The following is a 57,514-nucleotide window of genomic DNA, read 5'->3' on the forward strand; positions in this document are numbered from 1 at the left end:
ATACAGGGGCCAGCAGACGTTGAATATCTCCACCATACGGTCCACATGTTCCAGCACATGGATCTGGTCGGGAAACGCAAACGGGTTGATACGCAGCAACTCAGCCTGCATGGGATTGGTCCCCAGCACCCGCACGCCCGGCCAGTGCCCCAGTACATGCTTGTACTCGCCCTTGGCAGGCTCGATGACCAGGAAGGGCACACCGGCGGCATGGGTCTGCTTGAGCAGGCTGTAAATCGCGTTGCTCTTGCCAGAGCCGGTGGAGCCGCAAATGAACATGTGGCGGCACAGCTGGTCCATATCCAGTGCCACTGGCTGCGCCAGGTTCTCCCACAGGTGACGCATCTTTCCCAGAGCAACGGTGCGTGCCTGCGGCGGACGGTTTGCGGTGCCGTCCACATGCTGGATACGGCGGCCAAAGGCCTGGGTTTCCACCACGCTGACCGTGGATGTGGAACGGCGCGGCAGACTCAATTGCAACGCGACCTCACGCCCGGACAGCAGAGTGGCCGGCGTGGTCAGGTGCGCGGCGCCACTGCCCAAAAGCTGCCGCCGCAGCTTGGGGTGCGTGAGCTGGCCAAGCCACGCCAGTACCCGGGTGCGCGCGTCATCGCACCACGTGGTTACAGCGAAGTCTTCCTGGCTGCTGTTCTTGCCGCGCACCAAGCCAAGGAAGATGCTGGACAGCGCTTCCGTGCCGGCCTTACTGTCCGCCACGAAGTAGGCCGAAGCGCTCCAGCCACCGTAGGTGCGCGCTTCCTCTACCCGGGCTAGGTGCTGGTCAACGCGGAGCAGCAACTGCTCAATGCCCTTGTCGTTGAACTCCACCGTCAACTGTCGGGAAGACCCCTCAGTAGTGGTGTCCGAGCGCCCATCGGTAACGGTATCGCTGGCCGTGCGCGAGGTGGTTCTGGACTTTGACTTTCCGCTGGACGTGCTAACAGTGTTGCTGGTGCCGGTGGAATCAGAGGTGCTGGTTCCCTGCGACTCGCTGCCGGCGAATGTCTCCCGCACCACCGATCCCAGCATCATGGCGGCGGGCATGACGACCGGTGCTGCGGCCCCGCCCGTGGCAACCGACACGGCCATGCCCGCAGCGTTGATGCCCGTGGCCACCACACCGGCCACCTTCCCGCCCGTCGTTGGCGACTGCGTGCCACTGCTGGTGCCAGTGGTGTGCGTGGTGCTGCTGCCAACGGTATCGCTTCGCCCGGTCGTTTCCGTCAGGCCCATGCTGTGGCCCAGCGTTTCGCCCACGCTTCGGCTCAGCGTGGTGCCAACGCTGTAGCTGTCCTGGTCACCAAAGCTCCAGCTCATCTTTTGCAGCGGCGCCAACTGAGTGGCCACCTGCTCGTAACCGGTGCGGATGCTTTCCAGCTGATGGCTTTCCAGCGGCTCGGCCAGAATCAGCGCGCGGTAAGGGCGCCGCTCGGCCGCATCCAGAAAGCGCTCCAGCCCCTGCGCGAAACGATGCACGTCTTCGGTCGCCAGCGAAGGCACGCCGGTCACCGCAGAGACATAACCGCTGCGGCTTGTGCGCGACGACACCAAATCCTGCAGCGTTTGACCCACTTCTCCGGCGCTTAGCGATTCCATGGCGCTGCCAGCAAAATGGCCCCGGAATGCCTCCTGCAACAGCGTACCAGCACTTTCACCTTGGAAACGGGCGGGCGCCCCACGTGTGCCGATGAACACATCGGTCTTTTCACCATCCGAATCCAGATACAGCAGCACCGCGTAGCCCGAAGCCCCCAGCGCGGTGTAGGCCGCCGTGAGGCTCTCAAGCACCGATTGCCGGTTCTCATGCACCAGCCGGCAAAGCCGGTACAGGCGCACATCGGTGGCGGCGCTGAGTTGTGCTTGGTCCTGCGGCAGCGGCAGCACCACGTACTGGTCAAGCTCGGAAAGGTAGGTGCGGTTGATCTGCATGCGGGCGCTTTCGAGTGCTGCCGCCGCGCGCTCGCGCAGTGCCACGCCGGCGTTCTCAACGGTTTCGGTAACAGGCAGGTTCATCGGCGCTCCCCACGGAAATACGCCGCAAGTGCGGCAATCCCGGCGGCCAGCAGCATGGCAATGCGTCCCGCCCAGCCAGGCCTGTTGCCTTTAGAAGTGTCTCCCTCGGGAGCAACGCCATGCCGGGGTGCCGACGCATCGCCCGTACTACCCGCTTTAGCTGACTGGGTGGCCGCCACAGGAGCCGGCGGCAGGGGCGCAAAGCCTGCCGCGCCCTTCAAGCGCAGGTGCTCGCGAACATCCACCACGTGCAGGAAGCGTTCGATGCTGAAGTTGGCGTCCAGGTACACCATTTGGTCATCGTGGTACTGCGAAGACCAAGCGGCCCGATCGCCGTTCAATGGCGCCATGAAGCGCCCTTCCTCGAACGGGACAAACACCGTTTCCTTCTGGTCTGCTGCCAGTGCCATCGCCGCCTGCAGGTAAGCCCCACTGAGCCGGGCATCGGCCAGCTCCAGCACAAGCGCCGAGCGGATGATGCCTGCATCGCCCGTACCAAGCGCACGCGCTAGGCTGGAGGTAGGTGAAAAGGCCGCGGCTACTGCGGTCGCGTCCACTTCATCCTTCGCCAGCGGCGTGCTATCCGTCAACTTCACAAAGCCAGCGGCGCCAAGCTGCTCCAAGTAGGCACGAACCCGCAACAAGTGCTCGGCGCGTTCAGCGGAAAAATTGTGTTTGGCATGGGTGACTTGGCGGAAGAAGTACTGCGCCGTCCAATGGGCTCTGTCCGGCTTGGTCGCCGGGACCATTTCAGTCACCGCGTAAGGCATCAAGACCGTTCCTTTCGCCTGCCATGCATGAAGTGCCACTTCCAGTGATTCCACGGGCATGGTCACATCAGGCACTGCCCTCAACCAGTCCTCGCCCGTGCGTAGTTCCGTGGTATTCATCCGTGTACCTCCTGTACGGCCAAGGTTGTGCCCAGCCGCTGGCGAATCGTCTCGCTCCAGCGGCGCAGTTCGGTTGCCTCCGCGAGTGCAGCTACGCGCAGGTCACGGTCTTCGATGCGGGCCTGGGCTTGGTCAAACAACTCGGCCACGCGTGGCTGGAACACGGTACGCACGTGTTCAACGAACACCTCGCGCAGCTTCTGCCCCTCACGCACCATGGCAGCGCGCGCCGTCTTTTCAAGCGCCTTGAAATGCGCCGTAGGCCCGTGATGTTCAGTTTTGTAGAACTCGACCAAGTCCACGTACTTCTCTTCGCCGTACACGATCTCAACCTTTGGCTTGAACCAGGAGATCGGGTTGAACAGCTTGCGGTCCATCACTTCGCGCGTGCCCTTTCGGATGGATCGTGTTTCTATATGCTCGCTTGTCACCGCCGGAGCAAACGATAGGTTGCCCGCACTGCGCATAAGGCGCGCGAGTGCCGGGAACTGAACCGCGTCAATCTGGCCCACGCTGCTCGAAACCAGCGCGTGGTAGCGGCTCTGCAGATCTTTCTTAAGCGTTTCCTGCTCGGCTTCGAACGCAAGTTGGTATGCGCCAAGGACTTCCTTGTGACGGGAGTTCATGTGCTCGCCCCATTCCTTGACCAACTGCCTCGCCTGCGCGGGGGTTACGTCGCCTTGGAACTTTGCCATGTCCTCACGCGCATAGGCGTGGAGCCTCCCTGCAACAGTCACCAACGCCGCTTCAGCATCCTTGGTCAGCTCGTGGTGGTCACGGCTCAGCTGTTCTGCCAGCGCCTGACCATCCACGCCCCGCTCATAGCGCGCCCGTAGCTTTTCAACCTCGGCGGCCAGGGCCTGCACATTGCCGGCCTCCAGGTCTTCAATGGCCTTGTGCCGGTTGATAGCCTCGTCCACCAGGCGAGCAACGGCATCATGGCTTCGCTTGAACCGGTCCGGAAGATGGTATTTCTCGATGTACGCGCCTACCGTTGACTCCAACGCCGGCAGCCCACTGCGGCGTTCCAACGCCGCGGCATCGCCTGCTCCAGCCAGGGTGCGCTCACGCACGCGCAGCGGGGCGTATTGGGCCAGGTCCATGCTGGGCTCACCCTGGAACCACTCTAGAAACGACGCTTTGCCGCAGCGTTCCTTGCTGGACAACACCGCCTCCGGGAAGCGGATCAACCGCGATGCATAGGCAGACACCGGGAAGATCTGGGGGTTATGGATGCCATGCTCCTGCAGGTATTGGCGCGTGCGCGCCAGCATCCCAGCCACATCATCACCGGCCTCGTCATCCAGCGTGTCCATCTTGTTGAGCACGAAGATGAAACGGTCACTGGCTTGGCGTCCGCCTTGCGCAATGGTCTGCGCCACCAGCTTCAACAGACGGGAGTCATCGGTGATGCCACGTTGGGTTGCGTTCAACACATACAGAATCAAGGGGTTGCGGGTTGTGTCCTGGATGTAGCGCATGGTGGTGACGCCATGCGCCTGGTCGCTTCCATTGTTCGGACCCGGGGTATCGGTAAGCACCAGGCGTGCATGGCCGCCACCACGGGCAGCCTGAATTGGCCCGTGCACTTCCACCAGGCTGGTTTCCGGGTCCTTGTTCCAGGCCCGCATGGTCGCCAGATCCAGATTTTCGGACTCGTCAAGCAACTCATTGGAGGCATCAAAGCGCCTTCCCCTGAACTGTCCGGGCGCCACGCTCTCGTCGTGGTAGATGCGGGTAATGGTGGCGGTGGTGGCTTCATTGCCCGCCGGCAACAGGTCACGCCCAAGCATGGCGTTGATCAATGTGGATTTGCCAGAGGACATGGTGGCCACGATGTACACATCGAAATCGTTGTTGCCCAGATCGTGCAACGCCGCGCGCGACACGGCATCATCTTTCAGCACCGACGCATAACCAGGGTGCTCGAGCACCTGCGCGCGCAAGCTTTCAACTTCGGCCTGCCTTGCCTCTGCGGACTCTGCCGGCACCCACTGCAGGTTGACTTTCATGTTTGCGTCGCGCGCGGCCTGCGCCGCTACTTCCAAGTCGCGGAAGTCCGGCTCCACCCCGGTGAAGATCACATTGAATGTATCGTGCCCATTGAACATGGTCTTGAGGTCGTGGAACAGCTGGTCCACCCAAAGCTGCATGCGCAGCTTAGTGCAGCGGTGCAGGCGAGCACCGTCGGTCAGCTCTACTCCATCAATCAGGAAAGTGGTTTCAACAGTGAATGGGTTGTGGATGATGCTTACTTGGGTCATGGCACTCACGAGAAGGCAAGGCAGTGGTGAATGATGTCTTCCACGCCACTGATGCCGCTGGCAACGACCGAAGCGGCAAGCAGGGAACGGGGAAGTTGCCGAAGCGGCGGGTTATCAAGAAATGCGCTCCAGTGCGGGGCATGTACCTGCTGGAGCAGGCGCCCGCGCACCCGCGCCGGCACGTTGGCAGTTGCAACCAGTGCCTGTGCACTGGCGGGAAGGAGCGGCACCATCGCCTGGTAGTGCATGGCCTGGCGTGCCGATATGGCACCGCCGGCCATCTGCATCCGGGCCACCAGCGCAACCTGCGCCATGGTGGGCACCACCCACGGCTCATGAAACCCCAGCCGTGACAGCCGCTCCACGGCGTGGCGCACCATGGTTTCCAGCGGCTCTTCCCTGTCGGGGTCTACTTCATCAACTTTGTTGAGGACGAACAACAGCCTGCTCTGTGGACGCGCAGCGGCAATCGCGCGCACCCGCTGTAGAAGTGCATGTTCGTCGGTAGTGCCTGGCGCAGTGGCATCCAGCACGAAGCACAGCAGATGCCACGGCACGCTGGACAGCCTGCTAGTGGCAAGGTGCCAGTGCTCGCTGTCCAAGCTGTTGTTTGCGCCGGGGAGATCGTGAAGGTCCAACTTCCCACGCGCACCGCCCACATACCCCAGGTCGCCGGAAACATGGATGCGCGCCACCTGGGCGCGTGCATTCCATTGACGGTAAGTCGCGGCATTCATGCCACGGCGGAAGTCCACCAGTGCGCCATTGCGGCTGTAACCACCGCAGACCACGCGCGATGCGTGGGGCCGGTGACGAAGAACGGTGTGAGTGGCCGTTGCCGGCTCGTTGCTTGAGTACAGCAGTTGGCGGCCCAGCAGTGCGTTGAGCACCGTTGTCTTGCCTGCACTGACCGTACCGGCTACCGCCAGCGTGAATACGTCCTTCGCCGTTGCCCCGGCGTTTGCACCGATTCTGTTACGCATGCGCAAACCACATCCTTGTTGATTGTCCAACCCTGCGTCAAAACACGGGCCTAATCCTGTTCCCGCTGGTCGTATTATCGGCCAACAAGTGGAAACCTTTAGAAGGCAACCCGGGCACTTGCTACATCCTTACAGCACCCCGTCTCACCCGAAGAGATGGCGAAGCGGCTCCGACTTTGAAGCCAGTTCCGGTAAAACGGCCCGGGCCACTTCCCTTCGGCCCGGCACTTCAACTTCATGAGCTGCTTGCACTCCCGCGCGGGATGCAGCCCCACGACAAGCTGCATGACTTCCGGGCATCCTGGCCCACTACCGCCGGCCTCTCAGAACGAACTTGGTGGAAGGCATCAACAACAAATTCAAGGTCACCAAGCGCGTTGCTTACGGATACCGAGACGATGCGCATTTTCTCCTGAGATCCGGGCAGCCTTCCCCCGCGCCGGGTGAAAAGTCACAAAAAAAGCGGGCCGAAGCCCGCTTTTTTCTGTCTGCGAACGCGTGAGGACCAACGGTCCTCACCACCGCGAGATCGGCGTGGGCCGATTACTCGGCGGCGGGGGCGCCCTCGCCTTCTTCGACGGCCTTCATCGACAGGCGGATACGGCCCTGCTTGTCGACTTCCAGGACCTTGACCTTGACCACATCGCCTTCCTTCAGCACATCGCCGACCTTCTCGACGCGGTCGCTGGAGATCTGCGACACGTGGACCAGACCGTCCTTGCCCGGCAGGATCGTGACGAACGCACCGAAGTCCATGATCTTGGCGACCTTGCCTTCGTAGATGCGGCCCGGCTCGACGTCCGAGGTGATCTGCTCGATGCGGGCCTTGGCAGCCTGCGCAGCGATGGCGTTGACCGACGCGATGACGATGGTGCCGTCATCCTGGATGTCGATCTGGGTGCCGGTTTCCTTGGTGATGGCCTGGATGGTGGAACCACCCTTGCCGATCACTTCGCGGATCTTGTCCGGGTGGATCTTGATGGTCAGCAGGCGCGGCGCGTAGTCCGACAGCTCTTCACGCGGGGCGGTCAGGCCGTGGGCCATTTCACCCAGGATGTGCAGACGGCCAGCCTTGGCCTGCTGCAGTGCCTGCTTCATGATCTCTTCGGTGATGCCTTCGATCTTGATGTCCATCTGCAGGGCGGAAATGCCCTCAGCGGTACCGGCCACCTTGAAGTCCATGTCGCCCAGGTGATCTTCGTCACCCAGGATGTCGGACAGGACGACGAAGCGATCGCCTTCCTTGACCAGACCCATGGCGATACCGGCGACCGGCGACTTCACCGGCACGCCGGCGTCCATCAGGGCCAGCGAGGAACCGCAGACCGAGGCCATCGACGAGGAGCCGTTGGATTCGGTGATTTCCGACACCACGCGGATGGTGTACGGGAAGGTTTCCAGCGACGGCATCACTGCCAGCACGCCGCGCTTGGCGAGGCGGCCGTGGCCGATTTCGCGACGCTTCGGGCCCATCATGCGGCCGGTCTCACCCACCGAGTAGGGGGGGAAGTTGTAATGGAACAGGAAGTTTTCCTTGTACTCACCAGCGACGGCATCGATGACCTGGCCATCACGGGCGGTGCCCAGGGTGATGGTCACGATGGCCTGCGTTTCACCGCGGGTGAACAGCGAGGAGCCGTGGGTACGCGGCAGGATACCGGTCTTCACGGCGATCGGGCGGACGGTGTCCAGCGCACGGCCGTCGATGCGGACCTTGGTGTCCAGCACCGAGTTGCGCATGGTGCTGTATTCCAGCTCGCCGAATTCCTTCGACAGCTCGGCCGGGTTCCAGCCGTCAGCGGCCACACGGCCAGCGAGCGACTCGGTCACGTCCTTCTTGATCGCCGAGATGGCGTCACGGCGCTGCAGCTTGTCGCGCACCTGGAAGGCTTCGCCCAGGCGCGGGCCGATGGCTTCCTGCAGGGCGCTGATCAGGGCGGTGTTCTTGGCCGGGGCTTCCCAGGTCGACGGCTTGGTGCCGGCTTCCACGGTCAGCTCGTTGATCGCGTTGATGACCTTCTGCATTTCGCGGTGACCGAAGGTCACAGCGCCCAGCATCACGTCTTCGGACAGCAGCGCGGCTTCGGATTCCACCATCAGCACGGCGTTGGCGGTACCGGCGACAACCAGTTCCAGCTCCGAATCCTTCAGTTCGGTCACGGTCGGGTTGAGGATGTACTCACCGTTCTTGTAACCCACCTTGGCGGCGGCGATCGGACCCTTGAACGGGGTGCCGGCCAGCGACAGCGCGGCCGAGGCGCCGATCAGGGCAGCGATGTCGCCATCGATGTCCGGGTTCAGCGACATCACCGTGGCGATGATCTGAACTTCGTTCTTGTAGTCTTCCGGGAACAGCGGACGGATCGGGCGATCGATCAGGCGCGAAATCAGCGTCTCTTTTTCGGTCGCGCGGCCTTCGCGCTTGAAGAAACCGCCCGGGATACGGCCACCTGCGTAGAACTTCTCCTGATAGTCGCAGGTCAGGGGGAAGAAGTCCTGGCCCTCACGCGCGCTCTTGGCGGCAACGGCGGAGACCAGCAGCACGGTGTCGTCGAACTTGACGATGACGGCACCGCCGGCCTGACGGGCGATTTCGCCGGTTTCAAGCGTGACGGTGTGCTTGCCGTACTGGAAGGTTTTGGTGATTTTTGCCACGGGGGTTTCCTTGGATGATGCTTTCTTCAATGGACCGCAGGCGACCCTTGCCGCCGACGGGTGACCGGTTGTCCGGCCCAGGCGTTTATTGCGGTACTACCAAAACAAAACCGCGGCGCATTCCTGCGCCGCGGTGGGGGTTCGTGCTTAGCGACGCAGGCCGAGCTTTTCGATCAGGGCCTTGTAACGCGGAGCGTCTTTCTTCTTCAGGTAGTCGAGGAGGCTGCGGCGACGGTTGACCATCTGCAGCAGGCCACGACGGCTGTGGTGATCCTTCTTGTGGGTCTTGAAGTGGCCGGTCAGCAGTTCGATGCGGGCGGTCAGCAGAGCGACCTGGACTTCCGGGGAGCCGGTGTCAGCCGCGCTGCGCTTGTTTTCTTCAATGACCTTCTGGGTGTCGATCGACATATCGGTTTTCTCTTGGATGCGTGGCCCGCAGAAACGTCCCATTGACGTACCGCGCGACTCGCCGTGAACGAAAGGATGAACCCGCAGAACGCGGGAAGCCTGAAAAGGCCGCGGAATTGTAACGTCAGCGGCCCTGCGGAACAAGGACCGGGGTGGGCTCCGGCCTGGGACGGTCAGAGGTTGAACAGGCGCTGCGGGGCCAGCAGACCGGTCTCGTCGACCTGGCCCAGGCCCTGGATCGCCTCGTCCGGGCCGAACACGACCACCCCACCCTGCGGCCAGCTGGCGTCGCGGATGCGCTGGCCCACGCGGAAGCGCCGGGTCTGCTCGTCGTCCAGGCTGACCCGGGGGTAATGGGCCAGACCCGCGTCCAGCGGCAGCAGCAGGGCCTCCATGCCCGCCTCGTCCCCCTGCTCGGCCAGGGCGCGCAGGGTCTCCAGGGTGACCATTGGCGCCTCGCGGAAGGGATCCACCCACAGCCGGCGCAGGCCGGTGATATGGGCGCCGCAGCCCAGCGTTTCGCCCAGATCGCGGGCCAGGCTGCGGATGTAGGTGCCTGAACCACAGGTCACCCGGAGCGACAGCCGGGTGGGCTGCTGCTCAAGCACTTCCAGCGCGTGCACCTCCACATCGCGCTCCGGGGCTTCGATCGCCTCGCCGCGGCGCGCCTTCAGGTACAGCGGCTCGCCGCCCTGCTTGAGCGCGGAGTAGATCGGGGCGCGCTGACGGATGCGCCCGCGCAGCGGTGCCAGCGCCGCCTCCAGCTCGGCCGCGCTGATGGACGGTACCGGCCGCTCGCGCAGCACGGTGCCATCGGAATCATCGGTATCGGTGGTCTGGCCCAGCACGACCTCGGCGTCATAGGCCTTGGCCGAGCCCAGCAGTAGGCCGGCGATCTTGGTGGCCTCACCAAAGCACAACGGCAGCAGACCGGTGGCCAGCGGATCCAGGCTGCCGGTGTGGCCGCCCTTCTCGGCGCGGTACAGACGGCGTGCCACCTGCAGGGCTGCGTTGGAGCTCATGCCGGTCGGCTTGTCGAGCAGCAGGATGCCATCCAGGCGGCGGAACGAAATTCGAGGTGCCATGCATTCAATTCAAAACGGCGCCGTGTGGCGCTGCCGGTCAATCCGGCCTCCGGCGGAGCGGTCGCGCTGCGACAGGCCCCGCCCCATAAGACAACAGCCCTTTCGGGCTGTTGGTCCATCAGGCATTCTTTTCGCCTTCGTCGGCAGCATCGTCGCCACCGTCGTCATCGCCCTGCCGGCTCTTCTCTGCCGCCAGCGTATCGGGCAGATCGCGCAGGAGGTTGTCGATGCGCTCGCCGCGATCCACCGAATCATCGTAGTGGAAGTGCAGCTCGGGCACGTGGCGCAGCTTCATCGCACGCGCCAGCTCCATGCGAAGCCCCCAGGCCAATTCCTTCAGGCCCTTCATCGCTTCCACCGAACGCTCGGGCATCAGCGCCGTGACGAAAATCTTGGCATGCGCCATGTCACGGGTGATTTCCACGTCGGAGACGCTCACCGAAGGCAGGCCGTGTTCACGCACTGCGTTGTGCACGAGTGTTCCCAGTTCACGGCGGATCTGGGCGGAAACACGGTCGGTTCGATGGAAGGTCTTTGGCACGGTAGGCGGACTCGTCTTGAAGGGTGATGCGAAAGCGAAAAAGCCGGACCGCGTGATGCGGCCCGGCCTGGAACATTACAGGGTGCGCGGCACTTCGATACGCTCGAAGCACTCGATCTGGTCACCCGGCTTGACGTCGTTGTAAGCCTTCACGCCGATACCGCATTCGGTACCGTTGCGGACTTCCTCGACGTTCTCCTTGAAGCGGCGCAGCGATTCCAGCTCGCCTTCGAAGACCACGACGCTGTCGCGCAGGACGCGGATCGGCTTGCTGCGCTTCACCGTACCTTCGATGATCATGCAGCCTGCGACCGCACCGAACTTCGAGCTGCGGAACACATCGCGGACCTGGGCGATACCGATGATCTCTTCGCGGATTTCCACACCGAGCAGACCGGAGGCCACCTGCTTCACCTGATCGATCACGTCATAGATGATCGAGAAGTAACGCAGGTCCACACCGTTGGACTCGATGATGCGACGCGCGGAAGCGTCGGCACGCACGTTGAAGCCGATCACGGTGGCCTTGGAGGCAACCGCCGAGTTGGCGTCCGATTCGGTGATGCCGCCCACGCCGGAGTGGATCACGTTGATGCGGATGTCGTCGTTGGACAGCGCGACCAGTGCCTGGCTCAGCGCCTGCACCGAACCCTGCACGTCGGCCTTGATCACCAGGTTCAGCACCTGCTGGCCATCGCCCTTGCCCAGGGTCGCCATGATGTCTTCCATGCGGCTGCCAGCGGACTGCACCAGGCGCGATTCACGGCGCTTGGTTTCGCGCTGCTGTGCGACATCCTTGGCCAGACGCTCGTCTTCAACCACCACGAAGTCATCGCCGGCATCCGGCACGCCGGACAGACCCAGCACCTGCACCGGAATCGACGGGCCAGCCTGGTCGGGCTGTGCGCCGGTTTCGTCGAACAGAGCGCGCACGCGGCCGTACTGGATACCGCAGACCAGGTAATCGCCCTTCTTCAGCGAACCCTGCTGCACCAGCACGGTGGCGATCGGGCCACGGCCCTTGTCCAGCGAGGACTCGATGACCACGCCGCTGGCGCGGCCGTCGGCCACGGCCTTCAGCTCCAGCAGTTCGGCCTGGATCGAGATCGCGTCCAGCAGGTCGTCGATGCCCAGGCCAGCCTTGGCCGAGATCTCGACCATCTGGGTATCGCCACCGAAGTCTTCGGACACGACCTGCTCGGTGAGCAGCTCGTTCTTGACGCGCATCGGATCGGCGCCGGACTTGTCGATCTTGTTGATCGCCACGATCAGCGGCACACCTGCCGAACGGGCGTGCTGGATGGCTTCCTTGGTCTGCGGCATGACGCCGTCGTCGGCGGCCACCACCAGCACCACGATGTCGGTCAGCTTGGCACCGCGGGCACGCATGGACGTAAACGCCGCGTGGCCCGGGGTATCCAGGAAGCTGATCACGCCCTTCGGCGTTTCAACGTGGTACGCACCGATGTGCTGGGTGATGCCACCGGCTTCGCCCGTGGCGACCTTGGTGCGGCGAATGTAATCCAGCAACGAGGTCTTGCCGTGATCGACGTGGCCCATGATGGTGACCACCGGCGGACGTGCCACCGGCTCGCCCTGGTTGCCACCGGCCAGCGCCAGCAGCGCGTCTTCGGCGTCGTTGGTGTTGGCACGGATCACGTTGTGGCCGAGTTCTTCGGTCACCAGCGCGGCGGTGTCGTGGTCGATGGTCTGGGTGATGGTCGCCATGACGCCCATCTTGAACAGCGCCTTGACCACATCGCCGCCCTTGACGGCCAGCTTCTGGGCCAGATCGGCGACGGTGATGGTGTCGCCGATGGTGACGTCACGCACGATCGGAGCGACCGGACGTTCGAAACCATGGGCACCACCGCCGCTGCGCGACTGGTTGCTGTCACGGCGGCTGCCGTGCTGCACGCGCCCGGTCGGACGACCGCGCGAGTTGCTGTTGTTGCCGCGACGGGCACGATCGGCGGCCGACAGATGCAGCTGACCGGCAAAGCGGTTGCCACCATCGTCGTCGCGCTTGGCGCCCGGACGGTTGTTGTTGTTGTTCGAGTTGCGATCGTCCGAACGCGGCGCCGGACGGGCAGCCGACGGCGCCGCCGGGCGCGCATTGCGCGCCGGTGCGTCGGCAGCAGCCGGCTTGGCAGCAACCGGGGCCGGGGCCGGCGGTGCGTTCTTGGCCGCTTCAGCAGCGGCTTCGGCCGCCTTGCGCTCTGCTTCGGCACGTTCCTTGGCGTCGATTTCTTCCTGACGCTTGCGGGCGATTTCTTCATCGCGCGCACGGTCCTTCTCGGCCAGTGCGCGCTGCTCGTCCAGATTGCGCTGGCGGGATTCCTCCAGCTTGCGCAGGATGTCGGCGCGCTCCTCATCCGCGGTCATCGGCTTGCCGCTGGCGTCCTTCATGTAGGTACGCTTCTGGCGCACTTCCACGTTGACGGTGGTCTTGCTGCGGCCGGCGCTGACGGTCACTTCCTGCAACTTGCGACGGTTCAGGGTGATCTTCTTGGCGGCTTCGTCGGTGCTCTCGACGGGCTGCTCGGTCTTGCCGTGCGAGCGACGAAGGAAGCCCAGGAGCTTCACCTTCTCGGTACTGGTCACGACCTGGTCGGGACCGCTGAACTTCATGCCGGCTTCGGCAAGTTGTACGAGCAGTTTATCGACCGGGGTATTGACCAGTTCGGCAAGCTTGCGGATGGTGGTTTGCTGCGACATTCGGATCCTATGATCTGGTTGGCGCTCCCTCGAAACGTGCGAAGGCAGCGCGGAGTCTAAGCCCTGAGCGGGTCAGGGCACTGTTCATCGCTGGCTCATTCGCCGCGCTCCAGGCGGGCGATCTCCTCGGCTCGGGCGGCAAGGATCAGGGCGGCGGCGCGCTCCTGGTCCATGTCCTCGATGCCGAACTCGAGGATCTCGTCGGCGGCCAGGTCCGACAGGTCCTCACTGGTACGCACGCCGTGACCGGCCAGGGCGTAGGCAGTTGCCTCGTCCATGCCTTCCAGGGCGAGCAGGTCTTCCGACGGCGAGCCGTCTTCCAGACCTTCTTCCACCGCCAGCGCTTCGTTGAGCAGCGCATCGCGGGCACGGGCACGCAGCTCTTCGACGATGTCTTCGTCGAAGCCTTCCACGGCCAGCAGTTCGCCGACCGGGACGTAGGCGATTTCTTCCACGGTGTTGAAGCCTTCGGTCACCAGGATGGCGGCGATTTCTTCATCCACTTCCAGCTTGTCCATGAACAGCTGGCGGGCAACGCCCTGCTCTGCCTCGGACTTGGCGGTCACCTGGTCCTGGGTCATCACATTGAGCTGCCAACCGGTCAGGCGGCTGGCAAGACGGACGTTCTGGCCGCCCTTGCCGATCGCCTGGGCCAGGCGCTCTTCCGCCACGGCCAGGTCCATCGAGTGCTTTTCTTCATCGACGATGATCGACTGCACTTCCGCCGGCGCCATCGCGTTGATGACGAAGTTGGCGGGATTCTCGTTCCACAGCACGATGTCCACGCGCTCGCCATTGAGCTCGTTGGACACGGCCTGCACGCGCGAACCGCGCATGCCGATGCAGGCACCGATCGGATCGGTACGCGAATCGTGGGCCAGCACGGCGATCTTGGCGCGGTCGCCCGGATCACGTGCACAGGCCTTGATCTCGACCAGACCCTGGCCGACTTCGGGCACTTCGAGCTTGAACAGTTCGATCATGAATTCCGGGGCGGCGCGGCTGATGAACAGCTGCGGGCCACGCGGTTCCGAACGGACTTCGGCCAGGTAACCGCGCACGCGGTCGCCCGCGCGCAGGACGTCGCGCGGAATGCCCTTGTCCTTCGGAATGAAGGCCTCGGCGTTGCCGCCCAGGTCCACATAGATGTTGCCGCGCTCGGCGCGCTTGACCACACCGGTGACCAGTTCGCCGACGCGATCCTTCCACGCATCGACCACCTGCTGACGCTCGGCCTCGCGCACGCGCTGGACGATCACCTGCTTGGCGGCCTGTGCGGCGATACGGCCGAAGTCCGGGTTTTCGATCTGCTCTTCGATGAAATCGCCGACTTCCACGCCGTCGGCTTCATCGATGGCGTCCATCAGACGGATCTGGCGGTCCGGGGACTCCATGACCACGTCATCGGCCACCACTTCCCAGCGGCGGAAGGTTTCGTAGTTGCCGTCCTTGTGGTCGATCGACACACGGGCCAGCACTTCTTCTTCCGGGTAACGCTTTTTGGCAGCCGAAGCCAACGCTGCCTCGATGGCATCGAAGATGACTTCGCGCGGGACGCCTTTTTCGTTGGCGACCGCATCCACTACCAGCAAAAGTTCCTTGCTCATTGGCTCACTCCGCGCGCGGCTTTTTGGCCGCCGGCTCGTTGGATGGTTTCTTGTTCGCCTTGCCACCCTGTTTGGGTGCCGGGCCAGTCGGTTTGGTCGGAGCCAGGCCGAGGGCGGCCCAGTCCGGCATGATGCGTGCCTTGTCGATGTTTTCGATGTCGGCGGTAAACGGGGCATTGTCGACCTTGAAGGTCACCGTGCCTTGTTCGATATCCACGGCGAGGATCTCGCCCTGCAGACGGCGGCGGCCGTCCTGCGGCAGCTTCAGCGTCACCTTGGCCGATTCGCCGATGGCGCGCTGGAACTGCTCGCCGGTGAACAGCGGGCGGTCCACGCCCGGCGAAGACACTTCCAGCGTGTAGTTCGCCGTGATCGGGTCTTCGACGTCCAGCTGGGCGGACACTTCGCGGCTGACGCGTTCGCAGTCGTCGATGTTGACGATGCGCTCGGGCTGTTCGGCCAGCGGCACGTCGATGTACAGGCGCAGCGTGGCACCACCCGGGGCGGTCAGATATTCCACGCCCAGCAGCTCGAGACCCAGCGACTGAACGGTGGGGGCGAGCAGATTCGCGATTTCGGTTGCCTTGTCGCTCACAGTCGGCCTTGATTCGTTGAAAAGAAATACGGTCTGGTCCACGGCTTGGACCACCTTCCGGAAACAACAAAGGGCCCGTTGGGCCCCTGTCCGGTACAACTCCGGTCATGCTGGATTCCGGTGCAGGTGCGCACGTGGTGCGCCTCTGCGAGCCCAGCGTTCCGGGGGTCACGGCGGCCTGGGTACAGGTTGCCGTTCCTGGAAGCCGGTTGCGGGGCCTGTTCACGTCCGTTGGAAGGATATGGATAGACAGTCCGCTAAGCCACTGATGATAGCCGTTGCACCGGGCTGGTGCAATGGTTGGGGTGGTTTATGGTGCCTGTATTCGGAAAGCTGAACAGCCAAGCGGGTGTGTCACCTTCGGCGTGGGCAGCGGCGCGGGCAGGTCCGCGGGACGCGCCGTGAACCCGTCCATGGGGGCTCATGGGCGGCATCCATGTCGCCCTAATGGTCCCGCCAACCTGCCCACACCGCTGCCCACGCAAATGACTGGCCAGTCACTGACGTCGCAAGCAAAGGCGGGAAACATTTCAGGCGAGGACGTGTCATTGAGGGTGACTGGCTGTCGATCATCGTCGCCGCAGCCGTCATCACCCCGCCCCGTTCCGCCGACCTTCCACTGTCGCGCCGCCCCGCGTCGCCGTCGCCGTCGCCGTCGCCGATGCCGATGCCGATGCCGATGCCATAACGAAAAAAGCGACCTCGTTGCCGAGATCGCCTTTTCGTCTACTGCATCTGCACTGCAGATTTTCTGTGGTAGCGGGGGCAGGATTTGAACCTGCGACCTTCGGGTTATGAGCCCGACGAGCTGCCAGACTGCTCCACCCCGCAGCAGAAGCGGAATTGTAAGGGAGTTTTCATTCCCATGCAACCCCGTGTTGAAACGAATGACTTCGCATTGAGGACAGGCAGCCGGCGGACGGCCTCCCCTCGTGCCCAGCAAAGCAGCCGACCAACGGTCGGCTCTACCGGCCCTGAAACGAAAAAAGCGACACCGTTTCCGGTATCGCTTGATACGTCCACTGCCTCCGGCTTGCACCGGAGCTATATGGTAGCGGGGGCAGGATTTGAACCTGCGACCTTCGGGTTATGAGCCCGACGAGCTGCCAGACTGCTCCACCCCGCAGCAGAAGCGGATAAGTGCGGAAGGCCCGGGGCACTTCCTAGCAACGATGTTCTGGCGAAACCGCTGCATCAACAACTCAGGAGATGAATATTACACGAGTTACGCACGTTTGTATCGTTTTTTACGAAATTTGTGCAAATGCCTGCTGGCACCACACCATGACCGGGTTCCACGCCACGCCCAAGGCCAGCAGCGCCAGGGCATTCACGCCCAGCACCACGCCCAGCACGCGGTCGTTGTTGGCCGGCAGTGGCTCACCCACCGGCTCATCGAAGTACATGACCTTGATGACGCGCAGGTAATAGAAGCAACCGATCACGGCGCAGATCACGCCGACCATGGCCAGCCACAGCATGTCGCCCTGGATCGCCGCGCCGAGGACGGCCAGCTTGGTCCAGAAGCCCAGGAACGGCGGGATGCCTGCCAGCGACGCCATGATGCACAGCACGAGGCCGGCCATCCACGGGTTGCGGGCATTGAGGCCCTTGAAGTCTTCGATCTTCTCGGCTTCAAAGCCATTGCGGGAGAGCGCGATGATCGCGCCGAACGCGGCGGTCGACATGATCGCGTAGCTCAGCGCATAGAACAGCGCCGCCGAGTAGCCCCGCTCGCCACCGCCGGCCATGCCCATCAGCAGGAAGCCGATGTGCGAGACGGTCGAGAAGGCCAGCATACGCTTGAGATTGGTCTGCGCGATCGCCATCAGGTTGCCGATCACCAGCGACAGAGCGGCCAGGCCACCGATCAGGTACTTCCACTCGTCGGCCAGCGGGCCCACGCCCATTTCCAGCAGGCGGTAGGCCATGCCGAACGCGGCCAGCTTCGGGGCCGAGCTGATGAACAGCGCAACCGGTGCCGGGGCACCCTGGTACACGTCGGGCAGCCACATGTGGAACGGCGCCGCACCCAGCTTGAAGGCCACACCGGCGATCATGAACACCGCGCCGGTCAGCAGCAGCATCTTCTCTTCGGTATGCGGAATGGCGGCGTTGATGGCATCCAGGTGCAGCGAGCCGGTGGCGCCGTAGATCAGCGACATGCCGTACAGCAGCAGACCCGAGGCCAGCGAACCGAGCACGATGTACTTCATCGCCGCTTCCGAGGCCAGGCCGTTTTCACGGTTGCTGGCGACCAGTGCGTACGAGCACAGGGCCAGCAGTTCCAGGCCCAGGTAGACCATCAGCAGGCTGCCGGCGGAGACCAGGATCATCATGCCCGCGGTGGCGAACAGGATCAGCACCGGGATCTCGCCCTGGTAGAGCTTGCGCTCGCGCAGGTAGCTCCAGCCGTAGATCAGGGTCAGCCCGCTGCACAGCACGATCACGGTCTTCATCACGTCGGCCGCGTTGTCGCGGACGAACATGCCGTGGAAGACCTCGCCCTGCCCACCCACTCCGGTGGCGAGCATGAAGAACACGACCGCCAGCGCAGCGATCGAGAACAGGTGGGTCCAGATCTTGTTCTTCTCACTGATGAAAAGATCAAGCATCAACAGGGCGAACGCACTGCCGACCAGCACCAGCTCGGGAGCGAGCGGCGGGAGGTCAGCGGCGGTCAGTGGCAACAGCGGCGAGGTGGTCATCATCAAATCCTGGAATCAATACTCTCGACGGCCCGATTACAGCAGCTTGCTGGATGCGATCTGCATCGCCAGCTTCGCGATCGAGGGCTCCATCAGGTCGGTCAGCGGCTTGGGGTACAGGCCCAGGGCAAGAGTGCCCACGGCGAATACACCCAACACCAGCCACTCGCGACCGTTGATGTCCTTCAGTTCGGCGACATGGGCGTTGGCCACTTCACCGAAGAACACGCGCTTGTACAGCCACAGCGTATACGCCGCGGTGATCACCAGGGTGCTCGCCGCGCCGAGTGCCAGCCACGGATTGCGCTGGAAGCTGGCCATGATGATCATGAATTCACCCACGAACCCGCTGGTACCCGGCAGGCCGGCATTGGCCATGAAGAACAGCATGGCAAAGGTGGCGAACCAGGGCATCACGTTGACCACGCCGCCGTAATCGGCGATGCGGCGGCTGTGCATGCGGTCGTACAGCACGCCGACGCAGGAGAACATCGCGCCGGACACGAAGCCGTGCGAGACCATCTGCACCATCGCGCCCTGCAGGCCCAGACGGGCTGCGTCCGGGTTGCCGGCGTCACGCACCAGCCACATCGCGATGAAGGTACCGAGGGTCACAAAGCCCATGTGCGCGATCGACGAATAGGCGATCAGCTTCTTCATGTCGTCCTGCACCAGGGCGACCAGGCCGACGTAGATCACCGCCACCAGCGACAGTGCGATCACCAGCCAGGCCCACTCATGCGAGGCGTCCGGCACGATCGGCAGGTTGAAGCGCAGGAAGCCGTAGCCACCGATCTTCAGGGCGATGGCAGCCAGGATCACCGAACCGGCGGTCGGCGCTTCCACGTGGGCATCCGGCAGCCAGGTGTGGACCGGGAACATCGGCACCTTGACCGCGAAGGCGATCAGGAACGCGAAGAAGATCCAGGTCTGTTCCTTGCCCGACAGCTGCAGCTGGTACAGGTCGGCCAGCTGGAAGCTGCCGCCCTTCAGGTACAGGTAGATCAGGGCCACCAGCATCAGCACCGAGCCGAGGAAGGTGTACAGGAAGAACTTCAGCGCGGCGTAGATGCGGCGCGGGCCGCCCCAGACACCGATGATCAGGAACATCGGGATCAGCATCGCTTCGAAGAACACGTAGAACAGCATCGCGTCCGTCGCCGAGAAGATACCGACGGTGACACCTTCCAGGATCAGGAAGGCGGCCACGTACTGGTTCACGCGCTTGTCGATCGCGCTCCAGGCACCGATCAGGGCCAGCACCGAGACCAGCGTGGTCAGCAGGATCAGCGCGATCGCGATGCCGTCGACGCCGAGGTTGTAGCCGATGTCGTAGGCGGGGATCCAGGCGCGGGTCTCGACGAACTGCAGCGCGTCGATTCCCGTGTCATAGCCGCTGAGCAGCGACAGGCTGGCCACGAAGGTCAGCACCGCGACGCCCAGGGACGCCCACCGGGCGGTTTGGGCATCCCGGATGGCAAGGATCAATGCACCGCCGATGATCGGCAGCCAGATGAGAACACTAAGTAGGGGCCAGTTCGACACGTCTTCTTATTCCGTACAGGTCATCAACGCAGGTAATGCATCAGGACGCCCAGAAGGGCAATCAGGCCGATGATCATCGCGAAGGCGTAGTGATAGAGGAAACCGGATTGGGTGCGACGCAGCAGGTTGGCCGCCAGATCGATCAGGCGCGCCGAACCGTTGACCACCACACCATCGACCACATTCGTGTCGATCGCGCGCGAAACCTTGCCGAGCTTGATACCGCCGCCGGCGAAACCGCCGATCCAGAGCTTGTCGAAGCCGTACTTGTTCTCCAGCACCGACACGATCGGCGCGAAGGTCTTGCGGGCCTTGCCGGCCAGTTCCGGCTTCCACAGGTAGAACAGTGCCGCCAGCAGGAAGCCGACCACCGTCAGGATGAAGGCCGGGGCCATCATGCCGTGGATCGCGAAGGCCACCGGGCCATGGAACTCTTCGGCCAGCGCACCGATGGTGTTGCGCGCCGGGTCGTAGAAATCAACGATGCCGGTGAAGAACGAATGCACCTGACCCGGGATGGCGGCGTCGGCATGGTGGCCGGCCCAGTCGGTGCCATACAGCATCGGACCGATGCTGAAGAAACCGATGACCATCGAGGGAATCGCCAGCAGGATCAGCGGCAGCGTCACCACCCACGGGGTTTCGTGCGGCTCATGCGCGCCATGGCCGTGGCCATGATCGTCATGATGCGCGTCGCCATGGTGGGCGTCAGCTGCATGCGCGTCGGCGGCGTGATGATCGTCATGGCCATGACCGTGATCGTCATGCGCATCGCGGAAGCGTTCCTTGCCATGGAAGGTCAGGAACAGCAGGCGGAAGCTGTAGAAGCTGGTCACGACCACGCCACCCAGCACTGCCCAGTACCCGTAGGTCGCCACCCAGCTCGAGGACACATGCGCGTGGTGCTGCGCGGCCTCGATGATGGTGTCCTTGGAGTAGAACCCGGAGAAGAACGGGGTACCGACCAGGGCCAGCGTACCGATCCACATGGTGATGAACGTGATCGGCATGTACTTGCGCAGGCCGCCCATCTTGCGCATGTCCTGCTCGTGGTGCATGGCGATGATCACCGAGCCCGCGCCGAGGAACAGCAGCGCCTTGAAGAAGGCGTGGGTCATCAGGTGGAACACGGCGGCCGAATAGGCCGACACACCCAGGGCGACGGTCATGTAGCCCAGCTGGGACAGCGTGGAGTACGCGACAACGCGCTTGATGTCGTTCTGCACGATGCCGATCAGGCCGGTGAAGAACGCGGTGGTGGCACCGATGAACAGCACGAAGTTCAGCGCGGTCTGCGACAGCTCGAACAGCGGCGACATGCGGGTGACCATGAAGATGCCCGCGGTGACCATGGTCGCGGCGTGGATCAGGGCCGAGATCGGGGTCGGGCCTTCCATCGAGTCCGGCAGCCAGACGTGCAGCGGCACCTGGGCCGACTTGCCCATCGCACCGATGAACAGGCAGATGCAGATCACGGTGGCGACCGACCAGATCACCGGCTCGCTCATCACCGGGATGGAGGTGCCGAACAGGTTGATCGTGCCCGACCAGATCTGGATCAGCGCATCCGGGTGGCCCAGCACCTGGGCGTTGGCGAACACGGTGGCGTAATCCAGGGTGCCGAACACCCACAACACACCGGCGATGCCGAGGATGAAGCCGAAGTCACCGACACGATTGACCAGGAAGGCCTTCATGTTGGCGAAGATGGCGGTCGGGCGCTTGAACCAGAAGCCGATCAGCAGGTACGAGACCAGGCCCACCGCTTCCCAGCCGAAGAACAGCTGCAGGAAGTTGTTGCTCATCACCAGGGTGAGCATCGAGAAGGTGAACAGCGAGATATAGCTGAAGAACCGCTGGTAGCCCGGGTCATCCTGCATGTAGCCGATGGTGTACACGTGCACCAGGAAGGACACGAAGGTCACCACGACCATCATCATCGCGGTGAGCTTGTCGACCATGAAGCCGACGTGCGCCGAGTACTGGCCCACTTCGAAGAACGTATAGATGTTCTGGTTGAACGGCTGGGCGCCGCCCCACAGCAGCATGTACAGCACATAGCTGGACAGCACGCAGCTGACCGCCACGCCGAGGATGGTGACCGCCTGCGCGCCAGCGCGACCGACCTGACGACCGAACAGGCCGGCGATGATGCTGCCGAACAGCGGTGCGAGCACCACTGCGATCAACAGACTCTTGGAGAGAGTGATTTCCATCTACGGATCAGCCCTTCAGCGAATCGACTTCGCCGACATTGATGGTGCGGCGAGTACGGAACAGGGTTACCAGGATCGCGAGGCCGATGGCGGCCTCGGCCGCGGCCACGGTCAGGATGAAGAAGACGAACAGCTGTCCGGCCGTATCACCCATCTCACGCGAGAACCCGACGAAATTGATGTTGACCGACAGCAGCATCAACTCGATGGACATCAACAGCACGATGATGTTCTTGCGGTTGAGGAAGATGCCGGCAAGGCTGATGCAGAACAGCACCGCGCCGAGCGCCAGAATGTGGCCAAGCGTGATCATGGCTGCGCCTCCTCGTTGCTGGACGGCTTGATGTTGGTGTGCACGACCGGCTTCTCCGCATCCATCTTGACCACGCGCAGGCGGTCGCTGCCCTTGACCATGGTCTGCTCGGACGGGTTCTGGGTCTTCAGGCCGGTTCGGCGACGCAGGGTCAGCATCACGGCGGCAACCACGGCCACCGTCAGGATGACGGCGGCGAACTCGAACGGCAGCAGGTACTCGGTGAACAGACTGCGGGCCAGCCAGGTGATGTTGGAGGTGTCGGCGGCCAGCGCGGCAGCGTTGTCGGCCGGGAACGGATTGACCGCCCTGCCCTTCACGCCGATCAGCACCAGCATCTGCACGAGCATCGTCACCGCCACCACCAGGCCGAGCGGCAGGTAGCGCACCCAGCCCTCACGCAGGTTGGAGGGATCGATGTCCAGCATCATCACCACGAACAGGAACAGCACCATGACCGCGCCGACGTAGACCAGCACCAGGGCCACGCCCAGGAACTCGGCGCCGACCAGGATCCAGATGCAGGCCACGGAGAAGAAGGTCAGGATCAGGCACAACACGGCATAGACCGGATTGCGCACGCTGATCACCGCCGCGGCGGAAATGCCCGCCACGATGGAGAAGACCCAGAAACTGATATTTACCCAATCCATCATTCGACCTCAGCGGAAAGCGGCATCGGCGGCGCGACGCTCGGCGATCTCGGCTTCAAGCCGATCACCGATGGCCAGCAGCTGCGGCTTGGTAACGATGTTCTCGCCACGGTTCTCGAAGTGGTACTCGAGAATGTGGGTCTCGACGATCGAGTCCACCGGGCAGCTTTCTTCACAGAAGCCGCAGAAGATGCACTTGAACAGATCGATGTCGTAACGGGTGGTACGGCGGGTGCCGTCCTCGCGCTTGGCCGAATCGATGGTGATTGCCAGCGCCGGGCACACCGCTTCGCACAATTTGCATGCGATGCAGCGTTCCTCACCGTTGGGGTAGCGGCGAAGTGCATGCAGACCGCGGAAACGCGGCGACTGCGGGAACTTCTCCATCGGGTACATCAGCGTGTACTTGGGCTTGAAGGCGTACTTCAGGGTCAGCCACAGACCACCGAGCAGCTCCAGGAGCAGCAGGCTTTTGAAGTAATGGGTAATTCGGTTCATCGCTTAGACGCCCTTCTGGATCACGCCGTAAAACACCATCAACGCCGTCACTGCAATCCAGAAGATGGTGAGCGGGATGAAGACCTTCCAGCCCAGACGCATGATCTGGTCGTAACGGAAGCGCGGGAAGCTGGCACGGAACCAGATGTAGGAGCTGGCGAAGAAGAAGACCTTCAGCAGCAGCCACGGCCAGCCGCCCACCCAGATCCACTCAACCCACGGCGCAATGGCCTGGTTGCTGAGCTGGATGTCGAACCAACCTTGGAACGGGCTCAGCCAACCACCGAGGAAGAAGATCGAGATCAGGAAGCTGATCAGGATCATGTTGGCGTATTCGGCCAGGAAGAACAGCGCGAACGCACCACCGGAGTATTCGACCATGTGGCCGGCCACGATTTCCGACTCACCTTCCACGACGTCGAACGGCGCGCGGTTGGTTTCGGCAACCCCGGACACCCAGTACACGATGAACAGCGGGAACAGCGGCAGCAGGAACCAGTCGAACAGACCGGAGTTGCCCGCCTGCGCCATCACGATGTTGCTCAGGTTGAGGCTGCCCGAAGCGATCATCACGCCGACCAGGGCAAAGCCCATCGCGATTTCGTAGCTGATCATCTGCGCCGAGGCGCGCATGGCGCCCAGGAACGCGTACTTCGAGTTGGAGGCCCAACCGGCCAGGATGATGCCGTACACACCCAGCGAGGTCATCGCCAGCAGGTACAGCAGGCCGGCGTTGGCGTTGGAGAGCACGATCCGCGCGTCGAAGGGAATCACCGACCAGGCCGCGAAGGCCGGGCCCAGCGTGATCAGCGGCGCCAGGATGAACATCGCCTTGTGCGAGCTGCTCGGCTGGATGATTTCCTTGAACAGCAGTTTGAAGACGTCGGCGAAGGCCTGGAAGATGCCCATGCCGACATACATCGGGCCATGACGCACGTGCATCCAGCCGATCAGCTTGCGTTCCCAGACCACGTAGAAGGCCACCGAGATGATCACCGGCATGGCGATCACCAGGATCTTCAGGATGATCCAGAGCAGCGCGCCGATGTCGCCCAGTGACAGCAGCCACTGGTGCAGCGGGTCGACCGCGTTCAACAGCAATTCGTTCATGCAGCCACCACCGTTACACGTGCGGCACCCAGCGGCGCGGTTGCACCGTGGCCCGATTCAATCCAGACCGACCCAGCGGCAACGCGGGCGTCGACCACCACCGGCAAGGTGGCACGGCCGGCATCGGTGCCGACCTTGGCCATCTGGCCTTCCACCAACTGCAGGCGGGCAGCGTCGTCGGCGTTGAGCACGATGCGCGGGGCGTTGTTGAGCGGATGCGACTGCAGCGCCTGGGCGCGACGGACCACCGCATCGGTGCGGTAGATCGCAGCGGTCGAGGTCACTTCCAGGCCCTCGCCCGCCACCGGCGTGGCCGCCGACGACGACACGCTGACGCTGACCGGGGCCAGGCTGGCGCGCAGGCCGGCCAGATCGGTGAACTCGAAACCGGCCAGCGACAGTTCGCCGCCCAGTGCACGCAGCACGCGCCAGCCTTCACGCGCCTCGCCCGGGAGCTTGCCGCCGGCACGGGCCGACTGCTCGCGACCATCGAGGTTGGTCAGGGTGGCATCCACTTCCGGCAGCGCGCCGATCGGCAGGATCACGTCGGCGACGTCGCGGGTCGAAGCACAGGCGAACTGGCTGAAGGCCACCACCTGGGCACCGGCCAGTGCCTTGCGGGCAGCAGCGGCGTCGGCGAAGTCCAGGCCCGGCTCGATGCCGTACAGGGCATAAGCCTTGCGCGGCTGCGCCAGCATGGCGTTGACGTCCTTGCCGGCGGGCAGCACGCCGGCGCGGGTCAGACCCACGGCATTGGCGCCCTGCGGAATGCGGCACAGCTTGGCACCGGTCGCGGCGACGAAATCACGCGCGGCAGCGCGGATCGCGGCAGCCTGCGGGTGGTTTTCGGCGATGCCACCGACGATCAGCACGGCGTTGTTCGCGCCCTTGACCGCATCGCGCAGCTCGGCGTTGCCCAGTGCCTCGATGAAGGCCGACGGGGCGACGATCTGCTTGCTGGCCAGCTTGAACGCGAAATCGAAGTCCACCGGATTGACGGCATGGATCTTCGCGTTGCGCGTGGTCTGCGCCTTGCGCAGGCGGGCATGCAGCAGCGGCAGCTCGTGGCGGATGTTGCTGCCGAGCACGACGATGCTGTCCGCGCCTTCGATCTCCGCCAGCGGCAGGCCGAAGACTTCGGCGGTGGCGGCGTCGGAGAAGTCGCGGTTGTTGATTCGGTGGTCGATGTTGGTGGTGCCCAGGCCGGTGGCGAGACGGGCCAGCAACGCGCCCTCCTCGTTGGAGGCCGACGGGTGCACCAGCACGCCGAGGTCGTCACCCTGGTGGGCGGCGAAGATCTCCTTGGCGGCGGCCAGGCCTTCAGCCCAGCTCACTTCCTTCCACTCGCCATTGACCTTGCGCAGCGGCTTGACCGCACGGTCATCGCTGTACAGGCCCTGGTGCGAATAGCGGTCGCGATCGGACAGCCAGCATTCGTTGACCGCTTCGTTGTCGCGCGGCACCGCGCGCAGCACTTCGCCGCGACGCACGTGCAGGAACAGGTTCGAGCCCATCGCATCGTGGTAACCCAGCGACTCGCGTGCGGTCAGTTCCCACGGACGGGCGCGGAACTGGAACACCTTGTTGGTCAGCGCGCCGACCGGGCAGACGTCGACGACGTTGCCGGACAGCTCGGTGGTCAGCGGCTTGCCGTCGTAGGTGCCGATCTGCAGGTTCTCACCGCGGTACATGCCACCCAGCTCGTAGGTACCGGCAACGTCGGCGGTGAAGCGGACGCAGCGGGTGCACTGGATGCAGCGGGTCATTTCGGTGGCGACCAGCGGACCGATGTCCTCGTCGGGCACCACGCGCTTGCGCTCGTTGAAGCGGCTGACCGAACGGCCATAGCCCAGCGAAACGTCCTGCAGCTCGCACTCGCCGCCCTGATCGCAGATCGGGCAGTCCAGCGGGTGGTTGATCAGCAGGAATTCCATCACCGAGCGCTGGAACTTCAGCGCCTTTTCACTGCGGGTGGCGACCTTCATGCCATCCATGACCGGCGTGGCGCAGGCCGGTGCCGGCTTGGGCGACTTTTCCACGTCGACCAGGCACATGCGGCAGTTGGCGGCGATCGGCAGCTTCTCGTGGTAGCAGAAGCGCGGGATCGGAATGCCGGCCTTGTCGGCGGCCTGGATGATCATCGAGCCCTTGGGCACGACCAGGGACTGGCCGTCGATTTCGACGGTCACATGATCCGGTGGCACACTCGGGTTTACGGGTTGCGCGCTCATGCGGCGGCTGCCTCCACCTTCTTGCCGTCAACCATCGAATGACCGTTGACGATGTAGTACTCGAATTCGTCCCAGAACTGGCGCAGGAAGCCCTGGATGGGCCATGCCGCCGCTTCACCGAACGCACAGATGGTGTGGCCTTCAATCTGGCCGGCCACCGTCTTCAACTGATGCAGGTCTTCCATCGTGGCCTTGCCGGCGACGATGCGCTCCAGCACGCGGTGCATCCAGCCGGTGCCTTCACGGCACGGGGTGCACTGCCCACAGGATTCCTTGTGGAAGAACTGGCTGATGCGGCAGGCGAACTTGACGCAGCAGACGCTGTCATCGAGCACCACGATGGCGCCCGACCCCAGACCGGTGCCCAGGGCACGCAGGGTGTCGTAGTCCATCTGCAGGCCCTTGAGCTCCTCAGCCTTCAGCACCGGCATCGAGACGCCGCCCGGGACCGCGCCCTTGAGCGTGCGGCCCGGCTTCAGACCACCGGCCATTTCCAGCAGGTCGTCGAAGGTGGTGCCCAGCGGCACTTCGAAGTTGCCGCCCTTCTGCACGCAGCCGGAGACCGAGAAGATCTTCGGGCCGCCGTTCTTGGTCAGGCTCAGGCCCTGGAACCACTCCGGACCGTTGCGGATGATCGCCGGCACCGAGGCATAGGTCTCGGTGTTGTTGATCGTCGACGGCTTGCCGTACAGGCCGAAGTTGGCCGGGAACGGCGGCTTGTAGCGCGGCTGGCCCTTCTTGCCTTCCAGCGATTCCATCAGCGCGGTTTCTTCGCCGCAGATGTACGCGCCGGCGCCCAGGGCACCGTAGATGTCGATGTCCACGCCACTGCCGAGGATATCCTTGCCCAGCCAGCCGTTCGCATACGCATCGGCCAGGGCCTGCTCGAAGTTCTCGAACGGCTCGTGGTGGAACTCACCACGCAGGTAGTTGTAGCCCACGGTCGAGCCGGTGGCGTAGCAGGCGATCGCCATGCCTTCCACGACCGAATGCGGGTTGTAACGCAGGATGTCGCGGTCCTTGCAGGTCCCCGGCTCGGATTCATCCGAATTGCACAGGATGTACTTCTGCATCGAGCCCTTGGGCATGAAGGACCACTTCAGGCCGGTCGGGAAGCCCGCGCCGCCACGGCCGCGCAGGTTGGACTGCTTGACCATCTCGATGACCTGCTCCGGCGAGATCTTCTCTTCGAGGATCTTGCGCAGGGCGGCGTACCCGCCGGTCTTGAGGTAGTTTTCATACGACCACGGGGTGTCGTAATGCAGCGTGGTGTAGACCACCTGGTGCGGCAACGGTGCGGGACCGACCGGACCACTGGGTGCGTGATGATGTGCCATGTCTTACTCCAACCCGTCCAGCAGCTCGTCGACTTTCTCGACGGTCAGGCGCTCGTGGTAATGGCCGTTGATGACCATCATCGGCGCACCGGCGCAACCGGCCAGGCATTCTTCTTCGCGCTTGAGGTAGATGCGGCCATCGGCGGTGGACTGACCGGTCTTGCAGCCAAGCTTCTTCTCGGCATGCGCGACCAGGTCTTCGGCGCCGTTCAACCAGCAGCTGATGTTGGTGCAGAAAGCGACGTTGTGGCGGCCGACCTTCTCCAGTTCGAACATCGAGTAGAAGCTGGCGACCTCGTAGGCCCACACCGGCGGCAGATCCAGGTACTTGGCGACGCCGGCGATCAGCTCGTCGGTCAGCCAGCCAGCATTCTGTTCCTGTGCGGCGTGCAGGCCCTGCAGGACGGCCGAGCGCTTGCGATCCGGCGGGAACTTGGCCAGCCAGTGATCGATGTGCGCACGGGTCTTGTCACTCAAGACCACCATCGGGTCGACGTCGCGCGCCGCCTCGAAATTACCTGTCGCCTTCATCGGCCGACCTCAGCGAATACGAAATCGTTAAAAACCAGAACCTGCAGCGCCGGCAGCAGCCGGCGGGTGTCAGGCATCGTGCAAGCGGATGCGATCACCGGTCCACCTCACCGAACACCAGATCGTAGGTGCCGATCATGGCCACTACGTCGGCGAGCATGTGCCCGCGCACGACCGAGTCGATCGAGGACAGATGGGCGAAGCCCGGCGCGCGCAGATGCACGCGGAACGGCTTGTTGGCACCATCGGACATCAGGTAGCAGCCGAACTCGCCCTTGGGCGCTTCGACGGCGGCGTAGGTTTCGCCGGCCGGGACGCAGTAGCCTTCACTGAACAGCTTGAAGTGATGGATCAGCGCTTCCATGTCGTCCTTCATGTCTTCGCGGCTGGGCGGCGCGACCTTGAAGTTCTTGACCATGACCGGACCCGGGTTGGCCTTCAGCCAGGTGACGCACTGCTTGATGATGCGGTTGGATTCGCGCATCTCGGCCACGCGGCACAGGTAACGGTCGTAGCAGTCACCTTCCTTGCCGAGCGGGATGTCGAACTCGACCGCATCGTACTTGGCATACGGCTGCTTCTTGCGCAGATCCCAGGCAATGCCCGAACCGCGCAGCATCACGCCGGTCATGCCCCAGGCATGGGCCAGTTCCGGGGTGACCACGCCGATGCCGACCGTACGCTGCTTCCAGATACGGTTGTCGGTCAGCAGGGTTTCGTATTCGTCGACGCGCTTGGGGAACTCGACAGTGAAGTTCTCCAGGAAGTCCAGCAGCGAACCTTCGCGCGAGGCGTTGAGGTTCTTCAGGGCCTTGCCCTTGTGCCAGCGCGATTCCTTGTACTTGGGCATGTGGTCCGGCAGGTCGCGGTAGACGCCGCCCGGACGGTAGTACGCCGCGTGCATGCGCGCGCCGGAGACCGCTTCGTAGCAGTCCATCAGCTCTTCGCGTTCGCGGAAGGCGTACAGCATGACCGCCATCGCGCCCAGATCGAGCGCGTTGGAACCCAGCCACATCAGGTGATTCAGGATGCGGGTGATTTCGTCGAACATGGTGCGGATGTACTGCGCACGCTCCGGCGCCTCGATCCCCATCAGGGTCTCGATCGCGCGCACGTAGGCGTGCTCGTTGCACATCATCGACACGTAATCCAGGCGATCCATGTAGCCGATCGACTGGTTGAACGGCTTTGACTCGGCCAGCTTTTCGGTACCACGGTGCAGCAGGCCCACGTGGGGGTCGGCACGCATGATGGTTTCGCCGTCCATTTCCAGGATCAGGCGCAGCACACCGTGCGCGGCCGGATGCTGCGGACCGAAGTTCATCGTGTAGTTGCGGATTTCCTGGCGAAGTTCGGCCGGGTTGCTCGCAAAGGCCTGGCTGGCCTGGGTGAATTCACTCACTTGCTTGCCTCCGACTGCGCGGTTTCACCGGCAGCGGTCTGGAAACGGGCGTCGTCACGGATCACGCGCGGCACGCCGACACGCGGTTCGACCGAGGTCACCGGTTCATAGATGACGCGCTGTTTTTCTTCGTCGTAGCGCACTTCGACGTTGCCGATCAGCGGGAAATCCTTGCGGAACGGATGGCCGACGAAGCCATAGTCGGTCAGGATCCGGCGCAGGTCCGGGTGGCCTTCGAAGATCACGCCGAACAGATCGAACGCTTCGCGTTCGAACCAGTTCAGGCCCGGCCAGATATTGGTCAGCGAGGCGACCACCGGCAGCTCCTCGTTCGGCGCAAAGCAGCGGATGCGCATCGTGAGGTTGTGCTGATAGGAACGCAGCTGGGCGACCACGGCGAAACGCTGCAGCGGGATCGGCTGCGGCTGGGCGCCATCGCTGGTTTCGCGGGTGGGGAATTCACCCCAGGCGAAACGACCGACGGACTTGCCCTCGACGCCACGGCTGAAACCCTGGGACGACACGTCGGCCGTATCCCATTCGTCGCTGCCGTAGCCGAGATAATCCAGGCCGCACAGGTCAACGGCCTGCTCGAAACCGAATTCGTCGCGCAGCGCCAGAGCGGTGGCATGCCAGTCAGCGGCGGGCACTTCCAGCGTCACTTCGCCGCGGGGTTCGACCACGAAGACCTGCGCACCTGCGAAACGTGCGGAAAGTCGGTCGATGAAGGAATGTGCTTGCTCTGCCATGGGGGCTTGGCGTGCTCTTGTCAGGAGGGATGTCAGCGGGCGATGGTCTGCGTACGCCAGATCTTCTTCTGCAACTGCAGGATCCCGTACACCAGCGCTTCGGCGGTAGGTGGGCAGCCGGGGACATAGATGTCCACCGGCACCACGCGGTCACAGCCACGCACTACTGCATAGGAGTAGTGGTAGTAGCCGCCACCGTTGGCGCAGCTGCCCATCGAAATGACCCACTTCGGGTCCGGCATCTGGTCATAGACCTTGCGCAGGGCCGGAGCCATCTTGTTGACCAGGGTGCCGGCCACGATCATCACGTCGGACTGACGCGGTGACGGGCGGAACACCACACCGTAACGGTCAAGATCCAGGCGCGCCGCACCGGCGTGCATCATTTCCACTGCGCAGCAGGCCAGACCAAAGGTCATCGGCCACATCGAACCGGTACGCGCCCAATTCAACAGCGCATCCACGCTGGTGGTCACGTAGCCCTTTTCGAGCAGGGGGTTATCGCCTTCGGGGCGCAGGATGTCATCGACCCGCCCTTCCGGGACCGGGTTGTTCATCAGGCCGTCGAGCGTCTGAATTACTCCCATTCCAGCGCTCCCTTCTTCCAGACGTAAATGAAACCGAGGAAAAGCATGCCTACGAAGAGGCCCATCGTGACCAGCGAACGTGCGCCCAGCTCCATGAAGACCTGGGTCCACGGCACGATGAAGATGATTTCCAGATCAAATACGATGAACTGAATCGCGATCAGGTAGTAGCGCACATCGAACTTCATGCGCGCGTCCTCGAAAGCCTCGAAGCCGCATTCGTACGGCGAGAGCTTTTTAAGATCAGGACGTCGGGGACCGAGGAATCGGCCAACCAGCATCAGCGCAACGCCGATACCGGTGGCAACGATCAGAAACAGCAGAGACGGCAAATATTCGGCCAGCACAGCGATTCTCTCTTGCCTCTGCCGCTGCGCCTGCAGGCGCTTTGGCATGGGGGAGTGGACGGATACCGCTACCTGGCGCTTTGCGCGCCAGACGAACCCGCTTACAAACAAATGGTGCCCAAGAGGGGACTCGAACCCCTACGACTCTCGTCGCTACCACCTCAAGGTAGTGCGTCTACCAATTCCGCCACCTGGGCTTACGATCGCACCGGTTGTTCTCCAGTGCGCCGCATATTGTAACCGTCTTCAGCGAGTCTGGGTGCCTTCCGAAGGCTTTTCTTCACCAGATTTCGGAGTTTCTGCCTGAGCCGGCACAGTGGCCGACGGAACAGGCTGCTGCGCCGGGGTTTCCGGGGCCTTCGGCACGGCCGGAAGCTCGCCTGCCGGTGCGGCCGGCGCAGTGGCGGCCGGGGCCGACATCAGGCCGAGGTCCTGCTGCGCTGCCGGGCGCGAGCCATGGCTGGCGTACCAGGCCATGAAGAGGCTGATGCCGAAGAACACCACGGCCAGCCACTTGGTCGACTTGGACAGGAAGTTGGACGCGCCACGCGCGCCGAACACGGTGCCCGAGGCGCCGGCACCGAAACCCGACCCTGCGGCCGCGCCGGAACCACGCTGCATCAGGATGAGCGCGATCATGGCCACTGCGACCAGCACGTAGACCACATTGAGGATCAACATCAGCATTTCGAATCCGTCCTCGGACATGTCGTGCCGGCGGTTGGGCCGACAACGTAACTAATTAGCGCCCCGCCGCCGCGGCAGCGATGGCAAGGAAGTCCGCGGCCACCAGGGAGGCGCCGCCCACCAGCCCACCATCGACATCGGGCTGTGCGAACAGTTCCGCGGCGTTGTCGGGCTTCACGCTGCCGCCATAGAGGATCGACAGTGAATCCGCAATTCTAGCATCCAGCTTGGCCACTTCGCCACGGATGAACGCGTGGACCTGCTGGGCCTGCTCCTTGGAGGCGGTCCGGCCGGTACCGATGGCCCAGACCGGCTCATAGGCGACCACGGCCTGGGCAAAGCCGGCGGCACCCACCAGTTCCAGCACCGGGGCCAGCTGCGAGGCGATGACCGCCTCGGTCTGGTTGGCTTCACGCTGCTCGAGGGTTTCGCCGACGCACAGGATCGGGGTCAGCCCGGCATGCAGGGCGGCGGCGAACTTGCGCGCGACCAGTTCGCTGCTTTCGGCGTGGTACTGGCGGCGTTCGGAGTGACCGACCAGGCCGTAGCGGGCGCCGACTTCGGCCAGCATGGTGGCCGAGACCTCACCGGTGTAGGCGCCCTTTTCATTGCTGCTGACGTCCTGGGAGCCGAAAGCGACGGCGCGGCCTTCGAAGGCTTCGACCAGTTCGCCCAGGTACGGCAGTGGCGGCAGGACGACGACTTCGACGCCCGGCAGCGGGAGGTCGGCAACCAGGTCACTGACCAGGTCGGTGGCGAATTGGCGGCTGCCGTGCAGCTTCCAGTTACCGGCGACGATCTTGCGGCGCATGGCGGGGGCTCCTTTGGGTATCAGCCGGCCATGATAACGGATGCAACGAAATGGCGCGGGCGGGAAAACGCTTACATTTCAATTGGATATTTATTTTTCACTGCGGGCGGACGTGAAAAGCAACGGCGACGGCAGCGGTAGAGGTGCCCACCCTCTGACAGTGTGTCGGCTTGCGTGGGACAGCTATGTGCCGGGGCGGCATTGCGGCGGGGCGGCATTGAGTCCGCCCTGCCCTCCGGCGAGTAAAATCTGTCGGGGGCGCCATGCCCAGCCGGGACCGTCGGGCGCCATGGATGGCGCACGTCGAGCCCCCATGGACGGGTATACGGCGCGTCCCGGCTGGGCATGGCGGCGCTTGCCCAACACGGGCAGCAAATAGCCGACTGCAGCCGGGCCAACATTGTCTGGAGCCGGCCAGCCAGTGGCCGGCACTACGCAGAATGAAGAAGGCCGCCTTTCGGCGGCCTTCGTGGCTTACTTCAGCTTGATCTCGCGCAGGCGCTCTTCCAGGAAGCCATGGGCGGTGATCGGCTCCGGGTAGCGGCTCGGGTTTTCCGGGGTGATGCAGGTCGGCAGCACGTCGATCAGGAAATCCGGGTTCGGGTGCAGGAAGAACGGCACCGAGTAGCGTGGCTGGCGCGCCTGTTCGCCCGGGGGATTGACCACGCGGTGGATGGTGGACGGGTACACGTGGTTGGTCAGGCGCTGCAGCATGTCGCCGATGTTGACCACGATGGTGTCCGCGTCCGAGGTGAACGGCACCCACTTGCCCTCGTGCGACTGCACTTCCAGGCCGGCGGCGCTGGCGCCGACCAGCAGGGTGATGAAGTTGATGTCGCCATGGGCACCGGCGCGCACGTTCGGGATGTTTTCGGCGGTGATCGGCGGGTAATGGATCGGGCGCAGGATCGAATTGCCGTTGTTGGTCTTGTCCGCGAAGAAGTCTTCGGGCAGGCCGATGTGCAGGGCCAGCGCCGACAGCACCCGCGAGCCCAGCGCGTCCAGGGCCTGGTAGATCCCGTAGCCGCGCTCGCGGAAGCCCGGGACCTCGCTCGGCCACAGGTTGGGGGCCATCACGTCACGGTACGGGGAGTCGTCCGGGATTTCCCGGCCGATGTGCCAGAACTCTTTCAGATCGAAGTGCTGCGAGCCCTTGGCGGTCTCCACGCCGAAGGCCGTGTAGCCGCGCGCGCCACCGCTGCCCGGCACGTGGTACTGGCGCTTGGTCTCTTCGGGCAGCGCGAAGAAGGCCTTGAAGACCTCGTAGGCGGCGTCGATATCGGCCTGCGGAATGCCGTGGTTGCGGATGCCAGCAAAGCCCCATTCGCGGTAGGCCGCACCCAGTTCGGCCACGAACGCGTCGCGGTCGGTGTCAAAACGGGTGATGTCGAGGGTGGGGATCTGGCTCACAGCGATTCCTGCTTGTTCATGGTGGTCGGTGGGCCAGCTGTGGCCCGGCTGAACATTGTGCCAGATCGGGCCAACCCCGCCACCGATACATTGATACAAACCGATACAATGCGCGCGCCCAGACGGCCAGAACGGGCCAACGGCGACGCTCACGCGCCGCCCCCTTTACTCCTTGCGTCGCCCGGTCCGCCTGATGGTTGCCCTGCCCTCCCCCTCATCGCCGATGGCGTTGCGCTGGCTCACGCCGGCAGGGCCGACCCCATGGCCGGTGTGCCCGCACGACCTCCTACCCACGGCACCGCACAGCGCATGGGATGCGTTGGCGCGATCCCGCAGGCAATGACGATGGCCGCCCGCGTCTGCCGCGGGCGCTTTTCCACACATGGACTGTCCACCGATGAACGCTCCACTGAAAATTCTCCATACCGAGGCTGCCAAAGGATTTGGCGGGCAGGAGATCTACATCTACCGCCACATGCTGGCCATGCGCGACCGCGGCCATGACGTCTCGCTGCTGTGCCAGCCCGGTGCCCGCCTGGGCGAGATGGCGCGCGAAGCCGGCTTTACCGTGCACGCGCTCAAGATGGGCGGCCTGCTGCGGATGCTGCGCGGGATCTGGTCGGTCTCACGCCTGGTGCGCCGCCAAGGCTACGACGTGGTCAACACGACCAGCCGCCGCGACAGCCTGATCGCCGCCGCCGGCGCCCGGCTGGGCGGCACCCCGCTGGTGGTGCGCTCGCGCCACCTGATGAGCCCGATCAACTCGCTGCTGACCTACACCGGCCTGCCCCATCGGGTGATGACCGTGAGCAGCTTCGTCAAGAAGCTGATGGTCAGCCGCGGCATCGCCGATGCGCACGTCGGTATCGTCCCGCCGATCGCGGTGCCGCCGCAGTGGTCGCAGATCGCCAAGCGCGATCCGTGGCAGTGCCTGCAGGATACCCGCGCCGAAGTGCGCGCCGAGCTCGGCTTCAGCGACGAGCAGATCGTGGTGGGGTGTGTGGCGGTGCTGCGCGAGCCCAAGGGCCACCTGGAACTGCTGCAGGCCATGGCACCGCTGTGCCGCGCCGATCCGCGCGTGCAACTGGTGATCGTCGGTGACGGCCAGCCAGTGATGGACCGCCTGACCGCCCTGCGCGAGCAGCTCGGTATCTCCGCGCAGGTCCATCTGCTCGGCTACCGCCAGGGTGCTTGCCGGCTGATGACCGGCTTCGATATCTTCGCGCTCGCTACGCACAAGGAAGCGGCCGGCACGGTCTTCCTCGAGGCGGCCTACGTTGGCGTGCCGATCGTGGCCACGCGCGTGGGCGGCGTGCCGGAAATGGTGGTGGAAGGCAGCAATGCCCTGCTCGCGCCACTGGGCGACCAGGCTGCGCTGACCCACGCACTGCGCACCTTGATCGAGCAGCCCGACCGCCGCCAGCAGATGGGCCTGGCGGGCTGGGAATGGATGCGCAGTGCCCACCGTTTCACCCCGACCGGTCACACTGAAGCGACCGAACACTATTACCACCAGTGGTTGAAGGAACTGGGCCATGGCCAACGCTAGATCCGTCCCGGTGCTGATGCACCACCATGTCTCCCCATCCCCGGGGATGATCACGGTCTCGCCGGAGAATTTCGAAAGCCAGATCGCCTGGCTGGCGGCCAACGGCTGGACCTCGCTGACGCTGGACCAGTACGCCGATTTCCTCGCCGGCAAGCCGACGCCCGCCAAGTCGATCGTGATCACCTTCGATGACGGCTACCTGGACAACTGGGTGTACGCGCACCCGATCCTGGCCAAGTACGGCATGCATGCGGTGGTGTTCGTGGTGACCGGCTGGATGGGCGAAGGCGATGTCCGCCCGCATGCGGGCCAGGCCGGTGCCACCCTGCCCGCGACACCGGACCATCGTGGTTGCGAGGCGGCGATCCTGCGCGAGAACCGCCCGGACGAGGTGATGATGCGCTGGAGCGAAGCACGCGAGATGATCGCCGCCGGTACCTTCGAGGTGCACTGCCACACCCATACCCATACCCGCTGGCTCAAGCAGGGCATCTCCCGCGAGCACAAGCGCCAGGGCATCAGCGGCGACCTCTCGGTGGCCCGCGAAGTACTGCAGCAGCAGCTGGGCGAGGTCTCGGACACCCTGTGCTGGCCCTATGGCGACTTCGACGAAGACTACGTGCAGATCGCGCGGGCGCAGGGCTTCAAGTACCTGCATACCACCCACCCGTTCGGCCGCAATGTGGTGGGCGGCGATCCGGAGCACATCTACCGGTTCGCGATCCGCGACCGGCCGGCGAGCTGGCTGCGCAAGCGCATCGCCTACAGCTACCACCCGCTGATCGCGCCGCTGTTCAACCGCTTCAAGGCGAAGAAAAAGAAAATGGTGCCGGGGCCGTAACGCGCCGGCCTGCTGCAACGAAAACGCCCCGGTTTCCCGGGGCGTTTTCAGTTTCCGGCATCACTGCCCGGCTCAGGCCGCGGCGGCCGCCTTCACCGCCGCCGAGAGGCTGTCCAGCGTGGACTGCATCAGCTCGGTGCTGTCCGCCTCGACGGTGACACGCACCACCGGCTCGGTGCCGGAGGGCCGCAGGAACGCGCGGCCGCGCCCTTTCACCGCCTGCTGCGCAGCTGCCAGCGCGGCCTGCACGCTCTCGGCCTGCACGGTCGCCTTGGCAGCGCCCTGCAGACGCACGTTGACGGTCTTCTGCGGCACCTTGTTGAGCACCGACAGCACCTGGCGCAGCGAGGTGCCGTCACGGCGCAGCACTTCCAGCACCTGCAGCGCACTGACGATCGCATCACCGGTGGTGGCGCGATCCAGGCACAGCAGGTGACCGGAGGCTTCGCCGCCAAGCACGCCGTTGTTTTCGACCAGTGCCTGATGCACGTAGCGGTCACCGACGTTGCTGCGCTGGAACGGGATATTCAAGCGTTCCAGGGCCTGCTCCAGGCCGAAGTTGGTCATCAGCGTGCCGACCACCGGGCCATGCAGGCGACCGCTGCGCTGCCAGGCCTGGGCCAGCACGAACAGCAGGTCATCGCCATCGACCGGGTTGCCCTGGTCATCGGCCATCAACACGCGGTCGCCATCGCCATCGAAGGCGATGCCGAAATCGGCGCCGACCTCGCGCACTTTCGCGGCCAGGTTGTCGATGTGCATCGAGCCGACGCCATCGTTGATGTTCAGGCCGTTGGGCGCATCGCCGATGCTGACCACCTCGGCGCCCATCTCGCGGAACAGCAGCGGGGCAACGTGGTAGGTGGCACCGTGCGCGCAGTCGAGCACGATCTTCAGCCCACGCAGGTCGAAACCGCGCGGCACGCTGGCCTTGCAGAACTCGATGTAGCGACCGACCGCATCGCGCGCACGCATGGCCTTGCCCAGCCGCTCGGATTCGACCGTGGTGAACGGCGCATCGAGCGCGGCTTCCAGCGCCAGCTCGGTGGCGTCATCGAGCTTCTCGCCATCGGCGGAGAAGAACTTGATGCCGTTGTCGTAGTGCGGGTTGTGCGAGGCGCTGATAACGATGCCTGCATCCGCACCGAGGGTGCGGGTGAGGAAGGCCACGGCGGGCGTCGGCATCGGGCCGAGCAGCTGCACGTCCGCACCGGCGGCGACCAGCCCGGCCTCCAGCGCGGCTTCGAACATGTAGCCGGAGATGCGCGTGTCCTTGCCGATCACCACCACCGGGCGATGCCCGTTGCGTTCGGTCAGCGCGCGCCCGAGCGCATTGCCCAGGCGCAGCACGAAATCGGCGGAGATGACGCCCTCACCGACCTTGCCGCGGATGCCGTCGGTGCCGAAATACTTGCGCGACGCCATCAGGCCGCCGCGTCCGGTGCGGGCGCCGGCTGGCGTGCCAGCATGGCCAGGATCTCAGACAGGCGATCGCGCATCTCGCGACGGTCGCAGATCTGATCGATCGCGCCGTGCTCGAGCAGGAACTCCGAGCGCTGGAACCCTTCCGGCAGCTTCTCGCGCACGGTCTGCTCGATCACGCGCGGGCCGGCGAAGCCGATCAGTGCCTGCGGCTCGGCGATGTTGATGTCGCCCAGCATTGCGAACGACGCCGACACGCCACCGGTGGTCGGGTGGGTCAACACCGAGATGTACGGCAGGCCGGCGTCGCGCAGGCGCCCCAGCGCGGCCGAGGTCTTGGCCATCTGCATCAGCGAGAACAGGCCTTCCTGCATGCGCGCGCCGCCGCTGGCGGAGAAGCACACGTAGGGCGCGCCGATCTCCAGCGCCTTTTCCGCGGCCAGCGAGAAACGCTCACCGACCACCGAGCCCATCGAGCCGCCCATGAAGGCGAAATCGAAGGCCGAGGCGACCAGCGGGCGGCCCTTCATCATTCCCTGCATGGCGATCAGTGCGTCGTACTCGCCGGTGTTCTTCTGCGAAGCCTTGATGCGCTCGCTGTACTTCTTCTGGTCCTTGAACTTGAGCAGGTCCGTCGGCCCCAGGCGCGCACCGATCTCGGTGGTGCTGTCCGCATCGAACAGCGCGGCCAGGCGCGCACGCGCGCGAATGGCCATGTGGTGACCACACTTGGGGCAGACTTCCAGGTTCTCTTCCAGCTCAGGACGGTAGAGCGCGCTGCCGCAGCTGCTGCACTTCTCCCACAGGCCCTCGGGGACGCTGCGCTTCTTGCTGGGGACGTTGTCGGTGCGGATGCCAGACGGCATCAACTTGCTGAGCCAACTCATGCGGGATGCTACTTCCGTTCAGGGCGGCCCGGGGGCCGCAAAGGCGGACAGTCTAGCTCACCGTTTCCATGCTCGGGCACCCCCCGGCGGTTGCCGGGGGGCTGACGTAAACCATTCTGGTACGTACGTTTACGTGCTTCAGGCGGCGTCGAGGGCGCGTCGCAGCGGCGTGAGGAATGCCTGCGCGGTCTGTGCCGCGGCCGTGGCATTCGGCGCCTGGCCCAATGCAGCCACCAGCGCGCTGCCCACCACCACGCCATCGGCCTCCACGGCCATGGCCGCGGCACTGGCCGCATCCTTGATGCCGAAGCCCGCCACCACCGGCACGCTGGAGCGGCGGCGCAGATCACGCAGGCGGGCACTGGCAGCGCTGCTGTCCAAGCGCTCGGACGCCCCGGTCACACCGGCGAAGCTGACGTAGTACAGGTAGCCCTGGGCCATCGCGGACAGGGTATCCAGTCGGGTATCGGCGGTCGTCGGCGAGGCCAGCAGGATCAGCGCCAGGCCCGCCGCGGTGAAGATCTCGCGGGTTTCGGCCGCTTCTTCCGGCGGCAGATCAACCAACAGGATGCCGTCCACGCCCGCGGCGATGGCGGACTGCGCGAAGCGGGCCGTGCCGTGGATCTCGATCGGATTGAGGTAGCCCATCAGCACCACCGGCGTGGTGGCGTCGTCGTTGCGGAACGCAGCGACGGTTTCCAGCACATAGCGCAGCCCTGCCCCCCGCGCCAGCGCACGCTCGGAGCTGCGCTGGATGGTCGGGCCATCGGCCATCGGGTCGGAGAACGGCACCCCCAGTTCGATGACGTCCGCACCGGCGGCGGCCAGCGCATGCATCACCGGCACGGTGGCGTCCAGGCCCGGATCGCCGGCCGTGATGAAGGGAATCAGCGCCTTGCGACGTTCATCGCGCAGGCGGGCAAAACAGGCATCGATACGGTCCACGGACATCTCAGGCACATCCTTCAATCAGTTCAACGGCGCCACTGGCGCCCCAGTACAGCTTCGATATCACCCCGTCGAAGATCTCCAGCCGGATCGCCAGATCCGAGCCGGGGTCCTGCCAGGTCAGGTATTCGCCCGTTTCCGGGTCATAGGCATGCGGCGCGCGGGTGCTGCCGGGCGGCAGGCGCTTGAGCGCTTCATCCAACGTCATGCCCAGGCGCAGGCCGAACGGCCCCGGCTGGGTGATGGCCTCGTAGGACTCCTCGATCGGGGCCAGCTCGAAGCGCTGCACGTGGTCATCCTCGACCATCATCGAGACGCCTTCGGGCAGATTGCCCCGCTCGTAGTATTCGCAGGCACCGCCGGGCTCGCCTTCGCTCAGGCCGGCCGAATGCCACGGGCCATCGGCAGCGAGCTCGGTGAAGCGCTGCCCGATCAGCACATCGCCGGCGTGATCCAGCGCGACCGAGACCACCGACGGCGCGGCCTCGTCGACAACGGCAGCCTCCGCTGCGGCCGGCGGCGGCGGCTCATCCTCGATCGGGCGGTTGGCGATGTCATCGTCATTGCTGGCCAGTTGCCGCGCCGGCGCAACCGCGCCCACCGCTGCAGCAGGCGCCGGCAATACCGGCGGATCCGGCGGCGTACATCCGGTCAGGCCGACCACCATCAGCAGCGCACTTCCCTGGCGCAGCAGCGGATTCACAGGACCAGACCCTCGCGTGCGGCGATGGTATGCACGTCCTTGTCGCCACGGCCGGACAGGTTGCACAGCACCAGCTTGTCGCGCGGCAGATCGCGCGCGATCTTGATCGCCTGGGCCACCGCATGGCTGGATTCCAGCGCCGCCAGGATGCCTTCGCTGTGCGCCAGCTGGTGGAACGCGGCGAGCGCTTCGTCATCGGTGATGCCGACGTACTCGGCGCGCCCGGCATCGGCCAGGAAGGCGTGCTCCGGGCCGACGCCCGGATAGTCCAGACCGGCCGAGACCGAATGGGTTTCGGTGATCTGGCCGTCGTCGTCGCAGATCACATAGGTGCGGTTGCCATGCAGCACGCCCGGGCGGCCGGCCGCGATGGAGGCGGCATGGCGGCCGGTCTGGATGCCATCGCCAGCCGCTTCGGCGCCGACGATGCGCACGTCGCGATCGTTGAGGAACGCATGGAACAGGCCGATCGCATTGCTGCCGCCGCCGACGCAGGCAGTGATCGCATCGGGCAGTCTGCCGTAATCGGTGAGCATCTGCGCGCGCGCCTCGCGGCCGACGATGGCGTTGAAATCGCGCACCATGCGCGGGTACGGATCCGGGCCGGCCACCGTGCCGATGATGTAGAAGGTGTCGCGCACATTGGTGACCCAGTCGCGCATGGCTTCGTTGAGCGCGTCCTTGAGCGTGGCCGAGCCGGAGGTGACCGGCACCACCGTCGCGCCGAGCAGCTTCATGCGGTAGACGTTGATCTTCTGCCGCTCGATGTCGGTGGCGCCCATGTACACCACGCACTCCAGGCCCAGGCGGGCGGCCACGGTGGCACTGGCCACACCGTGCTGGCCGGCCCCGGTCTCGGCGATGATGCGCTTCTTGCCCATCCGCGCGGCGAGCAGCGCCTGGCCGATGGTGTTGTTGATCTTGTGCGCGCCGGTGTGGTTCAGATCCTCACGCTTGAGCAGGATCTGCGCGCCGCCCACCTGCTGGCTGAGCCGCTCGGCGTGGTAGATCGGGCTGGGCCGGCCCACGTAATGGGTGAGGTCCTTGTCGTAGGCGGCGATGAAGGCCGGATCGCGGCGCGCCTGGTCATAGGCGGCGGCCAGTTCCTGCAGCGGCCCGATCAGGGTCTCGGCGACGAAACTCCCGCCGTAGCGGCCGAAATGGCCGTTGGCATCGGGGTAGGCATGGAAATCGACGATGGGGGAGACGGGGGAGGCAGACATAGCGAGACAGCCGGTGGAGACAGGCTGCCAATTTAACGCACCTGTCATGACAGGAATATCGATAATATCTGTCACGACCTGTTAGGAAAACTCACATGACCGACGGACCATTGCCCCCGCTCAATGCCCTGCGCAGCTTCGAGGCCGCTGCTCGTCTGGGCGGGGTCGGCCGGGCGGCCGAGGCCCTGCATGTCACCCATGGCGCGATTAGCCGCCAGCTGCGCCTGCTGGAGGAACATCTGGGTGTCGCGTTGTTCCAGCGCGAGGGACGTGGCCTGCGCCTGACCCGCGCCGGTGAGGACCTGCAGGCAGCTTGCCAGGGTGCCTTCGATCAGATCCGCGACGCGGTGGTGGCGCTCAAGCGCCAGCAGCGGCCCGACGCGCTGGTGCTCGGCTGCAGTGGCAGCATCCTGGCGCGCTGGATGATTCCGCGCCTGCAAACTCTGCAGAGCGCCCTGCCCCAACTGCCGCTGCACTGGTCTGCCCAGGACGGCAGCTTCACCGCCGACCAGCAAAGCCTGGATGCGGTGCTGTTGCTGGCCCAGCCGCCGTGGCCGCGTGGCTGGCAGGTGCGGGAGCTGGCGCCGGAGCGCGTGGGCGTGGTGATCAGCCCCCACCACCCGGCAGCGGCACGGTTGCGCCATCAGCCACCGTCAGCGTTGCTGGCCGAGCCCCTGCTGCATACCACGTCGCGCCCGCAGGCATGGCCGGCATGGGCGCTGTCGCATGGGCTGGACCCTGCGCAGTTGCAGCTGGGCAGCGGCTTCGAGCATCTCTACTACCTGCTGGAAGCCGCGGTTGCCGGGCTGGGCGTGGCGATCGCGCCGGAGCCGCTGGTGACCGATGAGCTGGCGGCCGGCCGGCTGCTGGCGCCGTGGGGATTCGGCGCCACCGGCGGATTCTGGGTCCTGGCGACGCCGGAGGGCGTTGCGGATCCGCGGGTGGATGCCTTGGCCGGGTGGCTGCGGGAGCAGCTGGACGGATGAGTGCACGGGTGTATCAGGGGGCCGGCCAACGGCCGGCACTACCGGGGGCTGGGCGCAAGGCCCAAGGTGGACGGATCAATCCGCTTCGTGGCAATCCGCGCGGCGCACTTCTTCCACGAACTTGCGCATCTTGTAGCCGTCCTTGATACCCGGCTCGGACTCGATACCGCTGGAGACATCCACGCCCCACGGCAGGGTCGCGACGATCGCATCGAACACGTTGTCCGGGGTGATCCCGCCGGCCAGCAGGAACGGACGATGCAGGCCGGTCGGCAGGCGGGTCCAGTCGAAGGCTACGCCGGTCCCGCCGCCGCCGCCGGGGGCGTGGCTGTCGAACAAGAACCCGGCCGCACTGGGGTAGCGCAGCTGCAGCTGACGGGCGTTGACCTCGTCCTTGCCGCCCATCGCCACGGCCTTCAGGTACGGCATGTTGAAGCTGCGGCAGAACGACTCGTCTTCATCGCCATGGAACTGCAGCAGGGTCGGCCGCACGGTACGCAGCACTTCGCGCACCTCTTCCTTGGTGTTGTCGCGGAACAAGGCCACCACATCCACCATCGGTGCGATCGCCTGGCGCATGGCGCGTGCCTCGGCCGGCGCGACCCGGCGCTTGCTCTCGCGGGCGAAGATGAAACCCACCGCGTCCACGCCGAGCTCGCCGGCCAGGCGCACATCGCCGGCACGGGTCATGCCGCAGAACTTGATACGGGTGCGGTAGAAGGAGCGGCTCATAAGGTGACCTCGGCAGGCAGCTGCCAGTTGTCGGGGTACAGGGGACCAACGAAGACCAATCCCTGCGGCGGAGCGGTCGGGCCGGCCACGGTGCGGTCGCGCCCGGCCAGCAGCTGCTCCATCCACGAGACCGGTTGCTCACCACAACCGACCAGGATCAATGAACCGACGATATTGCGCACCATGTGATGAAGGAATGCATTGGCCTGAACGGCGACCTCCACCACCTCCCCCTGGCGGGTCACCGAGAGCGACTGCATGTTCCGGCGCGCGTGCAGGGCCTCGCATTGCACGCTGCGGAAGGCACTGAAGTCGTTCTCGCCCAGCAGGGCCTGCCCTGCCGCATGCATCAGCCCGGCATCCAGCGGCCGGCGCTCCCAGCTCAGGGTCTGCCGATACAGCGCCGGGCGGACCTGGCGATTGAGCAGGCGATAGCGGTAGCGGCGCGCGCGCGCGGCGAAGCGCGCATGGAACTCATCGGCCACCGGAACGCACCAGCGCACGGCGATCGAGCGCGGCAGGCGGGTGGTGGTGCCCAACATCCAGCTGCGCGGATCGCGAACGACCTCGGTATCGAAATGCACGACCTGGCATTCGCCATGCACGCCCGCATCGGTACGCCCCGCACACACGACCTGGATCGGTGCATTGGCCACCGAGGACAGCGCCTCCTGCAGGCTGGCCTGCACGCTCGGGCAGCCGCTCTCACCGAGCTGCTGCCAGCCTTTGAATTCGCTGCCGTCGTATTCCACGCCCAGTGCGTAGCGCATGGTGAACCTCTGTGTTTTGGGGGACCGGCGCAGGCGCCGGGGGGTGCATCAGGTCGCGTCGAGCTCGGACCACACGGCCAGCTCGTTGCCACCGGGTTCCAGGAACTGGAACCGGCTGCCGCCCGGGAAGGCGAACACCGGTTTGATGATCTGCCCGCCCTGGGCCAGCACGGCCTCCAGCATCGGCTGCAGATCATCGGCGTAGATCACCAGCAACGGCGCCCCACCCGAAGCGGTCTGCGGCGCGCCGCGGAAGAAGCCGCCCTGGAGGCGGCCATCATCGAAGGCGGTGTAGTCCGGGCCGTAATCCACGAACGACCAGCCGAACACCTGCTCGAAGAACCGACGGCTGGCGGCCGGATCGCGCGAGGCGAACTCGACGTAATCAAGGCGGCGTTCGCGGGTTGCCAACGGGCGGACGTCGCTCATCCCAGTCGCGCCAGCAGTTCGCGCGCTTCGGCCTGGCTGTGCGGGTCGGCACCGACGGCCACTTCGTGCAGCAGGGTGCGCGCGGTCTCGGCGTCGCCAAGGTCCAGATAGGCAATGGCCAGTTCCAGGCGGTCGCGGCCAGGGCTGCCGACCGGGGCGATGGGGGCCTCGTCGACCGGCGGAGCAGCGGCATCGGCATCGGCATCGGCATCGGCAATGTCATCCGCGCGGGCTGTGTCGTCCGGACTGGCGATGACCGGCGCAGCGTCGAGGCCAGCGCGATCATCGCTCGCATCCAGACGGTGTTCTTCGCCGGTCACCGATTCGTCCGGGAATTCGAAGACGCCACGGAACGAAGGCTGTGCGGCGGCTTCCAGCGCGTGGGCCGGCGGCCCGATCAGCGGCGCCGGTTCACGCAACAGCGCATCATCCACCGTCACATGCTGCGCGTCGGCGTCGATGCCGTAGGCCGACGCAGCGGTGGCCTCGACCTCGGGCAACACCGGCGCCTCGTCCGTCACGTCAGCACTCCACTGCGGCGCGTCCAGGCGATCGTGCGGCTGCGCATCGTGCATGGAGGGCGACAGCGAGAACACCGGCTCGCGGCGGAGCCCGGCGTACACATCGGTCTCTGCAACTGCTTCTTCGTCGGGCACGCGCTGTGCGTCATCGTGCTGCGCCGCCAGTTCGTCCACATGATCAGCAGCAGGCACGGCGGCGGCCAGCGACGCAGCATCGAGCCCATCGTTCGCCAGCGGTGGCAGCGGCGACGGCTTGCGACGGCGCACCAGCGCCCAGCCCCCGACCACCAGCAGCAGCACGACCAGGCCCAGCCAGTACCAGCCACCGCCCGCGCTGTCGCGCGTACCGGGTGCCTGCTCCAGACGCTGTTGTGCGGCGGCCAGGTCGGTGTCCTTCATCGCGATCAGCGACTGCTGCTGCGCCTTGAGCTTTTCCAGCTCGGCCACGCGCTGACGCAGTTCCTGGATCTCGGCATCGCGCGTGGCAACGTCTTCTTTGGCCTGTCGCAGTTGTTCGTTCGCCAGCATGTCGCCCTCGGTGCCGGCAGCGGTGCCGGTGGTTGTACCTGCGGTGGTGCCCGCGGCGGCAACGGCCGGCGCGATTTCAAGGCGAGCGCCCTGGTTGGCGGCCGGGGCCGCGGTTGCCGGTGCCGGTGCAGCGGCGACGCCACTGTCGGCCGGTTGCGGGATCGCCGCCCGCGATTGCCGCCACTGCGCGGTGTGTTCGCGCACGATCGCCGCGGCCTGCTGCGCATCAATCTGCGCCAGCGCATCGGCGCCTGGCGTGCGCAGCACCGCGCCCTGTTTGAGCAGGTTCACGTTGCCACGGATGAAGGCTTCGGGGTTCGCCCGCAGCAGCGCGATCATCGCCTGGTCGCGGTTGATGCCCTGCTCCCGGGCCAGCGAGCCCGCGATCTGCGACAGCGTCTGTCCGCGCTGGACGGTGACGCTGCCATCGGCCGCAGCAACCGGCGCGGCAGGTGCAGCGCGTGGCGCGGCCGGGCGCGACGGGGCCGCCGGTTCTGCGCGGCGTGGCGTGGCGGCGACAGGTGCCGCCGGCGCTGCCGGCTCACGAATGATGGCATTGGACATCGCGCCCGCCGGGGCGACGATCTCCGGCTCGGCCACGGCGGCGGCGCTGTTGGGCGCATCCACCAGGGCGGAATATTCACGGACCAGACGGCCCTGCCCCCAATCGGCTTCGATCAGGAAATTCAACGAGGGGGTGGCCACCGGCGCATGGCTGCTGACGCGCACCACGGCGCGGCCCTGCGCATTGCGGGTCAACTCGAACTGCAGTTCGCTGACCAGCCCGGACGGCGGCTCCAGCCCGACCCGGGCAAACGTCGCCGGCGAGGCCAGCGCGACGCGGAGGTTTTCCAGCTCGGACGGATCGGCGGAAATGACGGGGATTTCGGCCAGCAACGGCTGGCCCGGCTTGGACAGCACCCGGATATCGCCCAGGCCCAGGGCCATGGCGGAACTGCTGGCCAAGGCCAGCAGCAGCGTCGACACATACTTGAGCGGACGCACTGCGCCCGGAGCCCGGTTCTTCATGGCGGCCAATATAACGGCTCCCCCCGTGATCGGCGATGTTTCAATGCGGGTGGTCGGCGGCATCCCCATGCCGCCGACCACCGCGCGATCAGCCTTCGGCCGCGACCAGCTCGGCCAGCTGCACCGCATTGAGGGCGGCGCCCTTGCGGATGTTGTCCGAGACGATCCACAGGTTCAGGCCACGCGGGTGCGAGAGATCCTCGCGGATGCGGCCGACGTACACCGCATCGGTGCCCGAGGCATGGGTGACCGGGGTCGGATAGCCACCGGCCTCGTGCTTGTCGACCACTTCCACGCCCGGCGAACGCGCCAGCAGCTCGCGCGCCGCGTCCGGGGTGACCTTGTCGCGGGTTTCGATGGTGACCGCTTCGGAGTGACCATAGAACACGGGCACGCGCACGGCGGTCGGGTTCACCAGGATGCTGTCATCACCAAGGATCTTGCGGGTTTCCCAGACCAGCTTCATTTCTTCCTTGGTGAAGCCGTTGTCCTGGAAGTCATCGATGTGCGGAATCAGGTTGAAGGCGATCTGCACGGGGAAGCGCTGCGGATCGATGTCCTGGAAGCTGAGCAGCTGGCCGGTCTGCTTGCCAAGCTCTTCCAGTGCCGAACGGCCACCGCCGGAAACGGACTGGTAGGTGGCCACGTTGATGCGCTCGATGCCGTACTGGCGGTGCAGCGGGGCGAGTGCGACCAGCATCTGCATGGTCGAGCAGTTCGGGTTGGCGATGATGCCGCGCGGGCGGTGCTTCAGCGCCTCCGGGTTCACTTCAGAGACGACCAGCGGGACGTCATCGTCGTAACGGAAGGCCGAGGAGTTGTCGATCACCACGGCACCGGCGGCCGCGAACTTGGGACCGAACTCCTTGGAGACGCTGCCACCGGCGGAGAACAGCGCGATATCCACGCCGTTCGGATCGAAGGTGCTCAGGTCCTGGACCTTGATCTTCTCGCCCTGGAACTCGATCTCGCCACCGGCCGAACGCGAGGACGCGAGCAGGCTCAGCGTGGCGATCGGGAAGTTGCGCTCGGCCAGGATGGCCAGCATGGTTTCGCCGACAGCACCGGTGGCACCGACGACGGCGACGTGGAAACGACGATCTGTATTGCTCATGGGGGAACCTCGTGTTGGGTGTACCGACCTGTGGCCGATACGTAACGTGCGTTGGGAATATGTACCGACCAACGATCGGTACCTGCCGTGCCTTGGAGATATGTGCCGACCATCGGTCGGTACCTACCGGTTCGGGAACCTCGCCTGTTGGCCAGCGCGGTTCCCTATCGTTTTGCGTCGTCGATTTTTTTGCCGCCCACGGTCGCGCCGCCGGTTTTCACGGCAGCGACAGCGTCGGCGTTGATCGCACTCGGCGGATGGCCGGCATCCGGGCCCTGCCCCAGTGCGGCGGTGAGGTTGTCCACGGCCAGCTGCACCATCGCCCGGCGCGTGGCCTGGCTGGCACTGCCGATATGCGGCGTCAGCACGATGTCGTGCAGGGCGAGCAGTTCCGGGCGCACCGTGGGCTCACCTTCGAACACGTCCAGCCCGGCCGCGGCCAGGCGACCGTTGGCCAGGGCATCGGCGAGCGCCAGCTCATCCACGATGCCGCCACGGGCGATGTTGATCAGTGTGGCGGTCGGCTTCATCTTCGCCAGCGCGGCAGCATCGATGATGTGATGCGAGGAGGCGTTGTACGGCAGCACCAGAACGAGGTGATCAACCTGCGCCAGCAGCGTATCCAGGTCCACATACTGCGCGCCGACCTCGGCCTCGGTGGTTTCGGGCAGCCGTGAGCGGTTGTGGTACAGCACGCGCATGCCGAAGCCGTGAGCACCGCGGCGGGCGATGCCCTGGCCAATGCGGCCCATGCCGAGAATGCCCAGCGTGCTGCCGTGGATGTCCGCACCGAGCATGGTCTGGAACGACCACTGGCCCCAGTGGCCATCCCGCAGCCAGCGCTCGGATTCGGTGATGCGACGCGCGGTGGCCATCAGCAGCGCGAAGCCGAGATCGGCCGTGGTTTCGGTCAGGACATCCGGGGTGTTGCTGGCCAGGATGCCGGCGGCGCTGAGCGCGTCGATATCCAGGTTGTTGTAGCCCACCCCGACGTTGGCGATCGCGCGCAGCTGAGGCGCGTTGGCGATCTCGGCAGCACCAATGCGTTCGTTGAGGGTGATCAGCGCGCCATCGACGCCAGCCAACTGCTCGGCCAGCCTCTGCGGCGTATAGCGGGTGACATCGCCGGTCATGGTCAGGTCGAAATGCTGCCCGAGCTGTTCGACGACATCGTCGAACAGGGGCTGGCTGACCCAGACCTTGGGGCGCGGGTCAGCCATCGATCGTGCCGGGGATGCGCGGGGTGATCTCGCCGACATCGCCACACTGCGCGCGGTGGCGCAGCGCCTGGTCCATCAGCACCAGCGCCATCATCGCCTCGGCGATCGGCGTGGCGCGGATGCCCACGCACGGATCGTGGCGACCGGTGGTGATCACCTCGACCGAGGCACCGCTGGCATCCACCGTGGCACCGGGCAGGCGCAGGCTGGAGGTCGGCTTGAGCACGATCGAGGCGGTGACCTGCTGGCCGGTGGAGATGCCACCGAGGATGCCGCCGGCATGGTTGCTGGCAAAGCCCTGCGGGGTGAGCAGGTCACGGTGCTCGGTGCCCTTCTGCGCGGCGCTGGCAAAGCCATCGCCGATCTCCACGCCCTTGACCGCGTTGATGCTCATCAGCGCGGCCGCCAGATCGCCATCGAGCTTGCCGTAGATCGGCTCGCCCCAGCCCGGCGGCACGCCGTCAGCGACCACGTTGACGCGCGCACCGACCGAATCACCGGACTTGCGCAGCGCATCCATGTAGCTCTCCAGCGCAGGCACCTGATCGGCGACCGGCCAGAAGAACGGGTTGTCTTCCACCGCCGACCAGTCAAAACCGGTCGGGGTGATCTCACCCAGCTGCGAGAGATAGCCACGCACGGTGACGCCATGGCGCTGCAGCAGCCACTTCTTGGCGATGACGCCGGCGGCCACGCGCATGGTGGTTTCGCGCGCGGACGAGCGACCGCCACCGCGCGGGTCGCGGATGCCGTACTTCTGCCAGTAGCTGTAGTCGGCATGGCCCGGGCGGAACTGCTGGGCGATGTTGGTGTAATCCTTGCTGCGCTGGTCGGTATTGCGGATCAGCAGCCCGATCGGGGTACCGGTGGTACGGCCTTCGTAGACACCGGACAGGATCTCGATCTCATCGGCTTCGCGCCGCGCGGAGGTGTGCCGGCTCTTGCCGGTCGCCCGCCGCTGCAGGTCGTGGGCGAATTCGTCGGCGCTGATCTCCAGCCCCGGCGGACAGCCGTCCACCACGCAGCCGATCGCCGGACCGTGCGATTCGCCGAAGGTGGTGACGGTCAGCAGTTTGCCGAAGCTGTTGGAACTCACGGCCGCTGCGCTGCCAGTTCGGTGATGCGGGCGCTGTGCGCGATCAGTTCGCGGCACTCGACGGCGAAGATGCCCATCTGGCCGACCTTGAACTCGACCCAGCGGAAATCCACTTCCGGCAGCAGCTTGTACAGGTGCTGCTCGGACTCGCCCACTTCACAGATCAGCAGGCCGTCCTCGCTCAGGTGCAGCGGGGCGTCGCGCAGGATCTTCAGCACCAGGTCCAGGCCGTCGTCGCCGGCACGCAGGCCCATTTCCGGCTCGTAGGAATATTCCTGCGGCAGGGCATCGGTCTCATCGTTGGTGACGTACGGGGGGTTGGTGACGATCAGGTCGTAATGACGGCCGGTCAGGCCGTTGAACAGGTCGGACTTGAGCAGGGTGACGTTGTGCGTCTGCAGCCGTTCCTTGTTCTCTTCGGCCAGCGACAGGGCTTCGTCGCTGAGGTCGACGCCGTCCACTTCCCAGTTCGGGTAGTAGTGGCCCATGGCGATGGCGATGCAGCCCGAGCCGGTGCACAGGTCGAGGGCGCGATGGACATCGCGGCCGGCCAGCCACGGCTCGAAGCCGCACTCGATCAGTTCGGCGATCGGCGAGCGCGGCACCAGGGCGCGCTTGTCGCTCTTGAAGCTCAGGCCGGCGAACCAGGCCTCACCGGTGAGGTACGCGGCCGGGATGCGCTCGTCGATGCGGCGCTGGAAAAGCTCGAGCACGCGGACCTTTTCGTCCTGCAGCAGGCGCGCCTGGCCATAAGCGGGGCCGAGATCGTGCGGGAGGTGCAGGCTGTGCAGGACGAGCTGGGTCGCTTCGTCCAGGGCGTTGTCGTAGCTGTGCCCGAAGGTCAGCCCGGCGGCGTTGAAACGGCTGGTGCCGTAGCGGATCAGGTCGATGATCGTGTGGAGTTCGGCGGCCGTTTCGGCGGTCATGGCGGGGCAACAGGCAATGTGGCCCCCGATTATAGGCGCTGGGGCGGGCCGGGGCATCCGTTGCAGTCGAAACGGGTGCGGCTGCCGCATGGGACGCCACCGCCCGCATCCCTCTATCATGGTGGCCACTTCCGGGACGGGGCCCTTATGTTCAATCGCAATGTCGGCATCATCCTGCTGATCGCCCTGGCCGCCGGGCTGGGCCTGGTCGTGGCGCAGAAGGTCTTTGCGCCCAAACCGGGCGGTGACCGCCCTGCCACCGAGTCGATCACGTTCTATCCGCAGCCGCGTCCGCTGCCGGATTTCAATCTGAGCCAGTCCGACGGCACCCGCCTGATCCCCGGCGAGCTGAAGGGCCATTGGACCCTGGTGTTCCTGGGCTTCACCTTCTGCCCGGACGTCTGCCCGACCACGCTGGCCGATCTGGCCCAGGCCCAGAAGCAGTGGGAAGCCCTGCCCGAGACGCTGCGCCCGCGGCTGGCCTTCATTTCGGTCGATCCCGAGCGCGACACCCCGGCGCGGCTGGGCGAGTACGTGCATGCGTTCCACAAGGACACGCTGGCGGCGACGGCCGATGTCCCCTCGCTGGAGCGTTTCGCCACCTCGCTGGGCTTCGTGTTCCAGAAGGTGCCGGGCAAGCAGTTCGATGAAAATCCCGAGGATTACACCCTCGAACACTCGGCCAGCCTGGCCGTGCTGGACCCGGAAGGCCGCCTGGCCGGCCTGATCCGCCCTCCTTTCCAAGCGCAGGCGATCGCCCGCGACCTGCACCTGCTGACCGAGAAATCCGCCCCATGAGTTTGATGACCACGCTGAGCTACGCCCTGCCCCACCGCCTGCTGTCGTCCCTGGCGCGCAGACTGGCGTACTCCAGCAACCCGCGGGTCTCGCGCTGGCTGATCGACACCGTAACCGCCAAGTTCGGCGTGAACCTGGCCGAAGCCGCCAACCCGGACCCGCGCAGCTACCCGACCTTCAATCAGTTCTTCACCCGCGCGTTGAAGCCGGGCGCGCGCGTGGCCGATGCCGATCCGCGCACGCTGGTGATGCCGGCCGATGGCCGGATCAGCCAGCTCGGCCAGATCGAAGACGGCCGCATCTTCCAGGCCAAGGGGCAGTCCTTCACCGCCGCCGAGCTGCTGGGTGATGCCAAGGATGCGGAGGTGTTCCACCACGGCCTGTTCGCCACCGTGTATCTCTCGCCGAAGGACTACCACCGCGTGCACATGCCGTGGACCGGCACGCTGCGCGAGACCGTGCATGTGCCGGGGCGGTTGTTCAGTGTCGGCCCGGCCGCGGTGAACAAGGTGCCGGGGCTGTTCGCCCGCAACGAGCGCCTGGTCTGCCACTTCGATACTGATTTCGGCCCGATGGTCTCGGTGATGGTCGGGGCGCTGCTGGTCTCCGGTGTGGAGACGGTGTGGGGCGGCGAGGAGATTCCGGCCTACGGCGATACGATCACGCGCAAGGATTACCGCGGCAAGGGCATCACCCTGGAACGCTTCGCGGAGATGGCGCGCTTCAATTACGGCTCGACCGTGATCGTACTGCTGCCGCCGGGTGTGGCCGAGTTCGCGCCGCATCTGGATGCCGAGCATGCGGTGCAGCTGGGCCAGGCGCTGGCCACCCTGAAGTAACCGCAGTGGGTTCGACCCCGTGATCGCCGCCCACAAAAAAACGCCCCGGCTTCCCGGGGCGTTTCTTTGTTCTGCTCGGACCGATCAGGTCCGGCCGATCAGATCTCGACCGGGCCGACGTCCATGCCGTCGTAGTCTTCCACGCCGTTCGCCTCGGCCAGCGCCTGCAGCTCATGGTTGCGGGCATCCAGCGAGGCTTCGGTGTGGACCTCGGCACGCTCCACGTGCAGCACGTGGTACGGGGCCTCGCCTTCTTCCAGGTCCGGCTCGAACACTTCCACCAGGGTGTACCCCCGTTCGACCAGCGTATCGCCCAGGCCGTGCAGCGGCTCCGGGGTCGTGTTGACGAAGAAGTAGCCCCACAGCATCGGGCCGTTGAGGTCCCAATCGGTGTTTTCACGGATGTTGGCGAACATCTCGTTGATCGCGGTGATATCCATCTGGCTGTCCTGTATGCGTGTTGCGGTGAGCGCCGGCACCTGGCCGACGCTGCGATGGATGTGCTGGGCCGGGCGGCCGCAGGCGTCATGCCGGCGAGCCTACCCGGTTATGGCTTACTTGTCGCAGCCCTGCAGCTTGATGCTCTGGCCCTGCCTGAGCGAATACGCCGGCGCCTTGAGGCCGTTGGCCCGAGCCAGGGTCGGCACGTCGCACTGGAACCTGGCGGCGATTTTGCCGAGGGTCTCGCCCTTGCCGACCTTGTAACTGCGGGCCGGCTTGGCCTTGGGCTTGGCGGCCGGGACGGCGACGGGCGCGGCCGGAGTCACCGTCGGCATGGCCTGGGCTTGGGCAACCGGGACCACGCTGCCCACCGCCACGTTGCCGGTATAGCTGACCGCCGTAGGCCGCACGATCGCTGCGTTGAGGTCGGCGGTGATGAGGGTGCGGGCCAGATCGGCGCGGGGGCCGCTGACGCAGAAGCGGTTGTAAAGACCGGCGATGCGGGTGGTCGCGTTGATGGTGGTGCCGGCCGGAATCCAGCCGTCGGCCTCATAGCGCGGGTTGAGGTTGCGCAGCGCGCGCATGTAGCCGTCACGGGTGCCGGCGCTGCCCAGGCAGATGGTCAGCTCGTAGATCGTGGTCGACTTGGCCAGGCGGATGGTGGCCGGCTGCGCGCTGATCTTCGGGAACTCCACGCCGTACTGCTGCGGGTGCAGATAGATCCACGCCGCGGCGATCACCATCGGCACGTAGTCCTTGGTCTCGCCGGGGAACTGGTTGTAGACGCTGTCGGTCCAGAAGCTCTGGCCCGGGTATTGGCGGAACACGCGGATCGCCCGGCCCTCACCGCCGTTGTAACCGGCCAGCGACAGCTCGACGCTGTTGTTGAGCTCGCGCATGCGTTCGTTGAGGTAGGTCGCGCTGGCTTCGGCGGCACTGCGTGCATCGAAACGCGTGTCGAACCCGGTGCCATCCGGGCCGAGCCCGAAACGGCGGCCGGTGGCCGGCATGAACTGCATCAGCCCGGCGGCGCCGGCGCGCGAGGAGGCATGGACGCGCCCGTTGGATTCCTTGGCCATGATGCCGAACAGCAGTGCTTCAGGCAGGCCGCGTTTTTCCCACTCCGGCCACATCACCGCCCGCAGGTTCTGGTAGTTCTCGTAGCTGGTGAGCAGCGCCGGGCGCATGTCGGTCAGCCAGCGGCGGATGCCCGCCTGCACGGCCGGGTTGTACTCGACCATGGTATCGAAGGCGTGCCGCTTGTCATTGAGCAGCGCCGCGGCGCGGGCCGCTTCGGGCACGTCGGCAGCCAATGGGCCGACATGGTCCGGGTCGGCTTCCAGCAGCGTGGCATCGGCGATGGCCGTGCCGTCCTCGCTGTCCTGCTGGCTGTCGGCATTGCTCTTGAGCAGGCGCTTGTAGGTCGGCAGCAGGTTGCTGACCTGGCAGCCCTTCTGGGCCACACAGGCGCTGATCACATCTTCCATGTCCTCCAGCGCGGCGTCGGCCTCGCTGGTGCCCTTGGGGTCGGCGTTGTTCACCAGCACCAGCGCCGCGTTGTAGCGCTTCTCGGCCGCTGTCATGCGCTGATCGAGCGCTTCCACCTTGGCCTTGTCGCGGGCGGAGACGCGCTGGGCATGGGCCTCGGGGACGAACGACAGCATCGCGGCGACCGCCAGCAACGGCCAACCACGGACAAGCAAGACAGGAACGGGCATTTTTGGCACTGTGTGCGAACGATGGGGCAGAGTAGCCGCGCCGCTTGCATCGGGGCAACCCGTCTGCCGGCCAGCCCATGCCGACGTTTAGAATCCCGCCTATTCACACTGCGAGTTGACCATGGATCCGATTCTGCTCGGCAAAGGCATCACCGACGCTATCCCCGTCACCCTGTTGCCGCGGCTGGGCAACCGCCACGGCCTGGTGGCCGGCGCGACCGGCACCGGCAAGACCGTCACCCTGATGACACTGGCCGAGGGCTTCTCGCGGATCGGCGTACCGGTGTTCCTGGCCGATGTGAAGGGTGACGTGTCCGGCCTAGCCGTGCCCGGTGCAGGCACCGACGCGCTGCTGCAGCGCGCGACCGACATCGGCGTGACCGACTACGCCCCCGCTGCCAGCCCGACCGTTTTCTGGGATCTGTACGGCAAGCTCGGCCACCCGGTACGCACCACGGTCAGTGAGATGGGCCCGACCCTGCTGGCCCGCATTCTGGAACTCAACGACACCCAGGCCGGTGTGCTGGACATCGTGTTCAAGCTCGCCGACGACCGCGGCCTGCTGCTGCTCGACCTGGATGATCTGCGCGCCCTGCTCGCCCTGGTCGCCGAAGAGCGCAAGGACATCTCCACCGAGTACGGCCTGGTCAGCGCACAGACGGTCGCCGCGATCCAGCGCTCACTGCTGCGCCTGTCGCAGGACGGCGGCGAAGCGTTCTTCGGCGAGCCTGCGCTGGAGCTGGCCGACATCATGCGGGTCAACCACGATGGCCGTGGCGTGATCGGCATCCTCGCCGCCGACCAGCTGGTGCTCAAGCCGCGCCTGTATTCGACCTTCCTGCTGTGGCTGCTCTCGGAGCTGTTCGAAACGCTGCCGGAAGTGGGCGACCTGGAGAAGCCCAAGCTGGTCTTCATCTTCGACGAGGCGCACCTGCTGTTCGATGACGCACCGCCCGCGTTGGCGCAGCGCATCGAGCAGGTGGTCCGGCTGATCCGCTCCAAGGGCGTAGGCGTGTACTTCTGCTCGCAGTTCCCGGATGACGTACCGGCCAACATCCTCGGCCAGCTTGGCAACCGCGTGCAGCACGCGCTGCGCGCTTTCACCCCGCGCGACCAGAAGGCCGTGAAGGTCGCCGCCGAAACCTTCGTGCCCAATCCGAAACTGGATGTGGCTGCCACGCTGGCCAAGCTGGGTACCGGTGAAGCGCTGGTCTCCACGCTGCAGGACAAGGGGATCCCCTCGCCCGTGCAGCAGACCCTGATCGCACCGCCGCGCTGCCGGATGGGCGCCATCACCGAGGCCGAACGTGCGCAGGTGCGCGCCGGCAGCCCGGTCGGCACCCGCTACGACACCGCGATCAACCGCGAATCCGCTGCGGAACTGCTGGCGCAGCGCGCACAGAAAACGGTCGAGCAGGCCGATGCACCGAAAGCGCGCACCCGCCAGCAGGATGAGGCGCAGGAGGGCGGCTTCGGCCAGAGCATCAAGGACGCGATCTTCGGCACCAAGCGCCGCCAGGGCATGATCGAAACCATGGCCAAGCAGACCACGCGCACCGTCGGCACCAAGCTGGGCAACCAGATCGTGCGTGGCCTGCTCGGCGGCATTTTCGGCGGAAAGCGCTGATACTTCGTGTCGCGCCGTGTGGCGCGGCACCTTTTGACGAGCACAAGCAGACCTGATGTCGCGTTGGCGTCCCCCCGCGGAAAAAAGCACGGCCCTGATCACCGCACAGGGCCACCAGCGGCTGAAGACCGAACTGGACGAGTTGTGGCGGCACAAGCGCCCGGAGGTAGTGAAGGCCCTGGCCGCAGCCGCCGCGGAAGGCGACCGCTCCGAGAATGCCGAGTACACCTACCGCAAGAAGCAGCTGGGCGAGATCGACCGGCGCGTGCGCTA

The 57,514-nt window shown here is 65.3% G+C and carries 51 protein-coding genes and 3 tRNA genes (2 of these 54 cut by a window edge); 8 read left to right on the forward strand and 46 right to left on the reverse strand.

The window, feature by feature from the left end; genetic code table 11:
• The 4 genes in view from ACTT2I_RS12005 to ACTT2I_RS12020 are tightly spaced (at most 5 nt apart) and all read right to left on the reverse strand, a layout consistent with a single transcriptional unit that may run on beyond the window.
• Window positions 1-2,013 carry the 5' portion of an ATP-binding protein gene (locus ACTT2I_RS12005; RefSeq protein ID WP_421099281.1) on the reverse strand. The gene continues 1,278 nt to the left of window position 1, outside the view, so the window shows 2,013 of its 3,291 coding nt (coding positions 1-2,013); the start codon lies at window positions 2,011-2,013; the stop codon falls past the left edge of the window.
• Entirely contained in the window at window positions 2,010-2,903 is an 894-nt protein-coding gene (locus tag ACTT2I_RS12010) for a hypothetical protein (protein ID WP_421099280.1), read from the reverse strand. Before ACTT2I_RS12010 ends, ACTT2I_RS12005 begins: the two co-directional genes overlap by 4 nt.
• Window positions 2,900-5,167 (reverse strand): dynamin family protein, encoded by a 2,268-nt coding sequence (locus tag ACTT2I_RS12015; RefSeq protein WP_421099279.1) that lies wholly within the window; start codon window positions 5,165-5,167, stop codon window positions 2,900-2,902. Before ACTT2I_RS12015 ends, ACTT2I_RS12010 begins: the two co-directional genes overlap by 4 nt.
• Before the next feature lie 5 nt (window positions 5,168-5,172).
• A complete protein-coding gene (locus tag ACTT2I_RS12020; RefSeq protein ID WP_421099278.1) occupies window positions 5,173-6,150 on the reverse strand; it encodes a dynamin family protein in 978 nt (325 codons plus the stop codon).
• 301 nt (window positions 6,151-6,451) lie between these two features.
• Here ACTT2I_RS12020 and ACTT2I_RS12025 point away from each other — a divergent pair, with 301 nt between their 5' ends.
• Window positions 6,452-6,652, forward strand: a complete 201-nt coding sequence (locus tag ACTT2I_RS12025; protein ID WP_421588857.1) for a transposase — start codon at window positions 6,452-6,454, stop codon at window positions 6,650-6,652.
• 41 nt (window positions 6,653-6,693) lie between these two features.
• Here the strand turns inward: ACTT2I_RS12025 and pnp are convergent, their stop codons facing one another.
• The 27 genes from pnp to ACTT2I_RS12160 form a co-directional block, all read right to left on the reverse strand.
• Window positions 6,694-8,805, reverse strand: coding sequence for a polyribonucleotide nucleotidyltransferase (gene pnp, locus ACTT2I_RS12030; protein ID WP_421099277.1), 2,112 nt, complete (start codon window positions 8,803-8,805; stop codon window positions 6,694-6,696).
• 147 nt (window positions 8,806-8,952) lie between these two features.
• A complete protein-coding gene (gene rpsO / locus ACTT2I_RS12035) occupies window positions 8,953-9,213 on the reverse strand; it encodes a 30S ribosomal protein S15 (RefSeq protein WP_019182694.1) in 261 nt (86 codons plus the stop codon).
• Between the two features lie 173 nt (window positions 9,214-9,386).
• On the reverse strand, window positions 9,387-10,298 hold the full coding sequence (gene truB, locus ACTT2I_RS12040) for a tRNA pseudouridine(55) synthase TruB (protein ID WP_421099276.1): 912 nt from the start codon (window positions 10,296-10,298) through the stop codon (window positions 9,387-9,389).
• 118 nt (window positions 10,299-10,416) lie between these two features.
• Complete coding sequence (gene rbfA / locus ACTT2I_RS12045) at window positions 10,417-10,839, reverse strand: 30S ribosome-binding factor RbfA (protein ID WP_293984594.1); 423 nt, start codon at window positions 10,837-10,839, stop codon at window positions 10,417-10,419.
• A 75-nt stretch (window positions 10,840-10,914) separates the two neighbouring features.
• Entirely contained in the window at window positions 10,915-13,557 is a 2,643-nt protein-coding gene (infB, locus tag ACTT2I_RS12050; protein WP_019182691.1) for a translation initiation factor IF-2, read from the reverse strand.
• A gap of 95 nt (window positions 13,558-13,652) precedes the next feature.
• Window positions 13,653-15,164 carry a transcription termination factor NusA gene (nusA, locus tag ACTT2I_RS12055; protein WP_019182690.1) on the reverse strand — a complete coding sequence of 504 codons (1,512 nt, stop codon included), beginning with the start codon at window positions 15,162-15,164 and terminating at the stop codon, window positions 13,653-13,655.
• 4 nt (window positions 15,165-15,168) lie between these two features.
• On the reverse strand, window positions 15,169-15,759 hold the full coding sequence (gene rimP / locus ACTT2I_RS12060; RefSeq protein WP_088432524.1) for a ribosome maturation factor RimP: 591 nt from the start codon (window positions 15,757-15,759) through the stop codon (window positions 15,169-15,171).
• A 754-nt stretch (window positions 15,760-16,513) separates the two neighbouring features.
• Window positions 16,514-16,590 (reverse strand) — tRNA-Met (locus ACTT2I_RS12065).
• Between the two features lie 218 nt (window positions 16,591-16,808).
• A tRNA-Met gene (locus ACTT2I_RS12070) sits at window positions 16,809-16,885 on the reverse strand.
• A gap of 121 nt (window positions 16,886-17,006) precedes the next feature.
• The gene (gene nuoN, locus ACTT2I_RS12075) at window positions 17,007-18,467 is read right to left on the reverse strand and encodes an NADH-quinone oxidoreductase subunit NuoN (protein ID WP_421099274.1); all 1,461 of its coding nucleotides are present in this window, start codon (window positions 18,465-18,467) and stop codon (window positions 17,007-17,009) included.
• A gap of 36 nt (window positions 18,468-18,503) precedes the next feature.
• Window positions 18,504-20,012, reverse strand: a complete 1,509-nt coding sequence (locus ACTT2I_RS12080) for an NADH-quinone oxidoreductase subunit M (protein ID WP_019182687.1) — start codon at window positions 20,010-20,012, stop codon at window positions 18,504-18,506.
• 23 nt (window positions 20,013-20,035) lie between these two features.
• Entirely contained in the window at window positions 20,036-22,228 is a 2,193-nt protein-coding gene (gene nuoL / locus ACTT2I_RS12085; protein ID WP_088432523.1) for an NADH-quinone oxidoreductase subunit L, read from the reverse strand.
• A 7-nt stretch (window positions 22,229-22,235) separates the two neighbouring features.
• Complete coding sequence (nuoK, locus tag ACTT2I_RS12090; protein ID WP_019182685.1) at window positions 22,236-22,541, reverse strand: NADH-quinone oxidoreductase subunit NuoK; 306 nt, start codon at window positions 22,539-22,541, stop codon at window positions 22,236-22,238.
• Window positions 22,538-23,194 carry an NADH-quinone oxidoreductase subunit J gene (locus ACTT2I_RS12095; RefSeq protein WP_026069700.1) on the reverse strand — a complete coding sequence of 219 codons (657 nt, stop codon included), beginning with the start codon at window positions 23,192-23,194 and terminating at the stop codon, window positions 22,538-22,540. Before ACTT2I_RS12095 ends, nuoK begins: the two co-directional genes overlap by 4 nt.
• A 9-nt stretch (window positions 23,195-23,203) precedes the next feature.
• Window positions 23,204-23,692, reverse strand: coding sequence for an NADH-quinone oxidoreductase subunit NuoI (nuoI, locus tag ACTT2I_RS12100; protein WP_017355930.1), 489 nt, complete (start codon window positions 23,690-23,692; stop codon window positions 23,204-23,206).
• A gap of 3 nt (window positions 23,693-23,695) precedes the next feature.
• A complete protein-coding gene (gene nuoH, locus ACTT2I_RS12105) occupies window positions 23,696-24,802 on the reverse strand; it encodes an NADH-quinone oxidoreductase subunit NuoH (RefSeq protein WP_070425590.1) in 1,107 nt (368 codons plus the stop codon).
• Window positions 24,799-27,033, reverse strand: coding sequence for an NADH-quinone oxidoreductase subunit NuoG (gene nuoG / locus ACTT2I_RS12110; protein ID WP_421099273.1), 2,235 nt, complete (start codon window positions 27,031-27,033; stop codon window positions 24,799-24,801). Before nuoG ends, nuoH begins: the two co-directional genes overlap by 4 nt.
• Complete coding sequence (nuoF, locus tag ACTT2I_RS12115) at window positions 27,030-28,370, reverse strand: NADH-quinone oxidoreductase subunit NuoF (RefSeq protein WP_293984578.1); 1,341 nt, start codon at window positions 28,368-28,370, stop codon at window positions 27,030-27,032. The genes nuoG and nuoF overlap by 4 nt, the downstream gene beginning before the upstream one ends.
• Before the next feature lie 3 nt (window positions 28,371-28,373).
• Window positions 28,374-28,901 (reverse strand): NADH-quinone oxidoreductase subunit NuoE, encoded by a 528-nt coding sequence (nuoE, locus tag ACTT2I_RS12120; protein WP_019182680.1) that lies wholly within the window; start codon window positions 28,899-28,901, stop codon window positions 28,374-28,376.
• Between the two features lie 94 nt (window positions 28,902-28,995).
• Entirely contained in the window at window positions 28,996-30,303 is a 1,308-nt protein-coding gene (locus tag ACTT2I_RS12125; protein WP_046273237.1) for an NADH-quinone oxidoreductase subunit D, read from the reverse strand.
• Entirely contained in the window at window positions 30,300-31,052 is a 753-nt protein-coding gene (locus ACTT2I_RS12130) for an NADH-quinone oxidoreductase subunit C (RefSeq protein ID WP_293984574.1), read from the reverse strand. The genes ACTT2I_RS12125 and ACTT2I_RS12130 overlap by 4 nt, the downstream gene beginning before the upstream one ends.
• Before the next feature lie 32 nt (window positions 31,053-31,084).
• Entirely contained in the window at window positions 31,085-31,639 is a 555-nt protein-coding gene (locus ACTT2I_RS12135) for a NuoB/complex I 20 kDa subunit family protein (RefSeq protein ID WP_019182677.1), read from the reverse strand.
• On the reverse strand, window positions 31,630-31,986 hold the full coding sequence (locus ACTT2I_RS12140) for an NADH-quinone oxidoreductase subunit A (protein ID WP_026069699.1): 357 nt from the start codon (window positions 31,984-31,986) through the stop codon (window positions 31,630-31,632). The genes ACTT2I_RS12135 and ACTT2I_RS12140 overlap by 10 nt, the downstream gene beginning before the upstream one ends.
• Window positions 31,987-32,098: 112 nt before the next feature.
• Window positions 32,099-32,183 (reverse strand) — tRNA-Leu (locus ACTT2I_RS12145).
• A 49-nt stretch (window positions 32,184-32,232) separates the two neighbouring features.
• Window positions 32,233-32,673, reverse strand: a complete 441-nt coding sequence (gene secG, locus ACTT2I_RS12150; protein ID WP_026069698.1) for a preprotein translocase subunit SecG — start codon at window positions 32,671-32,673, stop codon at window positions 32,233-32,235.
• A 55-nt stretch (window positions 32,674-32,728) separates the two neighbouring features.
• Entirely contained in the window at window positions 32,729-33,484 is a 756-nt protein-coding gene (gene tpiA, locus ACTT2I_RS12155; protein WP_293984570.1) for a triose-phosphate isomerase, read from the reverse strand.
• Window positions 33,485-33,958: 474 nt separating this feature from the next.
• A complete protein-coding gene (locus tag ACTT2I_RS12160; RefSeq protein WP_088433295.1) occupies window positions 33,959-34,894 on the reverse strand; it encodes an isopenicillin N synthase family dioxygenase in 936 nt (311 codons plus the stop codon).
• Window positions 34,895-35,291: 397 nt separating this feature from the next.
• On the opposite strand from ACTT2I_RS12160, the gene ACTT2I_RS12165 reads away from it, so the two are divergent.
• The gene (locus ACTT2I_RS12165; RefSeq protein ID WP_421099271.1) at window positions 35,292-36,443 is read left to right on the forward strand and encodes a glycosyltransferase family 4 protein; all 1,152 of its coding nucleotides are present in this window, start codon (window positions 35,292-35,294) and stop codon (window positions 36,441-36,443) included.
• The gene (locus tag ACTT2I_RS12170; RefSeq protein WP_421099270.1) at window positions 36,430-37,284 is read left to right on the forward strand and encodes a polysaccharide deacetylase family protein; all 855 of its coding nucleotides are present in this window, start codon (window positions 36,430-36,432) and stop codon (window positions 37,282-37,284) included. Before ACTT2I_RS12165 ends, ACTT2I_RS12170 begins: the two co-directional genes overlap by 14 nt.
• A gap of 72 nt (window positions 37,285-37,356) precedes the next feature.
• Here the strand turns inward: ACTT2I_RS12170 and glmM are convergent, their stop codons facing one another.
• The 5 genes from glmM to trpB all read right to left on the reverse strand — a co-directional run bounded on the left by glmM (window position 37,357) and on the right by trpB (window position 42,467).
• Window positions 37,357-38,709: a phosphoglucosamine mutase gene (gene glmM, locus ACTT2I_RS12175; protein WP_421099269.1), complete on the reverse strand. Its 1,353-nt coding sequence runs from the start codon at window positions 38,707-38,709 to the stop codon at window positions 37,357-37,359.
• Window positions 38,709-39,593 carry an acetyl-CoA carboxylase, carboxyltransferase subunit beta gene (gene accD / locus ACTT2I_RS12180; RefSeq protein WP_293984565.1) on the reverse strand — a complete coding sequence of 295 codons (885 nt, stop codon included), beginning with the start codon at window positions 39,591-39,593 and terminating at the stop codon, window positions 38,709-38,711. The genes glmM and accD overlap by 1 nt, the downstream gene beginning before the upstream one ends.
• Before the next feature lie 138 nt (window positions 39,594-39,731).
• Window positions 39,732-40,544, reverse strand: coding sequence for a tryptophan synthase subunit alpha (gene trpA, locus ACTT2I_RS12185; protein ID WP_421099268.1), 813 nt, complete (start codon window positions 40,542-40,544; stop codon window positions 39,732-39,734).
• A gap of 1 nt (window position 40,545) precedes the next feature.
• On the reverse strand, window positions 40,546-41,244 hold the full coding sequence (locus ACTT2I_RS12190; RefSeq protein WP_293984563.1) for a hypothetical protein: 699 nt from the start codon (window positions 41,242-41,244) through the stop codon (window positions 40,546-40,548).
• Entirely contained in the window at window positions 41,241-42,467 is a 1,227-nt protein-coding gene (gene trpB / locus ACTT2I_RS12195; RefSeq protein WP_293984561.1) for a tryptophan synthase subunit beta, read from the reverse strand. Before trpB ends, ACTT2I_RS12190 begins: the two co-directional genes overlap by 4 nt.
• 95 nt (window positions 42,468-42,562) lie before the next feature.
• Here trpB and ACTT2I_RS12200 point away from each other — a divergent pair, with 95 nt between their 5' ends.
• Window positions 42,563-43,453 carry a LysR family transcriptional regulator gene (locus ACTT2I_RS12200; RefSeq protein WP_421099267.1) on the forward strand — a complete coding sequence of 297 codons (891 nt, stop codon included), beginning with the start codon at window positions 42,563-42,565 and terminating at the stop codon, window positions 43,451-43,453.
• Window positions 43,454-43,528: 75 nt separating this feature from the next.
• Here ACTT2I_RS12200 and ACTT2I_RS12205 read toward each other — a convergent pair whose 3' ends face one another.
• The 8 genes from ACTT2I_RS12205 to prmB form a co-directional block, all read right to left on the reverse strand.
• Window positions 43,529-44,185: a phosphoribosylanthranilate isomerase gene (locus tag ACTT2I_RS12205; RefSeq protein WP_088433287.1), complete on the reverse strand. Its 657-nt coding sequence runs from the start codon at window positions 44,183-44,185 to the stop codon at window positions 43,529-43,531.
• Entirely contained in the window at window positions 44,182-44,955 is a 774-nt protein-coding gene (gene truA / locus ACTT2I_RS12210) for a tRNA pseudouridine(38-40) synthase TruA (protein WP_088433286.1), read from the reverse strand. Before truA ends, ACTT2I_RS12205 begins: the two co-directional genes overlap by 4 nt.
• A gap of 48 nt (window positions 44,956-45,003) precedes the next feature.
• Window positions 45,004-45,384 (reverse strand): VOC family protein, encoded by a 381-nt coding sequence (locus ACTT2I_RS12215; RefSeq protein WP_293980645.1) that lies wholly within the window; start codon window positions 45,382-45,384, stop codon window positions 45,004-45,006.
• Entirely contained in the window at window positions 45,381-47,462 is a 2,082-nt protein-coding gene (locus ACTT2I_RS12220) for a FimV/HubP family polar landmark protein (RefSeq protein WP_443096679.1), read from the reverse strand. The genes ACTT2I_RS12215 and ACTT2I_RS12220 overlap by 4 nt, the downstream gene beginning before the upstream one ends.
• Window positions 47,463-47,550: 88 nt before the next feature.
• Window positions 47,551-48,576, reverse strand: a complete 1,026-nt coding sequence (locus ACTT2I_RS12225; protein WP_088433284.1) for an aspartate-semialdehyde dehydrogenase — start codon at window positions 48,574-48,576, stop codon at window positions 47,551-47,553.
• A 164-nt stretch (window positions 48,577-48,740) separates the two neighbouring features.
• A complete protein-coding gene (locus ACTT2I_RS12230) occupies window positions 48,741-49,796 on the reverse strand; it encodes a 2-hydroxyacid dehydrogenase (protein ID WP_293983973.1) in 1,056 nt (351 codons plus the stop codon).
• A complete protein-coding gene (aroC, locus tag ACTT2I_RS12235) occupies window positions 49,789-50,892 on the reverse strand; it encodes a chorismate synthase (protein WP_070425600.1) in 1,104 nt (367 codons plus the stop codon). The genes ACTT2I_RS12230 and aroC overlap by 8 nt, the downstream gene beginning before the upstream one ends.
• The gene (prmB, locus tag ACTT2I_RS12240) at window positions 50,889-51,818 is read right to left on the reverse strand and encodes a 50S ribosomal protein L3 N(5)-glutamine methyltransferase (protein WP_088433282.1); all 930 of its coding nucleotides are present in this window, start codon (window positions 51,816-51,818) and stop codon (window positions 50,889-50,891) included. The genes aroC and prmB overlap by 4 nt, the downstream gene beginning before the upstream one ends.
• Window positions 51,819-51,965: 147 nt before the next feature.
• Between prmB and ACTT2I_RS12245 the strand changes: the two genes are divergently transcribed.
• The gene (locus ACTT2I_RS12245; RefSeq protein WP_421099266.1) at window positions 51,966-52,616 is read left to right on the forward strand and encodes an SCO family protein; all 651 of its coding nucleotides are present in this window, start codon (window positions 51,966-51,968) and stop codon (window positions 52,614-52,616) included.
• Window positions 52,613-53,455 carry an archaetidylserine decarboxylase gene (gene asd / locus ACTT2I_RS12250; RefSeq protein WP_293983965.1) on the forward strand — a complete coding sequence of 281 codons (843 nt, stop codon included), beginning with the start codon at window positions 52,613-52,615 and terminating at the stop codon, window positions 53,453-53,455. The genes ACTT2I_RS12245 and asd overlap by 4 nt, the downstream gene beginning before the upstream one ends.
• Before the next feature lie 98 nt (window positions 53,456-53,553).
• Here asd and ACTT2I_RS12255 read toward each other — a convergent pair whose 3' ends face one another.
• Window positions 53,554-53,895, reverse strand: coding sequence for a ribonuclease E inhibitor RraB (locus tag ACTT2I_RS12255; protein ID WP_293983962.1), 342 nt, complete (start codon window positions 53,893-53,895; stop codon window positions 53,554-53,556).
• A 114-nt stretch (window positions 53,896-54,009) separates the two neighbouring features.
• Entirely contained in the window at window positions 54,010-55,614 is a 1,605-nt protein-coding gene (locus tag ACTT2I_RS12260; RefSeq protein ID WP_421099265.1) for a transglycosylase SLT domain-containing protein, read from the reverse strand.
• 121 nt (window positions 55,615-55,735) lie between these two features.
• Here ACTT2I_RS12260 and ACTT2I_RS12265 point away from each other — a divergent pair, with 121 nt between their 5' ends.
• The gene (locus ACTT2I_RS12265; protein WP_293983958.1) at window positions 55,736-57,241 is read left to right on the forward strand and encodes a helicase HerA-like domain-containing protein; all 1,506 of its coding nucleotides are present in this window, start codon (window positions 55,736-55,738) and stop codon (window positions 57,239-57,241) included.
• A 55-nt stretch (window positions 57,242-57,296) separates the two neighbouring features.
• A protein-coding gene (greB, locus tag ACTT2I_RS12270) for a transcription elongation factor GreB (protein WP_421099264.1) crosses the window boundary here: on the forward strand, window positions 57,297-57,514 show its beginning. It continues 286 nt past the right edge of the window; only the first 218 of its 504 coding nucleotides appear in the window; its start codon is at window positions 57,297-57,299; its stop codon lies off the right edge, out of view.

The sequence above is a fragment of the Stenotrophomonas sp. PUT21 genome (assembly GCF_052232875.1).
Classification (GTDB): domain Bacteria; phylum Pseudomonadota; class Gammaproteobacteria; order Xanthomonadales; family Xanthomonadaceae; genus Stenotrophomonas; species Stenotrophomonas maltophilia_N.

What these genes read in the sequence shown, in the direction of transcription:
- ACTT2I_RS12010 (WP_421099280.1), bottom strand. Translation starts at nt 2,903, where the DNA reads ATGAATACCACGGAACTACGCACGGGCGAGGACTGGTTGAGGGCAGTG.
- ACTT2I_RS12015 (WP_421099279.1), bottom strand. Translation starts at nt 5,167, where the DNA reads ATGACCCAAGTAAGCATCATCCACAACCCATTCACTGTTGAAACCACT.
- ACTT2I_RS12020 (WP_421099278.1), bottom strand. Translation starts at nt 6,150, where the DNA reads ATGCGTAACAGAATCGGTGCAAACGCCGGGGCAACGGCGAAGGACGTA.
- rpsO (WP_019182694.1), bottom strand. Translation starts at nt 9,213, where the DNA reads ATGTCGATCGACACCCAGAAGGTCATTGAAGAAAACAAGCGCAGCGCG.
- truB (WP_421099276.1), bottom strand. Translation starts at nt 10,298, where the DNA reads ATGGCACCTCGAATTTCGTTCCGCCGCCTGGATGGCATCCTGCTGCTC.
- infB (WP_019182691.1), bottom strand. Translation starts at nt 13,557, where the DNA reads ATGTCGCAGCAAACCACCATCCGCAAGCTTGCCGAACTGGTCAATACC.
- nusA (WP_019182690.1), bottom strand. Translation starts at nt 15,164, where the DNA reads ATGAGCAAGGAACTTTTGCTGGTAGTGGATGCGGTCGCCAACGAAAAA.
- nuoN (WP_421099274.1), bottom strand. Translation starts at nt 18,467, where the DNA reads ATGACCACCTCGCCGCTGTTGCCACTGACCGCCGCTGACCTCCCGCCG.
- nuoL (WP_088432523.1), bottom strand. Translation starts at nt 22,228, where the DNA reads ATGGAAATCACTCTCTCCAAGAGTCTGTTGATCGCAGTGGTGCTCGCA.
- nuoK (WP_019182685.1), bottom strand. Translation starts at nt 22,541, where the DNA reads ATGATCACGCTTGGCCACATTCTGGCGCTCGGCGCGGTGCTGTTCTGC.
- ACTT2I_RS12095 (WP_026069700.1), bottom strand. Translation starts at nt 23,194, where the DNA reads ATGGATTGGGTAAATATCAGTTTCTGGGTCTTCTCCATCGTGGCGGGC.
- nuoI (WP_017355930.1), bottom strand. Translation starts at nt 23,692, where the DNA reads ATGAACCGAATTACCCATTACTTCAAAAGCCTGCTGCTCCTGGAGCTG.
- nuoH (WP_070425590.1), bottom strand. Translation starts at nt 24,802, where the DNA reads ATGAACGAATTGCTGTTGAACGCGGTCGACCCGCTGCACCAGTGGCTG.
- nuoG (WP_421099273.1), bottom strand. Translation starts at nt 27,033, where the DNA reads ATGAGCGCGCAACCCGTAAACCCGAGTGTGCCACCGGATCATGTGACC.
- nuoF (WP_293984578.1), bottom strand. Translation starts at nt 28,370, where the DNA reads ATGGCACATCATCACGCACCCAGTGGTCCGGTCGGTCCCGCACCGTTG.
- nuoE (WP_019182680.1), bottom strand. Translation starts at nt 28,901, where the DNA reads ATGAAGGCGACAGGTAATTTCGAGGCGGCGCGCGACGTCGACCCGATG.
- ACTT2I_RS12130 (WP_293984574.1), bottom strand. Translation starts at nt 31,052, where the DNA reads ATGGCAGAGCAAGCACATTCCTTCATCGACCGACTTTCCGCACGTTTC.
- ACTT2I_RS12135 (WP_019182677.1), bottom strand. Translation starts at nt 31,639, where the DNA reads ATGGGAGTAATTCAGACGCTCGACGGCCTGATGAACAACCCGGTCCCG.
- secG (WP_026069698.1), bottom strand. Translation starts at nt 32,673, where the DNA reads ATGCTGATGTTGATCCTCAATGTGGTCTACGTGCTGGTCGCAGTGGCC.
- tpiA (WP_293984570.1), bottom strand. Translation starts at nt 33,484, where the DNA reads ATGCGCCGCAAGATCGTCGCCGGTAACTGGAAGCTGCACGGCAGCCGC.
- ACTT2I_RS12165 (WP_421099271.1), top strand. Translation starts at nt 35,292, where the DNA reads ATGAACGCTCCACTGAAAATTCTCCATACCGAGGCTGCCAAAGGATTT.
- ACTT2I_RS12170 (WP_421099270.1), top strand. Translation starts at nt 36,430, where the DNA reads ATGGCCAACGCTAGATCCGTCCCGGTGCTGATGCACCACCATGTCTCC.
- glmM (WP_421099269.1), bottom strand. Translation starts at nt 38,709, where the DNA reads ATGGCGTCGCGCAAGTATTTCGGCACCGACGGCATCCGCGGCAAGGTC.
- accD (WP_293984565.1), bottom strand. Translation starts at nt 39,593, where the DNA reads ATGAGTTGGCTCAGCAAGTTGATGCCGTCTGGCATCCGCACCGACAAC.
- trpA (WP_421099268.1), bottom strand. Translation starts at nt 40,544, where the DNA reads ATGTCCGTGGACCGTATCGATGCCTGTTTTGCCCGCCTGCGCGATGAA.
- trpB (WP_293984561.1), bottom strand. Translation starts at nt 42,467, where the DNA reads ATGTCTGCCTCCCCCGTCTCCCCCATCGTCGATTTCCATGCCTACCCC.
- ACTT2I_RS12200 (WP_421099267.1), top strand. Translation starts at nt 42,563, where the DNA reads ATGACCGACGGACCATTGCCCCCGCTCAATGCCCTGCGCAGCTTCGAG.
- ACTT2I_RS12205 (WP_088433287.1), bottom strand. Translation starts at nt 44,185, where the DNA reads ATGAGCCGCTCCTTCTACCGCACCCGTATCAAGTTCTGCGGCATGACC.
- truA (WP_088433286.1), bottom strand. Translation starts at nt 44,955, where the DNA reads ATGCGCTACGCACTGGGCGTGGAATACGACGGCAGCGAATTCAAAGGC.
- ACTT2I_RS12215 (WP_293980645.1), bottom strand. Translation starts at nt 45,384, where the DNA reads ATGAGCGACGTCCGCCCGTTGGCAACCCGCGAACGCCGCCTTGATTAC.
- ACTT2I_RS12220 (WP_443096679.1), bottom strand. Translation starts at nt 47,462, where the DNA reads ATGAAGAACCGGGCTCCGGGCGCAGTGCGTCCGCTCAAGTATGTGTCG.
- ACTT2I_RS12225 (WP_088433284.1), bottom strand. Translation starts at nt 48,576, where the DNA reads ATGAGCAATACAGATCGTCGTTTCCACGTCGCCGTCGTCGGTGCCACC.
- ACTT2I_RS12230 (WP_293983973.1), bottom strand. Translation starts at nt 49,796, where the DNA reads ATGGCTGACCCGCGCCCCAAGGTCTGGGTCAGCCAGCCCCTGTTCGAC.
- prmB (WP_088433282.1), bottom strand. Translation starts at nt 51,818, where the DNA reads ATGACCGCCGAAACGGCCGCCGAACTCCACACGATCATCGACCTGATC.
- ACTT2I_RS12245 (WP_421099266.1), top strand. Translation starts at nt 51,966, where the DNA reads ATGTTCAATCGCAATGTCGGCATCATCCTGCTGATCGCCCTGGCCGCC.
- asd (WP_293983965.1), top strand. Translation starts at nt 52,613, where the DNA reads ATGAGTTTGATGACCACGCTGAGCTACGCCCTGCCCCACCGCCTGCTG.
- ACTT2I_RS12255 (WP_293983962.1), bottom strand. Translation starts at nt 53,895, where the DNA reads ATGGATATCACCGCGATCAACGAGATGTTCGCCAACATCCGTGAAAAC.
- ACTT2I_RS12260 (WP_421099265.1), bottom strand. Translation starts at nt 55,614, where the DNA reads ATGCCCGTTCCTGTCTTGCTTGTCCGTGGTTGGCCGTTGCTGGCGGTC.
- ACTT2I_RS12265 (WP_293983958.1), top strand. Translation starts at nt 55,736, where the DNA reads ATGGATCCGATTCTGCTCGGCAAAGGCATCACCGACGCTATCCCCGTC.